The following is a 55,207-nucleotide window of genomic DNA, read 5'->3' as shown; positions in this document are numbered from 1 at the left end:
AGGAAATCAACGTCGCGCTCGGCGGGACGCTGCGGCGCGATACGTCGGCAAACGAGCATCTGCTGCATCACCATGCTCCCGACGGCGTGGCGTTCGATGCGATGTTCGATCACCGTCACAAGGTCGATCTGGTCGAAGGCGGCTTATTGGCGTCGGCTTATCAGGCGCCGTCGCTCGACGTGAATTCGGTCCATTATCAGGGGATCGGTGATCTTGCGGACGGATTGCAGGTCGAGGCGCGGGCGCCCGATGGGCTTGTCGAGGCTTACAGCGCGCGCCCGAACGGCGCGCCCTTGCTTGCGGTGCAATGGCACCCCGAATGGGCGACCGACGACAATGAGCAGAGCCAGACCTATTTCCGTCTGCTTGGCCGCGCTTTGCGGGGCGCTTTATGAACCGCTGCGTCACCCGCTATAATCGCTATCTCGCGTGGCTTGGGTTCTCACCCTGACAAGAAGATTCAGCTCTCGTCTCCGCTCGTGTCGAGCGAAGTCGAGACACCCATCGTCGTAGCGGAAGGCCGAGGGGCATCTCGACTTCGCTCGATGCGAACGGATTTCCAGGTCAGGAACAAATATATGCCCCGCAATCACGACATCGCCGAACTGCGCCGCCTCGACATCGCGCATCATCTTCCCGCGCAGGCCGACTGGGCCGAGATCGAAGCACTCGGCGGCAGCCGCATCATCACTCATGCCGAGGGCGCCTATATCACCGACGGTGACGGCCACCGCATCCTCGACGGTATGGCGGGCCTCTGGTGCGTCAACGTCGGCTATGGCCGCGAGGAACTGGTGGAGGCGGCGGCGGCGCAGATGCGCGAGCTGCCCTTCTACAACACTTTCTTCAAGACCGCGACGCCGCCGACAGTCACGCTCGCCGCGAAGATCGCCGACCTCACCGGCCAGCGCCTGCCGCATATCTTCTTCAACGCCTCGGGCAGCGAGGCGAACGACACCGTGTTCCGTATGGTGCGCCATTATTGGAAGCTGAAAGGCGAGCCGAAACGTACCGTCTTCATCAGCCGCTGGAACGCCTATCACGGCTCGACCGTCGCGGGCGTCTCGCTCGGTGGGATGAAGGCGATGCACGCGCAGGGCGACCTGCCGATCCCCGGCGTCGAACATGTCCGCCAGCCCTATACTTACGGTGAAGGGCAGGGGATCAGCGAGGAGGATTTCTGCGACGCCTGCGTGCAGGCGATCGAAGACAAGATCCTCGAGGTCGGCCCTGAAAATTGCGCCGCCTTCATCGGCGAGCCGGTGCAGGGCGCGGGCGGCGTGATCATCCCGCCCCAGGGCTATTGGCCGAAGGTCGAGGCGGTTGTGCGCAAATATGGCCTGCTGCTCGTCTCCGATGAGGTGATCTGCGGCTTCGGGCGCACCGGCAGGATGTGGGGGCACGAGACGATGGGCTTCACCCCCGATCTGATGCCGATGGCGAAAGGACTGTCGTCGGGTTATCTGCCGATCTCCGCGACCGCGGTCGCCGCCCATGTCGTCGACGTGCTCAAGACCGGCGGCGATTTCGTCCATGGTTTCACTTACTCGGGTCATCCGGTCTGCGCCGCGGTGGCGCTCAAGAATATCGAGATCATCGAGCGCGAAGCGCTGGTCGAGCGCACCGGCAGCGTCACCGGCCCGCATCTCGCCAAGGCGCTCGCGACGCTGAACGATCATCCGCTCGTCGGCGAGACGCGCGCGATCGGGCTGCTCGGCGCGGTCGAGATCGTCGCCGACAAGGACACGCGCGCGCGCTTTGGCGGGGCGGAAGGGACGGCAGGTCCGATGGCGCGCGACGCCTGCATTGCAAACGGGCTGATGGTACGCGGCATCCGCGACAGCCTCGTCATGTGCCCGCCGCTGATCATCACGACCGAACAGATCGACGCGATGGTTGCCATCATCCGCAAATCGCTCGATGAGATCGAGCCGAAATTGTGGGCGCTGGGCTGAATATCTACGCTTCCCTCTCAATCCGTTCGTGTCGAGCGAAGTCGAGACACCCATCGAACCAACTCTGTTCCGATGGGTGTCTCGACTTCGCTCGACACGAACGGGTAGATGGGGCGATCCAAATCACCACCCTGTAGAAGAAAGACCAAACCCCCATGCCATCCGGCCTTTTTGCCCTGCTCGACGACGTCGCCACCATCGCCAAGGTCGCTGCCGCGAGCATCGACGATGTCGGCGCCGCGGCGTCGAAGGCCGGGGTGAAAGCGGCAGGGGTGGTGGTCGACGATACCGCGGTGACGCCGCGCTACGTCACCGGCTTTACCCCCGACCGCGAACTGCCGATCATCTGGCGGATCACCAAGGGGTCGCTGTTCAACAAGCTGGTGCTGATCCTGCCGGCGCTGCTGCTGCTCTCGACCTTCCTGCCGTGGGCGATCACGCCGCTCTTGATGCTGGGCGGCGCCTATCTCTGTTTCGAGGGCGCCGAGAAGGTGCTGCACGCGCTGCAGGAGGACAAGACCAGCCTCGCGGAGGATGCCGAGATCGTCGCCGACAAGAATCATGAGGAGACGATGGTGAAGGGCGCGGTGCGTACCGACTTCATTCTCTCGTCGGAGATCATGGTGATCGCCCTCAACGAGGTGCTCGACCAGCATCTTGTCATGCGCGGTGCGACGCTGGCAGTGGTGGCGGTGCTGATCACCATCGCGGTCTATGGCGTCGTCGGGCTGATCGTGAAGATGGACGACATCGGCCTCCACATGGCGAAGGAAGGCAATGCCGCGCGCCGGGGGATCGGGCGCGGGCTGGTCGCCCTGATGCCGAAATTGCTCGCCGCGCTCGCGACGATCGGCACCGCGGCGATGCTGTGGGTCGGCGGACAGATCGTGCTGCACGGGCTCGACGAATATCATATCGGCGGGCTCGGTCATGCGCTGTACAACTTCGCACTGAAAGTTGGCGGTGGGCTGCCGCTGGCGGGCGTATGGGAATGGCTGATCGGCGCCGCGGGCGCGGGTGTGTTCGGGCTGGTACTGGGCGGGCTGATCGTCGGTGTGCTGCACCTGCTGCCGGGCAAGAAGGCGGCGCACTGACACGTCCGTCATTGCGAGGAGCGTAGCGACGAAGCAATCTCCAGCTATCGACCTTGCGCAAGGTCGATAGCTGGAGATTGCTTCGCTTCGCTCGCAATGACGAGTTGACGATTACCCCAGCAGCACGACCGGACTATCGGCGCGCCAGTGCATGCTTACCTTGTCGTCCCAGGTGAAATCCTCCTGGTCGTGGCGCGACAGGTTCGGGCGCGATACGCGGAGGCGGGCGCCCGATTCGAGCTCGATCTCGAACAGGGTGATGTCGCCGAGGTAGCTCATCCCCTTGATCGTTCCGCGCGCGAAATTATGCCCGTCGGGGGCGTCCTGCGCGGCCGCTTTCACCGCCTTGCCCGCGCCGGGAACGTGAAGATAGATTTTCTCTGGCCGCAGCGCGACCCAGACGTCGGCGCCGTGCGGCCCGGTGACGCCGTGGTTCAGATAGACCTTGCCCAGCCCCGGGCAATCGACCGCCGCCTTGTCGGGTTCGTCGAGGATCAGCTTGCCCTCGAAGATGTTCACCGAGCCGACGAAATCGGCGACGAAGCGGTTCGCCGGATATTCATAGAGGTCGGACGGCGCCGCGAGCTGCGACACCTCGCCCTTGTTGATCACCGCGATGCGGCACGCCATCGACAGCGCCTCGTCCTGGTCGTGGGTGACGGTGACGAAGGTGATGCCGACCTTCTCCTGCAATTCCGACAGTTCGAACTGCATCTGTGCGCGCAGCTTGGCGTCGAGTGCCGACAGCGGCTCGTCGAGCAGCAGCACCTTGGGCCGCATGACGAGGCTGCGCGCGAGCGCGACGCGCTGGCGCTGACCGCCCGACATCTGGTCGGGCATCCGGCTCTCGTACCCGCCGAGCTTGACCAGTTCGAGTGCTTCGGCAACGCGCTCGCGCACCTCGCCGCCGCGCACGCCCGCGATCTTCAGGCCATAAGCGACATTGTCGGCGACGCTCATATGCGGGAACACCGCATAGCTTTGGAACACCATGTTCACCGGGCGCTTGTTCGGCGGGATGCCGGCCATGTCCTGCCCGTCGATCAGGATGCGGCCCTCGGTTGGCAGCTCGAACCCCGCGATCATGCGCAGCAAGGTCGTCTTGCCGCAGCCCGAGGGACCGAGCAGCACGAAGAATTCGCCCGCCTGAATGTCGAGGCTGACATTGTCGACCGCGGTCACCTTGCCGAAGCGTTTGGAGATGTTCTGGATCTGGATGATCGGTGGGGTTTCGGTCATGGACAATCCTAAATCCGTTCGTGTCGAGCGAAGTCGAGACACCGTGCGGGCAAGCGCGATCGATGGGCATCTCGACTTCGCTCGATGCGAACGGGGAAGGAGATGCAAACGAGGAGGATGAGTTGGTCCGTCATCAATGCGTCTCCGCAATCGCCTTCACGCCCTGCAGCTTGAGCGCGACGGCGGTCAGGGCGACGGTCAGGATGATGAGGATGGTCGAGGCCGCGTTGACTTCGGGCGTTACCGAGAAGCGGAGCATCGAATAGACTTTCACCGGGAAGGTGATCGTCTCCGGCCCGCTGGTGAAATAGGTGATGACGAAATCGTCGAGGCTGAGCGTGAAGGACAGCAGCGCGCCCGCGACCAGCGCCGGACGCATGTGCGGGATCAGCACGTCGCGGAACATCTGCCACTCGCCCGCGCCGAGGTCCTTTGCCGCCTCCTCCTGCTCGCGGTTGAAGCTCGCGAGGCGCGAGCGCACGACCATCGTCACGAAGGGGAAGCAGAAAGTGATGTGCGCGATGGTGATCGCGCCCAAATTGAGCGGCCAGACGAGATCGGTCGGCCAGTGGAGTCCCTTGGCGAAGAACATCAGGAAGGCGACGCCCATGCAGATTTCGGGGACGATGATCGGCAGCGAGATCGTCCCGTCGACCGCGCCCTTGAAGGGGAAACGAAAGCGCCACAGCATCACTGCCGCGACCGCGCCGAGGATCAGGCTGAAAATCGTCGCGAGCGCCGCGATGGTCAGCGAATTGACCAGCGCCTCGATCAGCGCGTCGTTGTTCAGCGCCTTGTCGTAATATTTGAGCGTGAAGCCGCGCCAGACGACGTTGCGCTTGCTGTCGTTGAAGCTGAAGATCATCAGCACGATCAGCGGCGCGTAAAGGAAGACCATCACCGCGCCGACCCAGAGGCGCATCCACAAGGTGCGGCTATATTCGAGCGGTGCGATCGGGGTTCGGGAAAAAAGCGCCATCAATCGATCTCCGGCACTTTCCGGCGCATCGATTGCAGCGCGATCAGGATGAACATCGCATAGATCAGGATGAAGGACAGCGCCGATCCGAAGGGCCAGTCGTTCGCCTTCTTGAACTGGCGCTCGATCACGTTCGCGATCATCTGGCTGTCGGTCCCGCCCATCAGGTCGGGAGTGAGATAGGCGCCGAGCGCGGGAATCAGCGTGATCATCACGCCGGCGACGATCCCCGGCGCGGCGAGCGGCACGACGATGCGCATGATCGTGCGGAAATGCCCGGCGCCGAGATCGAGGCTCGCCTCGATCAGGCTGCGGTCGAGCCGGTCGAGCGCGGCATAGAGCGGCAGCACCATGAAGGGCAAATGGACATAGACGAGCCCGAAGACGACCGCGAAATTATTGAAGAGAAGTTCCACCGGCTCCCACGTCGGGAGCGGCTGGAGCCCGACAAGCGTCTTCACCCAGCTCGCGCCGCCCCACAGCGCGCCGAGCCCCTTGTTGGCATAGCCCTGCTGCCCGAGCAGGATCATCAGCGCATAAGTGCGCACGAGCAGATTGGTCCAGAAGGGCAGCATGATGCCGAGCAGCAGCCACGGCCGCCATTTCTCGCTCGCGACGGTGATCGCCATCGCGACCGGAAAACCGACGATCAGGCAGATCAGCGTGACGAGCGCGGCGACCGCGAAACTCTTGCCGAAGATGCCGAGATAGAGCCACTCGGTCGCCCGCTTGTAGTTGTCGAGCGTGCCCGAGACGTGGATTTCGTTGAGCCCGGCATTCTCGCCGAAACTGTAGAACCAGACGATCGCCATCGGGACGACGAAAAAGACGAGCGTCCAGAGCAGCGTCGGCAACGATACCGCCGCGAAGACCCTCTTGTTGGCTTTCCAGTCCTGTTCGGCCATCCCCCCGATGCCTCCAGACTATGATGCGTTGGCGATATTACGCTCCGTCATTGCGAGCGGAGCGAAGCAATCCAGGGCGGTTTGCGCCCGCTCTGGATTGCCGCGGGCCTTCGGCCCTCGCAATGACGAGGCTGGTGAACGCGCCCACGGCTTACGCCGCCCGCACCTTGGTGAAGGCTTCCTCGTAGAGCGGCTGCAGCTTTTCGTTGAACTTCGCATATTCGCACCGCGCGAGGGCGTCGGCGGGTGGATAGATGACGGGGTTGTTCTTGTAGCTGTCGGGCATCAGCGCCTTGGCCGCGGCATTGGGGGTCGGGAAGAGGATCGTTTCGGTGATCTTCTTGTCGACCTCGGCATCGAGCATATAGTTGATGAACGCGTGCGCGTTCCTCGGGTGCGGTGCGCCCTTCGGGATGGCGAGCGTGTCCGAATTGAACTGGCTGCCTTCCTTCGGGATCACGAAATCGAGGTCGTCGTCCTCGGTCATCACCTGCGCGATGTCGCCATTATATTCGAGCACGACGTCGCAATCGCCCTTCATCAGCAGATCCTGCCCGTCGTCCTCGTGGAATTTCTTCACATAGGGTTTCTGCTTGATCATCATCGCCGAGATCATCTCGATATCGGCGGGGGTGAGGGCATTGACCGACTTGCCGAGATATTTGCCGTAGAGGCGGTACATGTCGCCCGCCTCGGACAGCCAGGCGATGCGGTCCTTATATTCGTCGCTGTCGAACAGCACCTTCCAGCTATCGGGCTTCGTCTTCACCTTCGACTTGCGATAGCCGATGCCGAGCACCAGCCAGGTATAGGGCATCGAGAATTTGCGGCCCGGGTCGTAATCGACGTTCATGAAGCTCGGGTCGATATTCTTGATGTTCGGAATCTGCGCATGGTCGAGCGGCTGGAGCATGTCGGCGCGGATCATGCGCTCGACGAAGTCGTTCGACGGGACGATCACGTCATAGCCGGGATTGCCCGCCTTGAACTTCGCGAACAATGTGTCGTTGCTGTCGAACAGGTCCATCGTGACGTCGACGCCGGTCGCGGTCTTGAAATCGTCGAGCGTCGTTTCGCCGATATAGGTGTCCCAATTATAGAAGTTGAGCTTGGCTTCCTCGCCGTTCGCGAGCTTCTTGCCTTCGCCCTTGCCGCACGCCGCGAGGCCGCCGAAGCTGATCCCGACCGCCGCGACTCCCAGCGCCTGAAGCAATGAGCGGCGACCGCGGTTTTGCCCCAACATGTCTTTCAGATCCATGGCCGGCCTCCCTGTTCCAATGGGTCAAGCTGACTCAATAATGGCGGGTTGGAAAGAGGCTATTTTGCGGCTTCACGCAAATTTTTGAATGGATCAGGCGTTGCGGAGATACCAGTCGTAATCGAGCGTCGGAACGACGCTGAAATAATTGTCCTGCTCGACGCGCTTCACGATACTGAACATATCGACGAAGCGGTCGCCGAGATAATCGCGCATCAGCGCCGAGGCGTGAAAGCGATCGACCGCGGCGAACCAGTTCGACGGCGGCTTGTCACCGCCGCTGTTCTCGCGGTCATAGCCATTGCCGACGACCGCCGCGCCGGGATCGGTCCTGTTCGTCATCCCGTGATGCATCCCCGCCAGCACCGCCGCGGCCGCGAGATAGGGGTTGGCGTCGGCGCCGCAGGCGCGATGCTCGACATGGCGGCTCGCGGGCGGCCCCGCCGGAATGCGGAAGGAGACGGTGCGGTTGTTGACGCCCCAGGTCGGCGCGACGGGGGCGTAGCTGTTCGCCTTGAAGCGGCGATAGCTGTTCGCGTGCGGCGCGAAAAGCGCGAAGCCGTCGCCGACGCTGGCGATCATCCCGCCGATCGCATGGCGCAGCGCCGGCGTGCCCTCGGGATCGTCGCTGGCGAAGATGTTCGCGCCGCTCGCGTCATCGACCGAGACGTGGATGTGCATCCCGCTGCCCGCCTGCTCGGCGAAGGGCTTCGCCATAAAGGTCGCCTCGAGGCCGTGCGCTTGCGCGACCGCCTTGACCAGCCGCTTGTACATGATCGCATCGTCGCAGGCGCGCAGGCCATCGGGCTTGTGGCGCAAGGTCAACTCGAACTGGCCCGGCGCAAACTCCGAAATCGCGCTTTCGAGCGGCAGACCCTGCCCATCGGCCGCGGTGTAAAGCGCGTCGAAGAAGGGCCGAAAATCGTCGAGTTCGCGCAGGCCATAGACTTCGACGTTGCGCGGCGTATCGCGGCTATAGCCGGGGCGGGCGGGGCGGATCGACCCGTCGCGTGCGCGGCGCGGATCGACGAGGTAATATTCGAGTTCGATCGCGAGCACCGGCATCAGCCCGTCAGCGACGAAGCGGTCGAGCACGCGGCCGAGGACATGGCGCGGATCGAGGTCGTGCGGGGCGCCGTCGAGTTCGTAGAAGCTGGTCAGGAATTGCGCGGCATGATCGCCGCCCCAAGGGGTGCGGACGAGCGTGCCGGGAACCGGCTTCATCGAGCGGTCGGCGTCGCCATCCTCCCACACAAGGCCGGTCTCGACCGTGTCCTGCCCGGTGATGTCGACGACGGTGATCGACCCCGGCATCATCCGGCCGCTGTCATAGACCGCGAGCACTTCGTGCCGGCGCAGCCGCTTGCCGCGCGGGACGCCGCCCATGTCGGTATAGATGAGCTCGATCGAATCGATGTCGGGATGGGCCGCGAAAAAGGCTTCGGCTTCCGACCTCGGGGCGATCACGCCCGATGACTTCGACATGGATTTACGCTCCTTCACCCTAACCGGTCGCGCAGCGCATACCAGAGCAGGCCGAGCGTAGCGAGAGGGCGCCGGAGCCATTTGCCGCCGGGAAACGGCCGCGACGGCAGGCTCGCCAGCACGTCGAACCGTTCAGCGGTGCCGGCGAGCGCTTCGGCGATCAGTTCTCCCGCGAGCGTCGTCACCAATGCGCCGTGCCCCGAAAAGCCGTGCGCGAAGAAGATATTTCCACGCCGCCCGATATGCGGCAGCCGGTTTCGTGTCACCGCGACCGCGCCGCCCCAGCCATAATCGATCTTCGCCTCTGCGATCTGCGGAAAGACCTCGGCCATGAACGGCCGCACGAAGGCGGCGATGTCGCGCGGCGGCGTCTGCGAATAGCGCTCGCCGCCGCCGAAGATCAGCCGCTTGTCGGCCGAAAGACGGAAATAGTTGAGCACGAACCGGCTGTCGGCGACCGCGGCGTCGCTGGGGAGCAACTCATCGGCGTTCGCGAGCGGCGCGGTCGCGATATTATAGTTCATGATCGGCACGGTGTAGCGGCCGAGATCGGGCTCGACCTCGCCGATCCAGCTATCGGTCGCGTCGATGAAATAGCGCGCCTCGACCGATGCGTCGCGGGTGAGCAATTCGCCGGGGTTGAAATCGAAGAGCCCGGTGACGCGCTCTTTTTCGATGATGCGAACGCCGGCGGCTTCCGCGGCTTTCGCCAGTCCAAGCGCATAATTCAACGGATGGAAATGCCCGCCCTGCGGATCGTGGATGCCGCCATGATAGAGCGGGCTCGCGATATGGGCGCCCATATCGGCCTTCGCGACGATATCGCCTGCATAGCCGAAGCGGTTGGCGAGATAATCGGCCTCGCGCTGCATTGCGCCCCAATCCTTCGGCGTCCACGCCGCCTCCAGATGGCCGGTTTTGAGATCGCACGCGATGCCGTGCCGAGCGATCCGCGCTTTCACCCGATTGTCGCGCCAGCAGAGGTCGAACAGCGCATCGGCGCGTTCGCGGCCGAATTCTTCTTCCAGTTCGGACGCCGTCCAGCGGAGGCCGGGAATCAATTGCCCGCCGTTGCGTCCCGAGGCGCCGAAGCCGATATGCTCGGCTTCGAACAAGATCACCGAAAAGCCCCGCTCGGCGCAAGCCAGCGCGGCGCTGAGACCGGTGAAGCCGCCACCGATCACTGCCACGTCGCACGCCAGTTCGCCATCGAAGGGGCGCGGCCGCCAATCCTGCGCGGTCGCGGCGTAATAGCTGTCGGCGAGCAGATCGCTCATGGACGAGCCAACCTCCTAATTCCGTTCGCGTCGAGCGAAGTCGAGACGCCCATCATGCCTGCACGGCGTCTCGACTTCCGGCCAAAGCCGGAAGTTTATCCTGAGCGCCGCCGCAGGCGGCGTCGAAGGGCTCGACGCGAACAGGGAGGAAGGGTTCGGAAATCATCGCTTGGTCACACCCGCATCAGCAGATGCTCGCGCTCCCAGCTCGACACCACCGACTGATAGTTGAACAACTCGTGATCCTTCACCGCGAAGAATATCTCGAAGAAATCGTCGCCGAGCAGGCCCCGCACCTTTTTGCACGCGGCGAAACGGTCGAGCGCCGCCTCCAGCGTGCGCGGCAGGGTGCGCGCGCGGTTGTAGGCGCTGCCGCTGATCGGTTTGGCGGGAACCATGCGGTCGACCATGCCGATATAGCCGCAGATCAGCGAGGCGGCGATCGCGAGATAGGGATTGCTGTCGGCGCCGGGCAGGCGGTTTTCGACGCGGCGGTTCGCCTTGTCGGAAATCGGCACCCGAAATCCGCACGACCGATTGTCCTCGCCCCACTGGACATTGATCGGCGCCGCGCTGTCGGGGCGCATCCGGCGAAAGCTGTTCACATTCGGCGCCCATAGCGGAGAGATTTGCGGCATATAGCGCACCAGCCCGGCGATATAGCTGCGGAACATCGCGCTATCGCGGCCGTTGGCGGTGGAGAACAGGTTCCTGCCGGTCGCGGCATCGACGACCGACTGGTGGATATGCATCGCGCTGCCCGGCTGGCCCGCCATCGGGTTCGCCATGAAGGTCGCATAGACATTGTGCTGCTTCGCGACATTGCGCACCACGCGCTTGAACAGGAACACCTCGTCGGCAAGGCGGAGCGGGTCGCCGTGGATGAAATTCACCTCGAGCTGCGCGGCGCCCATTTCGTGAATCATCGTGTCGATATCGAGCCCCATCAGCTCGCAATCGTCATAGATATGATCGATGATGTCCTCATATTCGTTCATCGCCTCCAGCCCATAAGGCTGGCTCGCGGTTTCGCTGCGGCCCGATTCGCCGGTGGGCGGAGTCAGCGGGAAATCAGGGTCGGTGTTCGGGGAGACGAGATAGAATTCGACCTCGGGCGCGATGATCGGTTGCCAGCCCTTGCCCGCATAGAGGTCGAGCACCTTTTTCAGGATCGTCCGCGGCGCGATATCGACCTCGCTTCCGTCGCCGTTATAGGCATCGGCGATCACGAAGGCGGTGGGCGATTTGAAGCCCGGCGCGATGCAGATGGTGTCGGGATCGGCGAGCAATATCTTGTCGGGATCCTTGTCCCAGATATCGTCGATATCCTCGGGATAATTGCCGTCGATCGTGCAGATGAAGACGCTGCCGGGGATGCGCAGCGACTTGTCCTTGACCGACGAAAGAAACTTCTTCGCGGGCAGCACCTTGCCGCGCTGGACCCCGTTGATGTCGGGGACGATGCATTCGACCTCGTCGATCGCGTGCTCGCTGATCCATTGTTCCAGATTGACCGCCATGCGCCCCCGATTGGGCCGAGGAGCCGGCCCGCTTGTGGAAGGCCAGCCTATCGCAACCCCGGACGAAGCGCCAGAGGGGCCGTTATCGGCCATTTTTCCGTGGAGTATTTGGTAGGCGGAATGTCTGCTTTCGACCGGAAGCGGACAAGGTATCCTCCCCGGCACGGGGAGGGGGACCACCGAAGGTGGTGGAGGGGCAGGTGCGTCATGGCGCGATTTTTCTGGATCGAAGTGTAAATCGAGGGTGCCCCTCCACCATGCTTCGCATGGTCCCCCTCCCCGTGCCGGGGAGGATCGGCAACGTCCCCTCCCCACCCCAATGCCGCCATCCCGTCACCCGATTTTTCGCTGTCCTACTTTGTCTGGGCGCGATAGCGTCGCATGATGTCGATGTCCTGTCCTTCCGTCATGATCGCGATGCCTGCCGCGTCTGTTGCGCCGCGTAGCGAGCGGGCAGAAAATGAAGATCACATAAGGCTGAACTTTATTGAACTTTGGGGCTGACAGAATGATGGCCCTTCGCCGTCCTCGGCGAGGCATGGAGATGATCGATGAGGGGTGACAACGACCAGATGGCGGCCTTCTGGATGCCCTTTACCGCGAACCGTTCGTACAAGGCGCACCCGCGCCAGCTCGTCGCGGCGAGCGGGATGTATTATCAGTCGGGCGACGGGCGGCAGATCCTCGACGGCACCGCGGGCCTCTGGTGCAGCAACGCCGGCCATTGCCGGCCCGAGATCACCGAGGCAATCGCCAAGGCGGCGGCAACGCTCGATTTCGCGCCGACCTTCCAGCTCGGTCACCCGGCGCCGTTCGAGCTGGCGCAGCGGCTCGGCGCGCTGATGCCCGCGGGGCTCGACCGCATCTTCTTCACGAACAGCGGGTCGGAATCGGTCGATACCGCGCTCAAGATTGCGCTCGCGGTGCAGCGCGCCAAAGGACAGGGGACGCGTACCCGGCTGATCGGGCGCGAACGCGGCTATCATGGTGTCGGCTTCGGCGGGATCAGCGTCGGCGGCATCGTCAGCAATCGCCGGACTTGGCCCGGGCTTCCCGGCACCGACCATCTTCGCCATACGCACGACCTGGCGCGCAACGCCTTCACGCGCGGCTTTCCGCCGCATGGCGCCGAGCTGGCCGACGACCTCCAGCGCCTCATCGACCTCCACGGGGCGGAGACGATCGCGGCGGTGATCGTCGAGCCGATGGCGGGCTCGACCGGGGTGCTGTTGCCGCCCGCCGGCTATCTTCAGCGGCTGCGCGAGATTTGCGACCGCCACGGCATCCTGCTGATCTTCGACGAGGTGATCACCGCCTTCGGCCGCGTCGGCGCCGCGACCGCGGCGGAGGCGTGGAATGTCACCCCCGACATCATCACGATGGCGAAGGGGCTGACCAACGCCGCAGTGCCGATGGGTGCGGTCGCGGTGAAGCGCGAGCTGCACGACGCGGTGATCGACAGCGCGCCGGGCGGGATCGAGCTGTTCCACGGCTACACCTATTCGGGGCATCCGCTCGCCAGCGCGGCGGGGCTGGCGACGCTCGACCTCTATGCGCGCGAAGGGCTGTTCGAGCGCGCCAACGACCTAGCCGCTTATTGGGAGGAGGCTGCGTTCAGCCTGAAAGGCCGGCGCCATGTCATCGACATCCGCACCGTCGGGCTGGTGGCGGGCATCGAGCTCGAACCGCGGCCCGGCGCGCCGACCGCGCGTGCGATGGAATTGTTCCATGCCTGCTTCGACAATGGCCTGCTCGTCCGCGCGACCGGCGACATCCTCGCGCTGTCGCCGCCGTTGATCGTCGAGAAGAGCCAGATCGACGAGATGTTCGGCAAGCTGGGGGAACTGGTCGAGAGCGTCGAATAGGGAGCGGTCGCTTGCGACCGATTGCGGCCCTATCTTCTCCCCTCCCTGAAAGGGAGGGGGCGGGGGTGGGTGGCCGCTGAAGGCGGCGCTCTTCCTTCCGGCTCGCTACGCTCGCTACCCACCCCTAACCCCTCCCTTTCAGGGAGAGGAATATTCGCTCCCCACCCCAAAGCCGACATCGGCTTCAAATAGGCCTTTCCTACATTATCCGGCTGTGTCAGCTTTTATCTGGCTCTTTCATTTGGCGGATAAAAGCGGTCGCGGTCCAGTTTGCGGGTACGGCCAAGGCCGGGCGTGCCAGACGCGTTCCACATATTGCGAGGCCGCAATCGGGGCGATGTAATAGGCTGAACTTTCCTGAACTTTGGAAGGATGACGCGGGCCTTCCCAAATCGGATGTCGCGCGTCCGATCCTATTCTTCCGCCAGTGGGAAGGCCACTGACACCCGCGTCCCCTTGCCGAGCTCGCTTTCGATATCGAGCAGCCCCTGATGACGTTCGCTGATGTGCTTGACGATCGCGAGGCCGAGGCCGGTGCCGCCGACCGAGCGGCTGCGCGCTTCGTCGACGCGGTAGAAGCGCTCGGTCAGGCGCGGGAGATGATCGGGGGCGATGCCGTCGCCTTCGTCGCTGACCGACAGGCGGATGCGCTGTCCTTCGCGGGTGAGCGCGACCGTTACCGGCGTGCCGGCGCGGCCATATTTCATCGCGTTCGAGATGATGTTGTGCGCCAATTGGCCGAGCTGCGCTTCGTCGCCGAGCATCGGCTGCGGTTCGACTGCGAACTGCGCGACGATGTCCCTGGGGCGAGCGGCCTCGCTGTCCTGCAATTGCGCGATCGTCCTGCGCACGATCGCGGCGAGATCGACCGGCGTCGTCGGACGACGGAAGCGGTCGGCCTCGACTCGCGAGATCGACAAAAGATCGATGACGAGTTGTTGCATCCGCCCGGCTTCGCGCTCGATGATCGAAAGGAAGCGGTGGCGCATCGGGCCGTCGCCTTCGCCGTTCATGTCCTGCAACGTCTCGACATAGCCGAGAATGGCGGCGAGCGGCGTGCGCAGCTCGTGGCTGGCGTTGGCGACGAAATCCGACCGCATCCGGTCGGCGGCGTCGATCGCCGAGCGGTCGGACAGAAAGATGATCCGGTCGCCCCCCGACAGGGCCGCGACGCGCATCGTCCAGCGCTGTCCCGGACGCGGAAAATCGACGAGATTCAATGTTTCGAGCGGCACCTCGCCACCGATGCGCGCCAGCCATTCGGTCGCGGCGGGATGCCGGATCGCGGTGCGGACGTCTGCACCGACGATGTGCCGGCCGAGCAGGCGCACCGCGGCATCATTGGCGATCGTCACGATCGCGCCGTCGACCCCGATCAACGGTTCCTGCTCTTGATCGACCCAGAGCGCGAAATCGGTGTGGCGTAGCAGCGAGCGCGGGGGCGCTTCGGCGGGAAGGGGCAGTTGTGGTTCGGGAAGCGGTGCGGGGAGCGCGGCATAGACCGTCGCCGCACCGAGGACGCCCGCGAGCGCGAGGATTACGATCGTCAGCGCGCCGCCGCCCGCCAGCGCGGCGAAGATCGCGGCGACCGCGATCAGGGTCAGGGCGGCGACAAGGCTCGAAAGGCGATCGAACATCGCCTCCGCGCCTCGCATGAAGCCGGGCGCCGCGCAAGGATGTTCGCGGCCGTTAACGCATGTCCGGCAAATGTCCCATTGCGGGAAGCGCGGCAAGCGGCGGTGGTCTTTCGCTTTTCCTGACCGCCACGTTGGGCTATGCGCTTCGCGATGGAAAACAGCGATATCCCGGCCGAAAATCCCGTTCAGGACGAAGAAGGCGTGCCGTCGCGGCGCCGGATGCTCGCGCTGGGCGCGGTCGGCGTGTCGGCGGCGCTGACGATCCGCCCCGCCTTTGCCCAGACCGCGGTGTCGGTGATGAACTGCGAGATTCCGGTGCCGGGGCCGACCGGTGCCGGTCAATATATCGACGCGGGCGGCAAGCTGGTGCCGGCCGGGACCAAGGGCGCTTTCCCCGGCTCGCCGCGTCCCTTTACCGGCGAAGAGGTCAAGCGCGCGTTTCGCGGCCAGCCGCTCCCCGGCGCGACCTACAACCAGTCGCAGGCCTATCTTCAATATATCCGGCGCTTGCAGGCGGGGCAGAGCGGCTTTACCTGTTTCGCATCGATTCAGATGCCGCGCTGATCATCCCGTCTCGGGCGATGAGCGGCATCGCCAGACAAAGGGATGTTTGTGAAACTAGCTTCGCTCAAAGCCGGCCGCGACGGGCGGCTGGTCGTCGTGTCCGACGATCTCGCCTGGTATGCCGACGCCGGCCAGATCGCGCCGACGATGCAATATGCGCTCGACAATTGGGCCTATGCCGCGCCGCGCCTTGCCGCGCTGGCCGAAGACCTTAATCACGATGCGATTCCCAAGGAGCGGTTTCACGAGCGCGACGCCGCCTCGCCGCTGCCGCGCGCCTATCAATGGGCCGACGGCAGCGCCTATGTGAACCATGTCGCGCTGGTGCGGCAGGCGCGCGGAGCGGAGATGCCCGACAGCTTCTGGCACGACCCGCTGATGTATCAGGGCGGCAGCGACGCTTTTCTGGCGCCGCGCGATCCGATTCCGCTCAGCGATCCGGCCTGGGGTTGCGATATGGAGGCCGAGGTCGTCGTCGTCACCGGCGACGTGCCCGCGGGGATCGACCCGGTCGCGGCGCGCGAGCATATCCTGCTCGTCGGGCTGACCAACGACGTGTCGCTGCGCGGGCTGATCCCAGCCGAACTCGCCAAGGGGTTCGGCTTCTTCCAGTCGAAGCCGTCGAGCGCGATGTCGCCGGTGTTCGTGACGCCCGAGGCGCTCGGCGACCGCTGGCAGAACGGCAAGCTGCAGGGCGCGCTGTGTGTCGATCTCAACGGCCAGCCGCTCGGCCGCGCCGACGCGGGGGTCGACATGACCTTCGACTTCGGCCAGCTCATCGCGCACGCCGCGAAGACGCGCAACCTCGGCGCGGGGACGATCATCGGGTCGGGCACGGTGTCGAACCGCGACGCCGACGGGGGCCCCGGCAAGCCGATCGGCGAGGGCGGGCTCGGTTATTGCTGCCTCGCCGAGGTGCGGACGGTCGAGACGATCCTGCAAGGCGAACCGAAGACGCCCTTCATGCAGCAGGGTGATGTCGTGCGGATCTGGATGGACGACGAGCGCCATCACAGCATCTTCGGCGCGATCGAGCAGCAGGTCGGCTGATGCGAAAAAGGGCGGGATCGCTCCCGCCCTTCGTCGTCATGGCCCTCATCGTCGCATGGATCGGTTGCGGTCAGCTTTTCGCGCCGAACCCACCACCCGACATTGCATCGCTCAGCGAACAAGCCGCCGGGCCGAGAATGACGATGAACAGCACCGGCAGGATGAACAGGATCAGCGGCACGGTCATGATCGCAGGAAGGCGCGCGGCCTTTTCCTCGGCGCGCATCATGCGTTCGTTGCGGAATTCGGCCGACAGGACGCGCAGCGCGCTCGCGAGCGGCGTGCCGTATTTCTCGGTCTGGATCATGGTCGTCACGACGCCCTTCACCGAATCGAGATTGACGCGGTAGGCGAGATTTTCGAACGCCTGCCGGCGCTCGGTCAGAAAACCGAGCTCGATCGAGGTCAGCGCGAATTCCTCGCCCAGTTCGGGATAGGCGCGGCCGAGTTCCTTCGCGACGCGCGAGAAGGCGGCATCGACGGTCAGGCCCGCCTCGGCACAGATCACGAGCAGATCGAGCGCGTCGGGCAAGCCCTTGCGGATCGCGTCGGTGCGCTTTTGTCGCTTGTTCTGCACGAACAGATCGGGCGCCTTATAGCCCAGGATCAGCGCGGCCATCGTAAAGCCGGAGCGCTTGAACGGCGTCATGTCGGGCCACATGTCGACCCAATAGATCAGAAAGGCCGCGAGCCCGCCGAACAGGATCGGCAGCACGAGGCGGCCGAAGATGACGGTGACCGCCAGATCCTTCGACCGGATGCCGGCCTGCGCCAGCTTTTGCTGGACCTCCTGGATCTGCCCTTCCTGCAATACCTGCAACCGCCCGAGGAAGGTGCGCATCTTGTCGGCCGTCTGATTCTTGCGAACCAGCTTCGCGCGGCGCTTGGCGGTCGAGGCGGTGATCCCGGCCTTGAGCTGTTCGCGGCGGTCGTTGAGCGCCTTGACGCGCTTTGCCATCGGGTTGCGAACGGTCAGCGCGCCATAGATGGCGAAGAGTACCGCGCCGACGCCGACCGCGGCCAGCATCGTTGCCGCCCAGACGACGTCGACGCCCATCAGCGTCGGGCCGGCCTGCGCCCCGGAAAATGCGGCAAGGAGGAAATTGCTGTTCATCTGCCGCCCTTCAAACCTCGAAGCTGATCATTTTTTTCATGATGAACGCACCGATGCTCATCCAGATGAGCCCTCCGATTCCCGCGATGATCAGGCGCTGTTCGGAGAAAAAGCCCGCAAGATAGGAGGGGTTCATCGTCCACACGATGCCGAAGACGAAGAAGGGCAGGGCGCCGACGATATAGGCCGAGGCCTTGGCTTCCGATGACATGGCACGGATTTTCAGCTTCATTTGCGCGCGCTTGCGCAGAACCTCGGACAGGTTGGCGAGCGTTTCGGCCAGATTGCCGCCCGTCTCGCGCTGGATCGCGATAGTGATGCAAAAGAACTGGAATTCGGGCGTGCCGATCATTTCGGCGGTTTCCTGAAGCGCGGCCTCCATCGTGTTGCCGATGCGGATCCGCTCGATCACGCCCTTGAATTCCTCACCGACCGGACCGGGCAATTCCTGACTGACGACCTGAAAGGTTTCGGTGACCGGAAGGCCCGATTTCAAACCGCGAACGAGCAGGTCGATGGCGTCGGGAAAGCGGGTGTTGAACTTCTGGACGCGCTTCGCGATCACCCTGCCGATATAGGCGTGGGGCAGGCCGATGCCGACCATCAGTCCCGCCATCGCGGCGAGTAGGAAAGGGGTGCGCATAACGAGCAATCCCCCGGTCGCGACGACGAACAGGCCCATGCACCAGAAGATATATTGGGTGAGGTTCCAGCCCTTGCCCGTACGGCGCAGGCGCTTTTCCATCAGGTCGCGGCGCGGCACCAGGTCAGAGAGGCTGCTTCCGCCTCCGCTGCCGGCCGCCTGGATCGTTTTGCGCATCTGCGCCGCGACGACCGCCTCGGTCGATGCGGCATGACGATCGCGCACCGATGCGAGCCGGCGGGCTTTCGCCTTGCCGGCCGACGGACCCGCCAGGGCGAGACCCAGCATGGCAAGCGCCGCGAAGGCGGCGGTAACGATCAGGATCATTTGCAGGTTCATGATGGCCCTTTGTCCGCTTCCTGCCTGGAAAACCGCCGCGGCCGGGGCTGTCCGGCCGCCGCAGTTCCCTTATTTTGCGCCCTTTTTGGCGACCAGCGTGCCGAGGCCGCCAAGCTTGCCGAGCAGCGAACCGCCGCTCGCTTTCGCCTTGCCGGTCGCGGCCGCTTCCTCGCCGCTTTCGTCGGCGCCGTCGATGATGAGGCGCATCAGATTGGTCCAGGCCTGGGCGCCCTTGGTGCCCTTGCAGATTTCGGCATAGGATTTGCCGAGTTTCGCGGCCTGGCTGACCAGCTTGGGGTCGAATGGAAGCGTGATGTCGATCGGACGTTCGATTGACGATTCGAATTCCTTGCGCGACAATTCGCCGATGGCATTCTGATACTTGTTCGCGGCCAGGATCACCCGCGCGCCCGGTACGTGCTGCTTGAACCACGAGAGAAGGCGGATGGTGTCGCGTGCCGAGGCGAGCGTCACGTCGCTGACGAGCAGGATCGTACCCGCTTCCTGCACCAGGTGCGGAAAGGGGATCAGGACGTGGCGCGGAATGTCGACGATCGTCATTTCGAACGCGCCGCGCAGTTCCTCCTCGAGCTGGAAGAAGGCCGACCCGTCGGTCATTACCGGCTGATGGATCGGCGCCTCCGCCGACAGCAGGCTGAGCTTGTCGGAGGCGCGCACCATCGCGCGTTCGATGAACAGGCCATCGATGCGGCTGGGGTTGTCGATCGCGTCGATCAGCCCGCGGCCGGGCTCGAGATCGAGCGTCAACGCGCCGGTTCCGAAATGTATGTCGAGATCGAGCAGCGCCGTTTGCCGGCCGCCCTGTTCGCTCATCGCCCAGGCCAGCGACGTCGACACCAGCGACGCACCGACCCCGCCGCGCACGCCGACCACCGCCGTCATGTGATGGGGCTTGTCGTCGTGCATGTCGGCATGTTTCGGCGCCGACAGCATCGCCTGCGCCATGGTGAAGCTTTCACGCACCTGGTCGAGCGACAACGGCTTGAGCAGATAATCCTGAATGCCGCTCGACAGGAGGTCGCGGTACAGGCGAACGTCGTTTACCTGGCCCGCCGCGATGACGACCGTGCCCGGCTCGCAGACTTCGGCGAGCGCATTGATGTCGTTGATCGGATCGCCCGATTCGGACATGTCGACGAACAGGATGTTCGGGCTTGCCGATACCGAAAGCGACTGGACCGCATTGCGCAGCCCGCCCTTGTTGCACTTCTCGATCGGCCAGCCCAGATCGGCGGCGGCGACGCGGATCAACTCCAGCGTATCGTCGTCGCAGACGAAGGCGTTGAACGGATCGCGCAGCCCGGCTGCTTTGAAAGGAGCGTTCACTGGCCGCCTCCGCTGTTGCTCGTTGCCGTCTCCTTGAGTTGACCGGCACCCGTCTGGGGCTTTTCACGATAGGTCTTGATCGCGCGCGTCGCCGCGTTGGGATCGTTGACCGTGGCCCGGTTGCCCTTGATCAGGTCATTGGGGTCGGCGACCATCGCCGCGAGATTGCTGTTCGTCGCGCAGCCATAGTTGGACGAGGTCGCGTTGGTCGGATTGATCGACGACCTGCTCGACCAGTCCGGACAACCCGGCACATGAGCCGAGGCCCGCGTCACGATGACGCGAACATAGCCGGACGGGACCGCGCCGGTCGTCACCGGAACGTCGGAGCTCAGCAGCAGACCGCGGCGTTCGACCATCGCGCGGATCGTCGCCTGCGCCTCGCCTGCGCCGTACATCGACGGATCCTCGATCGAGACGCGGTCGCCATAGCGCACGCCCATGGCATCGAGCCATCCCTGAAGGCGGCCCTGTTCGCTCGGCGCTAGGTCGCCGCTGCCGACGGCGACGTCGAACTGATGGATGCTGTTGCGGACGACCGGCTGGTGGATCGATTCGAGGCTGTGGTTGCTGTTAGCAGCCCCCGTGCAGCCCGCCAGCGACGTTGCCAGTACCAGGGCGGTCCAAGTTGCGATATTCTTCATCACTCTGCTCCCCAAAACCAGCGCGTCACTTGTTGTTCAGGCTGAAGCCCGGCGCGGCTGCGGCGCCGCTGCCGCGGGCGCGATCCGCGTCGTCGATCGTCGTGTCGAGCGTCGGCTTGGGCCGGTCGCCCCCCGTCACGCCGTCGCTCGTCTGGTTGAGCAACAGGCGCTGAAGATCGTTGGCGTCCTGATAGGCATCGGTCGGCAGCTTGATCTCGTTCGCCGACACCGGCTGAACCAGATAAGGCGTGACGACGATGACGAGTTCGGTCTCGCCGCGACGGAAGCTGTCCGACTTGAACAGCGTGCCGAGGATCGGCACGTCGCCGAGGCCCGGAATCTTGTCGATCGCGCCGATCGAGCGATTGTTCATCAGGCCGGCGATCATGAAGCTCTCGCCCGAACCCAGCTCGACCGTCGTTTCGGTGCGGCGGATGGTGAGGGCAGGGATCTGGAACCCCTGCATCTCGATCGCGCCTTCGGTCGACAGTTCCGATACTTCGGGGCGGACGCGCAGGCTGATGCGGCCGTTCGACAGCACCGTCGGCGTATAGGCGAGGCTGACGCCATATTTGCGATATTCGATCGTCGTGCCGGCGAAATTGCCGGGGATCGGAATCGGAAATTCGCCGCCCGCGAGGAAGTCGGCGGTCTCGCCGGACATCGCGGTGAGGTTCGGCTGCGCCAGCGTCGCGACCATGCCCGAACGCTCGCCCAGATCGAGTGAGGCAATCAGGTCCATGCCGAACAGGCGGCCGGCCGCGCCCAGGCTGCTGGTGCCCGGAACCTTGGTGAAGGTGTAGCTGGTCGATCCGTCGGGATTACGCGTGATGGTGCCCGCGCTGCGGCCACGGAACGCATCGCCCACGAAGCCGCCCGTGCGATCCTGCGTCAGCAGGTTGCCGCTGATCTCCTTGACCAGCGAGCGGTTCACTTCGGCGATGCGGACCTGCAAATTGACCTGCAGCGGCGTCGCCGTGCGCAGGCGCGACAGCACCTTGGTCTGATCGCCGACAAACGCCTGAACCAGCCGCTCGGCCTCGGCGGCGTCGTCGGGCGACGCGACCGTGCCGGTGAGCAGCACGAAGCCGTTCATCGTGTTCGACGTGATCTTCGCATCGGGCATCGCCAGCGTCAGCATCTGGTCGATCGTCTCGATATTGTTGCCGACGCGGGCGACGGTCGAATAGACGACCCGGCCGCTGGCGTCGGTCGCATAGATGCTCGTTTCGCCCGGCGCCTTGCCGAAGACATAAAGCTGGCGGCCCGAGCGGACCTGGACGTCGGCGACCTTGTCGTCGGCGACGAAGATGTCGGTCATCGGCGCTGACAGGCTGACCAGGCGGCCGCGGCCGACCGACAGGTCGATGCTGCTGCTGGCATTCTGCGTCGCCTGGGCCGAAGCCTGCTGCGTCGGGGCGGAGATCAGGGTCGCCGCGACCAGGCCGATCGCCAGGGTGCGGGCGAGCGCGGCCGCCTTGAAACGGGTTTTGCTGGTCATCTTACTTACCCCCAACCGGAACTTCGGTCATCTTGTCGCCGCGCGTCACGCGGACCACCGGGCCCCGCGGTGCCGCGGGGGCCCCCATGGTCGCGGGCGACCCGCCGCCGCTGAAGGACTGCTGTTGCGGCTGCTGGCGCGGGGCCGACACGCGGCCGCTCACCGGAACCCAGAAGCGCGAGACGTCGCCGCCCGTGGTGGCCGAGCTTTTGTTCGCGGTCGGCCGTGCGGCGGCTTCGGCGAGCATCTTCTTTTCGGCGGCGGTGCCGCCACCGGCCGGAACATTGACTTCGCCCGACGCGATCGCCGCTTCCAGGTCGCCGCTGTTTTCGGCGAGCGGACGGAGCGCAAGCGACAGCTTGCCCATATTCTGCGCGACGGCGATCTTCTCGGCGATATCGGGCGTCGCCTCGAGCGTTACCGATCCGAAGGTGCGGACCGGCGTCTTGCCGGTTTCATCCTCGGCATCATAGCGCTGGTCCGTCGCCAGGACGCGAACGTTGCGGACGATCGTCTCGGCCGTATAGAGCTCGTCGTCGGGATAGGTGCTGCCTTCCTTGACCTTGAGCTCCTGCGCCAGGACCACGTCGACGCGGTCGCCCGGGAAGACGAAGCCGGCGACACCCTGTTCCTGAGAAACCTTGACCGTCACGGCGCGCATCCCCGGCCCGAGCGCCGCGGCGAGGAAGCCGCGGTCATCGGGATGGACGAGCGCGCCCTGCGTCAGCGGCTGTCCCGCGGTGATCGGATAGCGCACGACGGTGCCGACCAGCGTCTGGACGTCGGTCTTTTCCTTCAGGAAATAGGCCTTCTCGACCAGTTCCTTCGGCCAGGGCTGAAAACGGAAGCTGTCGGGACCGATGATCGTGCCGGTCGGCAGTTGCCGGGTCGCGACCAATATCATCGGTCCGTTGATTTCCGGCGCAGCGGCCGCGCGTGCCACCGGCGTCGATGCGCCGCGCATCATCTGATTGACCCCGAACGCAGCCCCGATCGCAATGACCAGTGCGCCGACGATCAGCATAATCTTTCGTGTATCCACGATTTTCGCCTCCTACGCCGAACCAGAGATGGTGGCGCTTGCCCTCAACTCGATGCGATAGACTGAAACTGGTTAAGATAGTGTTGGTGAAGCGCCCAAAGGCCGGCGATTGCGATCGCGACGCCATAGGGAACCTCTATGACCTTGTCCGAAGGCCGTATTTTCGACTGGATCAGCATGACGGCCGACAGGATACCGCCGCCGATTGCCATGACGGTCAGCATCGGAACGAACAGCGGCAGCGGAATCCACAGCATGACCGCGCCGATCATCTTGACGTCGCCGCCGCCCATCGCGCCGATCGCGAACAATCCGGCAAAGAGCAGGAAAACGGCGAACGCGGCCGCGAACTGCAGCGGAATATCGGGCCAGATCGACCATCCCGCCGCGATCCAGAAGGGGATGGCGAGCAAGGCCATTGCCGCGTTGAGCCCGTTCGAGATGGTACGCGAGCGCAGATCGCTGACCGCCGCGGCGATCATCAGCACGCCGAGAAGAGCCATCAGGCCAAGGGAAATCGAGCCGCTTTGCATCGGCTTTCCTTTACGCATCATGGCTTACCAAAGAGTAACCATATCCCCCGCGCGGGTTGCATTCCGGCGCGCAGCCGATATGCGGCGGCGATGACCGATGCGCTGCCTTCCTCGACCGACGTGCTGATCGTCGGCGCGGGCATCGCGGGGGCCAGCCTCGCTGCTGCGCTGGCGCCCCATCGCCGCACAATGATGATCGAGGCCGAGGATGTTCCCGGTTATCACGCGACCGGGCGGTCGGCGGCCTTCTGGCAGGAAACCTATGGCGGGCCCGGCGTCCAGCCGCTGTCTATCGCGTCGTTCGCCATGTTGCAGGCGCCGCCGCGCGAATTTTCGGCGCGCGGTTTCCTGTCGCCGCGGACTGCCATCAATCTTGCGCGGCGCGAGGATGCAGCGGCGGTCGATGCCTTCGTAGCCGGCTTTGCCGCTCAGGCCGTGCCGATGGAGCGGATGTCGGCGGCCGAAATCGCGCGCCTCGTTCCGGGAAGCCGGTCCGAATGGAGCGAGGCCGCTTTCGAGGCATCGTGCAGCGATATCGACGTCGGCGGGCTCCACACCGCCTATCTGCGCGCGGCGAAGCGCGCGGGCGCAGGGCTGGCGACGCGAGCGCGGCTCGATAGCGCACGCCGCACGGATGCAGGATGGGAGGTTCGTCTGGGGGACGAAACCGTCCGTGCGAACCTGATCGTCAACGCCGCCGGGGCCTGGGCCGACCGGGTCGCCGAAGCGTGCGGCGCCGCTCCGCTGGGCATCCAGCCCTATCGGCGAACCGTCATCCAGCTCCGGCTCGACTATCCGGTGCCCGCCAGCCTGCCGCTGGTGATCGACATCGGCGGAAATTTCTATTTCAAGGGCGAAAGCGAAGGGCGGATCTGGCTCAGCCCGCACGACGAGACGCCGTCGCCGCCCTGCGATGCGGCGCCCGAAGAGATGGATGTCGCGCTGGCGATCGAGCGGCTTCGGCAGGTCGTCGACTGGCCGATTGCGGCTGTCGAGCGGAAATGGGCGGGCCTGCGCAGCTTTGCGCCCGACCGCCTGCCTGTCTTTGGCGTCGATGCGTGCGTTCCCGGTTTCATCTGGTGCGCGGGGCAGGGCGGGTTCGGGATCCAGACCTCGCCGGCGATCTCCGCGTTGCTCGCGGCAGAGCTCGGCGCCCCCGCGCCGGAGGGCGCGATAGGGCGTGTCAACGCAGCGTCCTATGCTCCATCGCGGTTCGCCTGAGCCGCATCTAGCCGCTTGCGCGGCCAGATCGGTGGATTACCATGGGCTTAGCCGCGTCACCCCCGTCGCGGCCTGACCTGTGGAGGATGGCATGGCCCATTATTTCGAGATCAAGAAGAACAAGAAAGGCGAATTTGTCGCCTATTTCAAATATAATAGCGAATCCATCTTCTGGACCGAAGGCTACACCAGCAAGGCTTCGGCGAAGAACGCCATCGAGTCGATCCTCAAGAACGGGCCGGGCGCGGAAGTCCGCGAAGCCGAATAACAGGAAGGGCGCGGGCGTTCAGCGCGCCCGCGCCACTTCCAGCGCGGCGTCGCTCGCCAGCGTGTCGGCCAGTTCATTGTCGCCATGCCCGGCGTGCCCCTTGACCCACAGCCACTCGATGTCGTGCCGCGCCGCCTCGGCGACGAGCCGCTGCCACAGATCGGCGTTGGCGACCGGCTTCTTCGCTGCGGTCTTCCAGCCGTTGCGCTGCCAGCCGTGCACCCATTTGGTGATGCCGTCGCGGACATAGATGCTGTCGGTCGACAGTTCGACATGGCAGCGCCGCTTGAGCGCGGCGAGCGCTTCGATCGCCGCCATCAATTCCATGCGGTTGTTCGTCGTGTCGCGCTCGCCGCCCGCCAGCGTCTTGACCACATCGCCCCAACGTAGCACCGCGCCCCAGCCCCCCGGGCCGGGGTTGCCCTTGCACGCGCCGTCGGTGGCGACGATCACCGTCTTGCCGGTCGTCATGCGGCGGCAAACAGGCTGGCGGCATCGCTCGCCTGATAACGGCGCAGGCGATTGAGAAAGGGCACCGGATCCTTGCGCGTGACAAGCGCGTCGGCCGGGGTGTGTACCCAGTCGTGAGCGCGCGTGAGCAGGAAGCGCAGCGAAGCGCCGCGTGCGAGCAGCGGCAGCGCGGCGATTTCCGCTTCGCTCAGCGCGACCTCGCGTGCATAGCCGCGCATCAGCGCCTGCGCGCGGACGGGATCGCAATGGCTGCCGTCGTCGGAAAAGGTCCATGATGCATGGGTGACCGCAAGGTCATAGGCGCGAAAGTCGCTCGCCGCGAAATAGAAGTCGATGAGCCCCGTCACCGTCTCGCCGAGCATCAGCACATTGTCGGGGAAGAGGTCGGCGTGAATGACGTGTGCGGGAAGATTCTCGGGCCAGTTCGCGTCGAGAAAGGCGAGCTCCGCTTCGACGATATCCTGCAAACCCGAAATCACCGCGTCGAGGTCGCCGGTCGCATCGGCGATCGCGCGCCAGTGGCGGTGGCCCATGCTGTTTTCGCGTCCACCCGGAAAATCGGCGGCGGCGCGGTGTATCGCGCCGAGCGCCGCGCCGACCGCCTCGCACTGGCCCGGCGTCGGATGGCTCGGCGAAATGCCTGGCAGGAACTGGATGATGCAGGCGGCGCGGCCCGCGATCTCCTGGATCGCAATGCCTTCGCGGTCGTGGATCATCGCCGGAACCGGGCAATCGCGCCCCGCGAGATGATCGAGCAGGTCGACGAAGAAGGGCAGGTCGCCGACCTGCACCCGCTTTTCATAGAGGGTCAGGATGAAGCGCCCGCCGCTCGTTTCGAGCAGATAATTGCTGTTCTCGACCCCTTCGGCGATGCCCTTGCACGACCGGACGGTGCCGATGTCGTACCGGGAAACAAGGGTCGCGAGGTCGTCGGGATCGACGTGCGTATAGACCGCCATCAGTCCGCCACCGGCTCGAGCCCGCGCGGCAGTTTGAAGACCATGTTTTCTTCGGCGGTTACCACCACATCCTCGATGATCGGGCGGTGCGCGGCAACGGCGTCGATGACTTCGCGCACCAGCGTTTCGGGCGCGCTAGCGCCCGCGGTGATGCCGAGCGTGGCGATGTCCGCCAGCCAGGCCGGATCGATGTCGCTGCCGCGCTGGACGAGATGCGCCGGGGTGCCCAGCCGCTCGGCGACCTCGACGAGACGCAGGCTGTTCGAGCTGTTGGGAGCACCGATCACGATCATCCGGTCGCAGCGCTGCGCGATCGCCTTCACCGCGTCCTGCCGGTTCGACGTCGCATAGCAGATATCCTCGCCGCGCGGCCCGGCGATCGACGGGAAACGGTGCTGGAGCGCCGCGACGATGTCGCGCGTGTCATCGACCGACAAAGTCGTCTGGGTCAGAAAGGACAGCATGTCGGGATCGGGCGGCGCTAGCGCGGCGACATCGTCGACCGATTCGACCAGAGTCATCGCACCCTCGGGCAATTGGCCGAGCGTTCCGATTACCTCGGGATGGCCGGCGTGGCCGATGAAGATGATGTGGCGGCCGCTCTCGTTCGCGCGTTCGGCCTGGCGATGAACCTTCGAGACCAGCGGGCAGGTCGCGTCGATATAGTCGAGCCCGCGCGCCTCGGCCTTCGCGGGCACCGCCTTGGGCACGCCGTGGGCGCTGAATACCACCGGAACGCCGTCGGGAACCTGATCGAGCGATTCGACGAAAATCGCGCCCTTGGCCTTCAGCGATTCCACGACATAGCGGTTGTGGACGATTTCGTGGCGGACATAGACCGGGGCGCCGAAGCGGATCAGCGCCAGTTCGACGATGCGGATCGCCCGGTCCACCCCGGCGCAAAAGCCGCGCGGCGCCGCGATCAGGACCGCGAGTTCGGCGCTTTCCTGCGCGATCGGTTGGGGAGCGTTCATGGTGCGCGCGCTCTAGCCTAGCTCGGCATATGCGGTAAAGCAGGTTCGTCCGTGTTGCGCCTTGTTCATCGCACCGATAAGAAGCGGCGCGCATGGAGCGTCGGACAGCCGGTTCGTCGGACCTGCCCCGAGATTTGGAAAGCCCGGTTTCTATGATGTTCATCTCCTCTTCGTCCCGCAAACTCGTCGCCATGCTGTGCGGGGGCGCGGCCCTGGCGACGATCGCCGGCTGCGCGAAGGACAATGACATCGACGTGTCGGCGGGCGGCGCGGGGATCACCGCGACGCGCAGCACCTGCCCGGCGGTCGCCGTCCCGGCCTATACGGGCGACATCACCCTGTTCGACCCGGCAACCAGCCGCGACGCGCGCGCGATCGACGTCGTCGCGACGATCACCCACGTCACGCCGCAATGCAACGACGAGGGCGAGAAAGTCTATCAGCTCGCCAATTTCGACGTCGTGGCGACGCGCCGCGACGCGGGCCCCGCGCGCACCGTGACCTTGCCCTATTTCTCGACGGTGGTGCAGGGCGGCACTGCGGTCATCGCCAAGCGCGTCGGCCAGGTCACCGTCAGCTTTGCCGAAGGGCAGCTGCGCGGCACCGGGCACGGCCAGGCCGCCGCCTATGTCGATCGCGCGGCGGCGACGCTGCCCGCCGACATCCGCGAGCGCATCACGCGCAAGCGCAAGGCGGGCGAAGAGGATGCCGCAATCGACCCGCTGAGCATCCCCGAGGTTCGCGCCGCGGTGCAGCGCGCGAGCTTCGAACTGCTCGTCGGCTTCCAGCTCACGCAGGATCAGCTCGAATATAACGTCCGACGATAAGGTTGGCGGCGGCGCGCCCGCGCCGTTCGCTTTCGTTCATGCCCTGCCGCGCCGACGCGAGGCAGGGCTTTTCGCGTGCCCAAAGCTGCGTTAGGGCGCGCGCGACTGTTTTCTTCGCTTCAAGATAGGCCCGCCGTGACCCTGTTCAGCCGTTTTTCCGCCCATATCGACGCCGCGCTCGATGCGCTGGAGGCGCGCGACGCGCTTCCCGCCGGGCTCGACCGGAGCGCGATCAGCGTCGAGCCGCCGCGCGATCCCTCGCACGGCGACGTCGCGACCAATGCCGCGATGGTGCTCGCGAAGCCCGCGGGCACCAATCCGCGCACGCTTGCCGAACAGCTTGCAGTCGAACTCGGCGCGCTCGATGAAGTGACCGAAGCGAGCGTCGCCGGGCCGGGCTTCATCAACCTGCGCCTTGCCGACGATAGCTGGCGGAGCGAGCTCGCGCTGATCCATGCCGAGGGCGGCGATTACGGTCGCTCGGCGATGGGCGAGGGGCGGCGGGTCAATGTCGAATATGTCTCGGCCAACCCGACCGGGCCGATGCACGTCGGCCATTGCCGCGGCGCGGTCGTCGGCGATGCGCTCGCGGCCTTGCTCGAATATGCGGGGCATCGGGTCACCCGCGAATATTATGTCAACGACGCCGGCGCGCAGGTCGACGTGCTCGCGCGCTCGGCCCACATGCGCTATCGCGAGGCGCTGGGCGAGGCCGTCGGCGCGATCCCCGAGGGGCTTTATCCCGGAGATTATCTGAAACCCGTCGCTGCCAAGCTCGCCGCCGAATATGGCGACCTTTATGTCGGCGCGCCCGAGAGCGCATGGCTCGGGCTGTTCCGCGCCGAGGCGGTCAGCGCGATGATGGACATGATCCGCGCCGACCTCGCCAAGCTCGGCATCCATCACGATCTCTTTTCGTCCGAAGCCGAGCTTCAGGCGGAGGGCAAGCCCGCCGCGGCCGAGAAATGGCTGCGCGACCATGATCTGGTCTATGACGGACAGCTCGAAGCCCCGAAGGGCGAAACCCCCGAGGATTGGGAACCGGTCGAACTGCCGCTGTTCCGTTCGACGCAATTCGGCGACGATCAGGACCGGCCGATCAAGAAGTCGGACGGAAGCTGGACCTATTTCGGCGCCGATCTCGCCTATCATTTCCAGAAGAGCCAGGATGCCGACGAACTGATCGACATCTGGGGCGCCGACCATGCGGGGACGGTCAAGCGGATCAAGGCAGCGGTCGCCGCGCTGACTGGCGGCAAGACGCGTTTCGACGTCAAGCTGGTGCAGATGGTCCGGCTGCTCAAGAATGGCGAGCCGTTCAAGATGTCGAAGCGCGCGGGCAATTTCGTCACCCTCGCCGACATTGTCGACGAGGTCGGCAAGGATGCGGTGCGCTTCACCATGCTGACGCGCAAGGCCGATGCGCAGATGGATTTCGACTTTGCCAAGGTCGTCGAGGCGTCGCGCGACAATCCCGTCTTCTATGTCCAATACGCCCATGCGCGGATCGCGTCGCTGAAGCGCAAGCTCGCTGAGGCCGGCGTCGCGGCGGCGGAACCGAACCCGGCGCGGCTCGACGATTATGAGCTCGGCCTCGTCAAGCTGCTCGCGCAATTCCCGCGCATCGTCGAGGCGGCGGCATCGGCGCGCGAGCCGCACCGTATCGCCTTCTACCTCGGCGACCTCGCCGCGGCGTTCCATGCCTGGTGGAACATGGGTAACGACCGGCCCGAAGCGCGTGTCATTTTGGCAAACGACCCCGAACTGACCGCGACGCGGCTTTATTTGGCCGACGGAATCGGGCAGGTTATCCGAAACGGGCTCCACCTGATGGGAGTGGAAGCCCTTGAGGAGATGAGCTGATGGCCGAGGGTAAGGGCGAAACCGCGGAGGAAACGGGCGGCGAGGGACTGGGCCTCGAAGGCGAGGATCGCCTGCCCTGGCTCGAAGCCGCCGACGGCTATGAAGACGATGGCGAAGTGTCCCCGGTCCGCCTGCTGGTGATGGTGCTCGGCGGCTTGCTGCTGATCGGCGCCGTGCTTGGCGCCCTGTGGTGGCTTCAGAACGGCGGCGCGCGCGGGCAGGGCGAACTGATCGCGGCGCAGAAGGGCGATTACAAGATCGCGCCGAAGACCGACGGCGCCAAGACCTTCGAGGGTGAGGGCGACGCGAGCTTCGCCGCGACCGAGGGCGCGGTTCCGGCGGGCAAGGTCGATCCGACGCGGATGCCCGAGGAGCCCGCGGTGACCCCGGCGGAGCGCGAAGCCGCGGCCCGGGCCGAAAAGGCGAAGGCCGACAGCGAAAAGGCGGCCGCGGCAAAGGCCGAGGCGGCGCGCATCGCCGCCGCCGACAAGGGCAAGCCGGGCCCCGCGGCGATGTCGGTCAAGACCGGCGACACGGCGGCGGCGGACAAGGCGCAGGCGGGCGGTTCGGCGACGATCCAGCTCGGCGCGTTCAGCAGCGAGGCCGCAGCGGCGAAAGCCTGGACCAATTTGTCGAAGCGCTTTCCTTATCTGGCCGACCTCGGCAAATCGGTGTCGCCGGCGACGGCGGGGGGCAAGACCGTCTATCGGCTTCGCGCCGCGGCAGGAAGCGCCGCCAACGCCGCCTCGCTCTGCGGAAAATTGCGCGTCGCGGGTGAAAATTGCGTCGTCGTCCGCTGATTCGGCCCGCTTGGCCGCAGAGGACATTGGTTCGTTCCCCCCGCCATGCCATGTTGAGGCTAAGGGGGCGCCGGCCGATGGAGGTTGACGCACGATGATACCCGCGATTTTCGGGCTTTCGGGCCTGACCCTGACCGACGACGAGCGCGCTTTCTTTCGCGACAGCGAACCCGCGGGCTATATCCTCTTCGGCCGCAATATCGCGAACCGCGAGCAGCTTCGGCGCCTGACCGACGATTTGCGCAGCCTCGACGGGCGCGCCAACCTGCCGATTCTGATCGATCAGGAGGGCGGGCGCGTCGCGCGGATGAAGGCGCCCGAATGGCCCGATTTTCCGAGCGGCGCGGCGTTCGACGCGCTTTACGAGCGCGCGCCCGCGAGCGCGATCGAGGCAGCGCGGCTCAACGCGATGGCACTTGCGGTGATGCTTGCCGAAGTCGGGATCACAGTCGATTGCCTGCCGCTGCTCGACGTGCGCCAGCCGGGAGCAAGCGACGTGATCGGCGACCGCGCGCTCGGCAGCGAGCCGATGCGCGTTGCGGCGCTGGGCCGCGCGATCCTCGGCGGGCTTCAGGCCGGCGGCGTCGTCGGCGTCGTCAAACATATTCCGGGCCACGGCCGCGCGATGCTCGATACCCACGAAGCGCTGCCGACCGTCACCGCGTCCGACCTTGATTTGCAGAGCGATCTCGCGCCTTTTGCGGCGCTGCGCGATGCGGCGATGGCGATGACCTGCCATGTCATCTTCGACGCGTGGGACCGGGATCGGCCCGCGACGCTGTCGCCGACCATCATCGACGGCATTATCCGCCAGCGCGTCGGTTTTCACGGTCTGTTGATGACCGACGATCTCGACATGAAGGCGCTGTCAGGAGACGTTCCGTCGCGCGCCGCCGATGCGGTCGCCGCGGGATGCGATATCGCGCTCAACTGCTGGGCGAAGATGGACGACATGATCGGCATCGCGAAGGCGCTCGATCCGATCAGCACCTTGTCGCGCGCGCGGCTCGAAGGCGCGATGGACCGCATCGTCGGCGCACACGATCCGCGCCAGTTCGCGGTGCTCGTCGATCAGCGCGACGCGCTGCTGGCGCTCGCCTGATGGAGGAACTGCCGCTCGCCTTCGAACTGGCACCGGCGGCAGCGAGCGAGCGCGAAGATGCGCTGCAACTCAATCTCGATAGCTGGGAAGGCCCGCTCGACCTGCTGTTGACGCTCGCGCGCGGGCAAAAGGTCGACCTTCGGCAGATTTCCATCCTCCAACTCGTCGAACAATATCTCGCCTTCATCGCCGAAATGCGCGCGAAGCTGGAGGTCGCGGCCGATTATCTGGTGATGGCGGCGTGGCTCGCCTATCTGAAATCGGCGCTGTTGCTTCCCAAGGATTCGCTGGAGGAGCCGTCGCCCGACGAACTGGCGCTGCGGCTGCAATTGCGGCTCCAGCGCCTCGCAGCGATGCGCGAGGCGGCGGCGCGGTTGCTCGCGCGCGATCGCATCGGCCGCGATGTTTTTTTGCGCCCGAAGCCCGAGGGGCTGCGCGACGTCAAGGTGCGGCGCTGGGATGCGAGCCTTTACGACCTGCTGGCGGCCTATGGTCAGGTCAAGCTGCGCACCGAGCCCGTCGTCCACATGGTTGCGCGGCGCCCGGTGATCACGCTCGACGCGGCGCTCCAGCATCTCGAACGGATGATCGGGATCGAGGTCGACTGGGCCGAACTGTCAGATTTCCTGCCGTCCGACTATCAGGGGCCGCTGCGCCGCTCGGCGATCGCGTCGAGCTTCGTCGCCGCGCTCGAACTGGCGCGGCAGGGGCGGGTCGACCTCAAGCAGGCGGGAGCATTCGAACCGCTTTATCTGAAGGCAGCCCCAATGGGACAACCCGCATGATCGACGATCTGGAACGCGCGATAGAGGCGATGCTGTTCGCGAGCGACGAACCGCTCGATGCGCGGCAGGTCGCGGGACGTCTCGGCGATGAAATGACGCCGGGCGAGGTCCGCGCGATCATCTTGGCGATCGCCGAACGCCACAAGGGCAGCGGCATCGAACTCGTCGAGCGCGGCGGGCATTGGCATTTCCAGACCCCCACCGACCTCGCCCATCTGCTGCGCCGCGAGCGTGACGACCCACGCAAATTGTCGCGTGCGGCGACCGAGGTGCTGGCGATCGTCGCCTATCATGAGCCTGTCAGCCGCGCGGAGATCGAGGCGATCCGCGGTGTCCAGACCTCGAAGGGCACGCTCGACGTGCTGATGGAGGCGGAATGGATCGCGCCCGCGGGACGGCGCGAGGTGCCCGGGCGGCCGCTGATCTACAAGACCACCGACGCCTTTTTGCAGCACTTCGGGCTCGCGAGCCGCAAGGATCTGCCGGGAATCGAGGATTTGCGCGCCGCGGGCCTGCTCGACCCGGTCGACCTCGCTTTCGAGGAGGCGATGGGCGAACTCGACCTAGTAAAAGACGGCGAGGACGCCTAGATAGCGGCCTCAAGGAGATTGGAAGATGGGTAGCTTCAGCATCTGGCACTGGCTCGTGGTCGGGATTCTCGTCCTGCTGCTGTTCGGCAAGGGCCGTTTTTCCGACATGATGGGCGACGTCGCCAAGGGCATCAAGAGCTTCAAGAAGGGCATGGCCGATGACGACGCGCCGCCGCCCGCGCCGCGCCAGATCGAAGGTCAGCGGACGCCCGATGCCACCCCGATTCCGACCCCGAACGCGACCGGGGAAACCGAAAACCGCTGATTTCAGCCGCCTGCGGGAATTGGGCTAAACTATGTTCGACGTCGCGCCCACCGAGTTGTTGCTCGTGGTGGTGGTGGCCCTGGTGGTCATCGGCCCAAAGGATTTGCCGAAAGCGATGCGTTTTGTCGGCAAATGGGTCGGCAAGGCGCGCGGCATGGCGCGCCATTTCCGTGCCGGACTCGACACGATGATGCGCGAGGCCGAGCTCGAAGAACTCGAGAAACAGTGGCGCGAGCAGAATGACGCGATCATGCGCGAGTTCCCGCGCATCGACGATGTCGCCGCGGGGACCCCGCCGATCCTGCCTTCCGAAGCGCCGGCCGAACCTTCCGGATCTGAAGAGGCGGAAGCGGCCAAGCCCGAGACGCACGATGTGCCGCCGCCGGGCGGGCCGCTGCCATGACCGTCGAAGCGCCCGTCGAAACCCCCGTTACCGCCGATGAGGATGGCGCTGGCGGCAAGATGCCACTGCTCGACCATCTGATCGAGTTGCGCTCGCGTCTGCTGAAGTCGCTGCTCGCGGTCGGCCTGGCCTTTGGGGTGTGCCTTTATTACGCGCGGCCGATTTTCGGCATCCTCGTCCACCCGCTGGTCGTCGCGGGGCAGGGGAAGCTGATCTATACGCAGTTGTTCGAGGCGTTTTTCGTCGAGATCAAGGTCGCGCTGTTCGCGGCGACGATGATTGCCTTTCCGGTGATCGCGAACCAGCTCTGGAAGTTCGTCGCGCCCGGCCTTTACCGCAAGGAAAAGCGCGCGCTGCTGCCGTTCCTGTTCGCGACGCCGGTGCTGTTCGCGATCGGCGCCTGCTTCGCCTATTTCGTCACCATCCCGATCGCGCTCAAATTCCTGCTCGGATATCAGGGGAATGTCGGTGGGGTGACGCAGGAGGCGCTGCCCTCGGTCGGCAATTATCTGAGCTTTGTGATGCAGTTCATCCTGGCGTTCGGCATCGCTTTCCTGCTGCCGATCCTGCTGATGCTGATCGAGCGCGCGGGGCTCGTGACGCGCGCGCAATTGATTTCGGCGCGGCGCTACATGATCGTTGCCGCTTTCGCGGTCGCGGCGGTGTTCACGCCGCCCGACATCCTCAGCCAGTTGCTGCTCGCGATCCCGCTGGTCTTTCTCTACGAGCTGTCGATCTTCGCGATCTGGTTCACCCAGCGCAAACGCAAGACAGGCGCCGAAGCGGCGCCTGTCGAGCCTCTCGAAGAGGCCTAGGGGTAAGTCAGCACCACGCCGATCAGTGAATGGCGTCGTCGCCGGCCTGTCCGACCGACTCGATATCGCGGCCGACGCCCTTCACCGTGTTGCAGCCAGCGACCAGAAAGCTGGCTAGCAGGGTGAGAAGGATTACACGGACACTCGTCATTGGATCACCTCTTGCGGGTCATGTCTTGAGCGCAAAATGGCCCGGCACGCGTTCGAGGGGGGGGAGGGAATGCGGGCCGGGCCAATGTTGCTGAGCAGCGCTGCGGGGGGGCGATGCCGCTGCTCGAAAAGGAAACGACCGGCGCGGCGAATAAGTTCCCGAAAAAAATTGAAGCCATGAAATTTTTTTCGCGATTCTTTTGAATCGCTTGGATTCCAGCGCTTTGATCAGTTCATCGCCGTCAGGCCGCTGAGCACCGCGAGCCCGAGGAACGAGAAAAAGCCCATGATGTCGGTCAGCGTCGTCACGAAAACCGCCGACGAAACGGCGGGGTCGACGTCGAGCCGGTCGAGCGTCACCGGAACCAGGATGCCGGCGAGCCCCGCGACCAGATTGTTGATCAGCATTGCAGAGGCGATGACGGCGCCGAGCAGCGGATTGCCGAAGATCAGCGCGGTGCCGGTGCCGATCAGCACGCCGAGCGACAGGCCGTTCACCGTCGCGATGCGGAGTTCGCGGAAGATCATGCGCAAACTGTTCGACGCGGTGAGCTGATTGGTCGCGATCGCGCGCACGGTGACGGCCAACGTCTGCGTTCCCGCATTGCCCCCCATGCCCGACACGATCGGCATCAGCACCGCGAGCAGCGCGAATTTGGCGATCGCACCCTCGAAAAAGCCGACCACCGATGCCGCGAGCATCGCGGTGCCCAGATTGACGACCAGCCAGCTCAGCCGGGTGCGGATCGTCATCACGATCGGCTCGTTGATGTCGCCGTCGCCCGCGCCCGACAGGCGCAAAATGTCCTCGCCCGCCTCTTCCTGGATGATGTGGACGACGTCGTCGACGGTGATCATGCCGACCAGGCGCCCGGCCTTGTCGACCACCGCCGCGGAGATCAGCGCATATTTCTGGAAGCGCAGCGCGACCTCTTCCTGGTCCATGTCGACCGGGATCAGCGTCTGCTCGCGCTTCATCAGGTCGCTGATCGCGATGGTGCGCGGCGCGCGCAATATCCAGCTGAGCTGGCAGGTGCCGACCGGGCGGTGCATTGGGTCGACGATGAAAATCTCCCAGAAATCGGTCGTCAGATCGGCATCTTCGCGCAGCCGGTCGATGACGTCGCCGACGGTCACGTGCTCGGGCACCGCGACATATTCGCGCTGCATCAGGCGCCCGGCGGTCTCTTCGGGATAGGAGAGGGCGTCCTCGATCGCCGCGCGATCCTCGGGCTCCATCGCCTGGAGAACGGCCTGCTGTTCGTCCTCCTCCATATCCTCGATGATCGCGACGGCATCGTCGGTATCGAGTTCGGACGCGATTTCGGCCACTTGCTCCGGCGCGAGCAGGTCGATCAGCCGTTCGCGCACATGGTCGTTCATTTCCGCGAGCACGTCGGGCGAGACCATGTCGCCGAGCACATGCGCGAGCAGCGGGCGGTCCTCGTCGGAGACGAGTTCGAACAGGTCGGCGATGTCGGCGGGGTGGAGACGGCCGACGCGTTCGCGCGCCGCCTCGACCTCGCCCGCTTCGGCAAGGTCGATCACGTCGCGGACGAAAGCGGGTTTCAGCCGATCGTCCTCGTCGAGTTCGGTTTCGGCTTCGCGCTGGACCGGATCGCGGTCGATCTCGCGATCGTCGGTGATGGTTGCGTGATCGAGTGACACGTTGTCGGGGGGCAGGGATTCTTCGCGTTTGTCCATCGCGCGGTCCTCCCTGGAATATGCGGCGTGTGATGTGGCTTCCGGCCTTCCCCTAATCCCGCTGCCGCATGATGGCAACGCCGCGAACATGCTTTTTGCGCAATTAGGGCGTGGCTTTGCCGCGCGGCGCGGCTATGGCGCTCGCATATCCCTCAGGCCTTTCCCAAGGCCTTCCAACCAGGAGCTCCTCATGTCCGACCAGACGCTCACCCTTTCGCTGTCGACCGGCGATGTCGTCATCCGCCTGCGCCCCGATCTTGCCCCGCTGCACGTCGAGCGCATCACGACGCTCGCCAAGGAAGGCTTTTACGACGATGTCGTCTTTCACCGCGTGATCCCGGGCTTCATGGCGCAGGGCGGCGACCCGACGGGTACCGGCATGGGCGGCAGCAAGCTTCCCGACCTGCCGCAGGAGTTCAACGCCGAGCCGCACGTCCGCGGCGTCTGCTCGATGGCCCGCGCGCAGAACCCGAACAGCGCGAACAGCCAGTTCTTCATCTGCTTCGACGACGCGCGCTTCCTCGACAATCAATATACCGTCTGGGGCGAAGTGATCGAAGGCATGGAAAATGTCGACGCGCTGCCCAAGGGCGAACCGCCGCGCGCGCCGGGGAAGATCGTCAAGGCGACGGTGGCGTAAACAAAAATAGCCGCGCTCCCGCGAAGGCGGGAGCCCATCTCCGGCCGGTTCCATCTTGCACCGACCGGAGATGGGTCCCCGCCTTCGCGGGGACACGCAAATATTTTATGAAGCCGGCTGGGATCATTCCCCCACGAACCCGTTCAGCCGTTCGCAGGCGCTGATCCAGTCTTCCTTGAATGCCTGCACGACCTGCCCGGCGCCCATCGCCTCGTTCATCAGCCCGACACCCTGGCCGACCCAGTAAGTCGCGAGTGCTCTCGCGCCTTCGTGGCCGCCCTCGGACAATTTATCGACCTTGCGCAGCGCCGGTTCGCTGACCAGCGATTGCAGCGGCATCGGGAGCGGTTTGGGCGCACCCTCGGCTTCCCAGGCGTCGGTCCACGGCGAGCGGAGCTGGCGCGAGGGTTTGCCGGTGCGGCTCTTCGAGCGCACGGTGTCGCGCGCCGAAGCTGCGAGCATCTTTTCCTTCACGACCGGGTTGGTCTCCGCCTCGGCCGTGGTCAGCCAGACCGATCCGGTCCAGGCGCCGTGCGCGCCCATCGCCATCGCCCCCGCCATCTGGCGCCCGGTGACGATGCCGCCCGCGGCGAGAATCGGCGTCGTCGCGCCGACCGCCTCGACCGCCGCCGCGACCTCGGGCACCAGCACCATCGTCGCGACCTCGCCGCAATGGCCGCCGGCTTCGCCGCCCGCGACGACGAGGATATCAACCCCCGCGCGGACCTGGGCCAGCGCATGGTCGCGGGTGCCGACGAGCGCGGCGACGGGCACCTTGTGGCGCTTGCCGAGTTCGAGCATCAGCGGCGGCGGCACGCCGAGCGCGTTGGCGATCAGCGCGATCGGATGGCGGAAGGCGACTTCGAGCAGCCGCGCCGCGCCGTCCTCGTGCATATTGTCGCCGAAGCTCTGCCGCGTCTCCATCGCCTCTTCGAGCCCCGCCGCATCGACGTCGAACTTGCCGAGGAGGTCGGCGGCGAAGCGGAGGTGCGATTCGGGCACCTTGGCGGCGTTGGACGTCGGCGCCTCGCCCTTGCCGGCGAAGCTATTGGGGACGATCAGGTCGACGCCATAGGGGCGCCCGCCGATATGCGCGTCGATCCACGCCAGCTCTTCCTCGAGCCGTTCGGGCGGCAGCGCCGCGGCGCCGAACACACCCATGCCCCCGGCCTTCGACACCGCGACGACGACGTCGCGGCAGTGCGAGAAAGCGAGCAGGGGAAATTCGATGCCGAGCATGGCGCAGATGGGGGATTGCATGGGGTCTCTCCATTTCCTTATTTGCCGCCATGTCAGCGCCAGTTGACGTAAACGTCAAGTTGATTTGCGTGGGGTTCGCTCTATCGCTCGCCCTATGAGCGATTTTTCCCTTTCCGGTCTCGACCTAGACGCCTTTGTCCGCAACACCTTGGCCGAGGATCTGGGGTCGGGCGGCGACATCACTTCGATGGCGACCATCCCCGCCGACGCGCGTTTTTCGGGGGTGATGGACAGCCGCGACGCGATCACCGTCGCGGGCCTGCCGATCGCCGAGGCCTTTTTCCGCGCGCTCGATCCCGCGATGGAGATCGACATATTGGTTGCCGAGGGCGAACGGGTGGCGGCGGGAAGCGACCTGATGCGGCTGTCGGGCAATGCCCGCGCGATGCTGACCGCCGAGCGGTCGGCGCTGAACACGGTGCAGCATCTGTCGGGAATTGCGACGATGACACGCGGCTATGTCGATGCGCTCGGCGGCACCGCGACTCTGCTCGACACGCGCAAGACGATTCCCGGCCTGCGGGTGCTGGAGAAATATGCGACGCGGATGGGCGGCGCGACGAATCATCGCATGGGCCTGTGGGACGCGGCGATGATCAAGGACAATCATGTGGCGGTCGCCGGATCGGTCGAGGAAGCGGTGCGCCGCGCGGTCGCGGCGGGGATCGAAAACATCATCGTCGAGGTCGACCGCGTCGACCAGGTCGAACCGGCGCTGAAGGCCGGGGCGACGCACCTGTTGCTCGACAATATGGGGCCGGACGCGCTGCGCGAGGCGGTTGCGATCGTCGGCGGCCGCGTGCCGACCGAGGCGTCGGGAGGCGTGCGGCTCGACACGATCGGCGCGATCGGGGCGACGGGGGTGACTTATGTTTCGGTGGGCCGGTTGACGCAGTCGGCGCCGGCGGCCGACATCGGGCTCGATTTTGCGCTGGCTTGATATTGCGCTGGCGCTGCTGCTCGCGCCCTCTGCCGCGCAGGCCCAATCGCCCGCCTGCGTCGCGCCCGACCGCGTTCCCGTCCCGCGCCTTGAACAGCCGCGACGCGGCGAGCCGGTGCGCAAGGTGCCGGTCGCGGGCTATCTGCTCAGCATGAGCTGGTCACCGCAGCGCTGCGCGAGGGTGCGCAATCCGAGGGACGCGCGCGACCGCTTCCAATGTTCGGGAGAGAATGGCCGTTTCGGCTGGGTGCTGCACGGGCTGTGGCCCGAGGCGGGCGATCCGGGTTATCCGCAATGGTGCCTGCCCGCCAAGATCGTGCCGCAGCCGGTGCTGAAGAAGCATATGTGCATGACCCCCTCGGCGCAGCTCTTGCAGCATGAATGGGCCAAACACGGCACCTGCATGAGCCCGCATCCGGCCGCCTATTTCCGCGCCGCCGAAATATTGTTCCGCGCGGTGCGCTTTCCGGACATGACGCGGCTGGCGGCGGCGCCGCAGACCGGGGGCAGCATCCGGCGCGCCTTCGCAGCGGTCAATCCGGGGGTGAAGGAGACGATGATCGCGGTCGCGGCCGACCGCGACGGCTGGCTCGACGAGGTGCGCCTGTGCCTCGGCCCGCGGATGAAGCCGCAGCAATGCCGGCCGTTCCAGAAAGGACTGGCCGACCGTCGCAGCGTGCGCGTGCGGCCGATGCCGCGCGATTAAGCAAATCGCGCGCTTTCGTCCCGCGCCGGGACAGGGACGGCGTTAACGCTTTTTTAACCTTATCGACTCGTTAAGCACGCCCTAGCTTCGCGGCATGGACTCGGGCCGACAGATCGACATTCGCGAACGGCTGCGCGCGCACGCGGCGCGGCAGGTGACCATCGCGAGGCTGAATGCGCCCGAGGATTGGCAGGGCGAATTGGTGGGCGCGCTGCGCGCGGGGCGAGCGGCTCCATCCTTCTGGTCGCGCGACGGCGATATGCGGCTGTTTCTGGAAAGTTTCGCGATCTTCTTCGTCGCGACGATGATGTTCCTGATCTAGTCGCAGGCCTTATGTAGCTTCCATGCGAGGAAGGCCGATACCAGACACATCGCCGCGACCATCAGCAGCGTGTCGTCGATCGTCAGCCCGAGGCCGATCAGCACGCTGAGCAGCAGCGTCGCCGCGACCATGAAGCCCGAATTGACGATATTATTCGCGGCGACGGTGCGCGCGGTCTGCGACTTGGCGACGGTGGTGGTCAGGAAGGCATAGAGCGGAACGACGAACATGCCCCCGGCGACCGCGATGCCGAACAGGTCGAAGATGATGCGGTCGCCCGCGTTGAGCGACAGAAATTCGCGCCAGTCCATCAGCGTCGCATCGGCGTGGACCCAGCCTTTCACCGACCACCAGAGGTCGAGGACGAAAAGGCCCATCACGATCACCGATCCTGGCGAATAGCGCGCCGAGACATGACCCTTCAGCAGCCGGTTGACGACGATCGAGCCGATCGCGACGCCGATCGAGAAGATGGCGGTGAACATCGTCGCGACGGTGTTGTCGCCGCCGAGCGCATTCTTGACGAGCGGCGGGAATTGCGCCGCCAATATCGCGCCGATCGCCCAGAAGAAGCTGATCGAGACGATGGCGAGGAACAGGCGCGGGATATGCATCGTGCCGTTGACGATCTGCCACGACGACCGCAGCACATTATGGTCGATGACGAGCCCTTCAGCTTCCTTTTCCGGCGGCGCGGCGGGAACGAAGCTGGCTGTCAGGCGGCCGATGACCGCGACGACGACGATGCCGGGGATCGCGATATGCGGCGGGGTGAGGCCGCCGACGATCGTCCCGCCGAGGATGGCGATATAGGTGCCCGCCTCGACCCAGCCGGTGCCGGCGAGCACCTCATCCTCCTCGAGGTGCTGGGGCAGAATCGCATATTTGATCGGCCCGAAGAAGGTCGAGTGCATCCCCATCGAAAAGAGCGCGAGCAGCATCAGCGGGACATTGTGCAGCCAGATACCGCTGGCGCCCACGATCATGATCCCGATTTCCGCCGACTTGATGAGGCGGATCATCCGCGTTTTGTCGGTGCTGTCGGCAAGCTGGCCCGCGAGCGCGGAGAAGAGGAAGAAGGGCAGGATGAACAGCCCCCCCGCGAGCGCGTTGAACCACGCCTCGGTCTCCGGATCCTTGTAGATGGTGAAGGTGACGAGGATCACCATCGCCATCTTGTAGAAATTGTCGTTGAAAGCGTTGAGGAACTGCGTCGCGAACAGGGGCAGAAACCGGCGTTGCTTCATCAGCGCAAAGGAACCGGTCATTGAAAATCCACTCTTGCAGCCCGACATCGCGGCAACGCCCGCCCTGGATGTTCCCCCCAGAGGCAATCTTGTTGTCGCCGGGGGGGCTTATCGGTTAGGGCTTGCACGGTCAAAGCCCATTTTGGAACGGATACGCCCGCAGGGATCATGCTCAGCCTTCCGAATATATTGACGCTGTCGCGCATTTTGGCGGTTCCGATCCTGCTGTTCCTGTTGTGGCCGGGGATCGCCCCCGGCGGGCACCAGCCGAAGCCGATCGATTACGGGTTCGCCTTTGGCCTTTATTGCCTGATGGGCATCACCGATTATTTTGACGGCTATGTTGCGCGCTCGCGCGGCATCGTGTCGCGGCTGGGTGCCTTTCTCGATCCGATCGCCGACAAGATCATGATCGCCGCCGTCATCCTGCTGCTCGTCTTCACGCGCGACATCACCGGCTATCATGTCATCGCCGCGCTGATGATCCTGTTGCGCGAGATCATCGTCTCCGGCCTGCGCGAATTCCTCGCGACGTTGCAGGTGTCGATGCCGGTGACCCAGCTTGCCAAGTGGAAGACGACCTTTCAGCTGATCGCCTTCGGCGCGCTGATCCTGGCGGGGGCGTTGCCTGTGATGGCATGGATCAAGACCGTAGGACTCGTGTCGCTGTGGGGCGCGGCGGTGCTGACGCTGATCACCGGCTGGGACTATCTGCGCGTCGGCCTCAAGCATATGGATTGAGCCCGTGGCGCTGACGGTCAGCTATTTCGCCTGGGTGCGCGAGCGGATGGGGGTTTCCGAAGAGGTGGTCGAACCGCCCGCCGGGGTGGCGACGATGGCCGATCTGGTCGGCTGGCTCGCGGCGCGCGATGCGCGGGGCGCACTGGCCTTTGCCGAGCCGGCGCGCATCCGCGGCGCGATCGATGGCGTCATGGCGCCGCCGGACGCGGTGCTGGGGCGCGAGGTCGCGCTGTTTCCGCCGGTGACGGGCGGATGATCTGCGTTGCGGTCCAGACCGACGCGATCGATGTGGCTGCCGAAATCGACCGGCACGATGCCGGCGGGCACGGCGCGAGCGCGAGCTTCATCGGCCGAGTGCGCGGTGGAGATGGCCTCACCGAATTGTTCCTCGACCATCATCCGATGTTGACCGAGGCGGGGCTGGCCGGTCTGGCCCACACCGCCGCCGACCGCTGGCACCTCGCGGCGCTGACCCTGATCCACCGCGTCGGCGCGATGGCGCCCGGCGAGACGATCGTGCTGGTGCTGGCGAGCAGCCCGCACCGCGCCGAAGCGCTGGCGGCGACCGAATATCTGATCGACCGGCTCAAGACCGATGTGATGCTGTGGAAGCGCGAGACGTTCGCCGACGGGCGGGTGCGATGGGTCGAGCCGCGCGAGGGCGATCAGGGGCGCGCGGAGCGGTGGGATTGAACAGCGTCATCCCGGCCTTCGCCGGGATGACGGTTGGACTCAATTCGCCTTATGCTTCCTGAAAATGTCCGCGAGCAGGCGGAATTCGTCGGCGCGCGGGCTGCCCTTGCGCCAGACCAGCGCGATCGTGCGCCAGTCGTGGTCGGAGGCGAGCGGGCGCGTGTCGATGTCGGTATGGTCGAGGATGCCCGCCTCGATCGCCATCTGCGGCAGCATGGTGATGCCGAGGCCGTTGTCGACCATCTGAACGAGGGTGTGGAGCGAAGTGCCCATCATCCGCGCGCCGGCGCGCAGTTCGGGACGGTTGCAGGCGGCGAGCGCATGGTCCTTCAGGCAATGGCCGTCCTCGAGCATCAGCATCTGCGCCGGGTCGATCTGGTCGGCGCTGACCATGGCCGGAAGATCCTCCGCCTGCTCGCCGGGGAAGGCGACGAACAGCGCGTCGTCGAACAACGGCTCGCTTTCGACGTCGCCGCACGCATAGGGAAGCGCAAGGAGAACGCAGTCGACGGCGCCGTGATGGAGCGATTCACACGCCTGCGCGCTCGGCTCCTCGCGCAGAAAAAGCTTGAGCGACGGGCGTTCCTTGCGCAGCCGCGGGAGCAAGCCGGGAAGTAGAAAAGGCGCGATCGTCGGGATGACGCTCATGCGCAGCTCGCCGACCAGCGGCGCGGCGGCAGCGGCGGCCATGTCGGCCAGTTCCTCGGCCTCGCGGAGCACGCGGTGCGCCTTGGCGACGATCTTGTCGCCGAGCACGGTGAAGCGGACGACGCGGCGGGTGCGCTCGACCAGCGTCTGGCCGAGCAAAGTCTCGAGTTCGCGAATACCGGCCGACAGCGTCGACTGGGTGACGTTGCAGGCATCGGCGGCGCGGCCGAAATGACCGTGGTCGTGGAGCGCAACAAGATATTGCATCTGTTTGAGTGTGGGCAGGTAATTTTGCATTGATCGGATATAGCAATTGATGGGTGAATTTTGAACAAGCATATCGATCACTAATTATGACCAATATGGCGGCGTTTGGTGCTGGCCTTGCCCGCGCCATGATAGCAAGCCTGTCGGCGGGAGGGGCTGATGGCGATTTCCAGATTCCTGATCGGCGGCGTGGCGAGCGCGCTTCTGCTCACCGGCGGGCTGTTCCTGTGGAAAGGCTATAGCCAGGTCGCCGAGGAAGAGGTGCTACCCGAGCCGCCGCCCGGCCTGCCGGCGATCCCCATCGCGGGCGTTCATGCGCCGAAGCGCGGTCCTGCGCCGCCCGCGCTGCCCGCCGCGAAGGAAGCGTCGCGCGAGGAACGGCGCTTCAACCGCTTCGACCGCGACCGCAACGACCGGATCAGCCGCGTCGAACTGATGTCCTCGCGCACCGCCGCGTTCCGCAAGCTCGACAGGAACGGCGACAATCTGCTGACGTTCGAGGAATGGGCCGTCGCGACGGGCGAGCGCTTCGCCAAGGCCGACGCCGACAAATCGGGCGACCTGACGCGCGCCGAATTCGCGACGACGGCGCCGAAGCGGGTCGCAAAGCCGAAGTGCAGTTGTTGATTGCGATCAGATCGCCAGCTTCATCCACTCCGCCAGCGCCGTTCCGGCACGCTGGGTGTAGCCGAGCTTCCGGTCCTTCTTGCGTACATCCTCGGCGAGCGGGGGGAAGAGGCCGAAATTGACGTTCATCGGCTGATAGCTCGCGGCATCCGCGCCGCCGGTGATATGGCCGAGCAGCGCGCCGAGCGCAGTTTCGCCCGGCGGCGGGGGCAGGGGGCGACCGCCCAGCTCGGCGACGGCGAAGCGCGCGGCGATCAGGCCGATCGCGGCGCTTTCGACATAGCCCTCGCAGCCGGTGATCTGCCCGGCAAAGCGGATATGCGGCGCCGACTTGAGACGAAGCTGGCCGTCGAGCAGTTCGGGCGAGCGGATGAAACTGTTGCGGTGAAGCCCGCCGAGACGCGCGAACTCGGCTTTTTCGAGGCCGGGGATGGTGCGGAACAGCTCGACCTGCGTGCCATGCTTGAGTTTGGTTTGGAAGCCGACCATGTTCCACAGCGTGCCGAGCGCATTGTCCTGCCGGAGCTGGACGACGGCATAGGGCCAGCGTCCGGTGCGCGGATTGTCGAGCCCGACGCCTTTCATCGGACCGAAGCGCAGCGTTTCGGGGCCGCGCTCGGCCATCACCTCGATCGGCATACAGCCTTCGAAATAGGGGGTGTCGGTTTCCCAGTCCTTGAACTCGGTCTTGTCGCCGTCGATCAGCCCCTGGACGAAGGCATGATATTGATCCTTGTCCATCGGGCAGTTGATATAATCCTTACCGTCGCCGATCGGCCCGACCTTGTCCCAGCGGCTTGCCATCCACGCGACGTCCATGTCGATGCTGTCGCGGTAGACGATCGGCGCGATCGCGTCGAAGAAGGCGAGCGCGTCCTTGCCGGTCGCGGCGCCGATGCTGGTCGCCAGACTGGGTGCGGTCAGCGGGCCGGTCGCGATGATCGTCAGCCCCTCCGAAGGCAGCGTATCGACGCGCTCGCGGACGATGGTGATGTTGGGATGTGCCGACAGGGCACGGGTGACGCCGCCCGAGAAAAGGTCGCGATCGACCGCGAGGGCCGAGCCCGCGGGGACTTTCGTAGCGTCGGCCTCGCGCATGATAAGCGAGCCCAGCGATCGCATCTCGCGGTGGAGCAGGCCGACCGCGTTGCTGTCGCCGTCGTCGCTGCGAAAGCTGTTCGAGCAGACCATCTCGGCAAGCGTGTCGCCCTGATGCGCCGGGGTCGTGTCGCCAGCCCCGCGCATTTCGGACAGGCGCACGCGATAGCCCGCCTCGGCAAGCTGCCATGCGGCTTCGGAGCCGGCGAGGCCGCCGCCGATGATGTGAATGTCGTGGGTCATGACTCTATCCGTTGACTTGCGCGCCGTGCGCCGCGCACTAGGCGGGTTGAGAACAAGATGCAAAGGGGTGGACGATGAACGAAGGGCAAGGCTGGGATCGCGCGCGCTGGCTGTGGGGGCTGGCGCTGGTCGGCGGCATCAGCTTCTTCGTCGCGGTTCACCAGCATTGGGACGGCCCCGCCGTCCATCTTTGGAAAACCTCGGGCGTCGCGCTGCTTGCGGTCTGGGCCGCGGTCAATGCGCGGAATGGTGACGGACGGTTGATTGCCGCGGTGCTCGGTTTCGGAGCGCTCGGCGACTGGGCGCTCGATGCGATCGGACTTATGCAGGGCGCGGCGGCCTTTGCGATGGGGCACCTCGTCGCCATTGCGCTCTATCTGCGCAATCGGCGGCCCGCGATGACCGGATCGCAGCGCCTGCTCGTCTTCGCCGTCGTGCCGCTGGCGATGCTGATCGCCTGGGCACTGACCCGGCATGGCGAAGCGGGTGAGACGGGGGCGGCGGTCGGTTATAGCGCGCTCGTCGCGGCGATGGCGGCGACCGCCTGGGCGAGCCGCTTCCCGCGCTACCGCACCGGCATCGGCGCGATGATGTTTCTCGCCAGCGACCTGTTCATCTTCGCGGGCGAGGGCGGGACGCTCGGCAAGGATGTGACGATGTGGTTCGTCTGGCCGCTTTATTTCGCGGGGCAGGCGCTGATTGCATGGGGCGTGGTCAAGACGCTGTCGAGCGAGGGGAACGCATAGATCGCGGTCAGTCTTCGCCTCGCAGGCAGGACGCCATCCAGGCCTTGTCCTCGGGTTCGGGGCCTTCGCCGCCCAATGTGCGCACTTTCGGCAACCCGGCACCGGGACGGGCGCTGGCGCAACTGAAGCTGTCGCCGTCCTTCACGCTGTGGAGCCGGTTGCCGCACGCCTGAAGCGTCCGGTCCGACGTGCCCCAACCGACTTTCGCGGCATCCGCCGGGGCTTGTCCGGCACAATAAGTGTCGGTTTCCGATCCGGGGTCGCCGCAGATGCGGTCGATATGGGCGCGATTATCCTTGGCGGTCGCGACGAAGCGCTGGGTATAATAAGCGTTGGTCGCGAAATCGCGCTGGACCCCGCACACGCGGTCGCCGCGCTGCTCCATCAGCGTGTAGGCGCAGATATTCGCGCCCTGATAGGTTTCGCAGGCCATCCATGCGCCGTCGAAGGGGGCGGGCTCGTGCTGCGAGGCCGCGCCTCCCGTCACGAGCGCCGCGAAGGGCAGGAGAGGAAGCAGAAGGAGGCGCATCTAAATTCTCTCTTTGAAGCGAGTTTGACCCCGTCTCATACCCCGGCATGCGGACGGCAATGGCCTGGATCACAGAGGGTTAAGGAAATCGGCCTATCCGTCCCACGCCGCGATCGTCGTGCGGTGAAGCAGGCGGTCGTGTCCGTCATAGCCGCCGGTCGCGCGATGCAGCACCGAGCGATTGTCCCACATGATAAGCATGTCGGGTTCCCATTCGTGGCTGTAGCGGAATTCTTCGCGGCCCTGCCATTCGAGCAGTTCGACGATCAGCGGGACCGCCTCCGCATCGTCCAGGCCATCGAAACCGATGATATAGCCCGCGCAGCCGAACAGGCCCTCGCGGCCGGTTTCGGGATGCCTGCGGACGAAGGGATGAAGCTGGGTCGCCAGCGCTTCCTCGCCCGAACGGATGTCCATGCTGCGGCCCTGATCCCGGACCCCATACATGCCCGAGGGAGCATAGCCGCCGCGCGCGCTGTGGACGGCCTGCAACCCCTCGACGCGGGCGCGCAAATCCGCGGGCATCGCATCGAGCGCGGCGTGCTGGTTCGAAAATTCGGTGTTGCCGCCAACGGGAGGTATGGTGATGCCGAAGAGGCAGGTTCCGGCGGGCGGGCGGTCCTGAAAGCTCCAGTCGCTGTGCCAGTTTTCGGCGAACAGCGGTGCGGTCTCGTCGGCGCGGCGTTTCACCGCAATGATATGCTCGCGGCCAGGGATCGGCTTGATGAACGGATCGTCGCCGAAGCCGCCGAAGTAACCGGTAAAGCGCTCGAGATCGTCATCGCTCATTTTCTGGCCGGGAAAGACGAGGACGTGATGATCGAGCCACGCCGCGCGGATTGCGGTGATGGTTTCGGGGGCGAGCGGCCGGGTCAGATCGACGCCGGTGATGCGGGCGCCGCAGGCCTGGCCGCTGGGGGTGATGGTGAGCGTCATGGGGAGATGCTGCGCCGGTTGAGGGAAGAGGTCAATTGGGGATGCCTCGTCTACCGGGCTTCATTCGTTTTCAAGCTGGTGCTAGGAAACTGGTAGGGGATATATGCGAATATTATTGCTTGGCGCTGGCGGGTTTATTGGCCGCCATATTCTGTCCGATCTGATTGCCGCCGGGCATGATGTGGTGGGGGTGGTGCGGCCGGGACAGGATTTGACCGCCGTGTTTCCGGCAGCCAGTTTTGTCGCGCTTGACCTCGCCCATATGCTTTCTGCCGAAGATTGGTCGGGCCACCTTGCCGGAGTGGAGGCGGTCGTCAATGCGGCAGGGGTGTTGCGTGGGCGGGACATGGACGCGGTCCATATCGACATGCCGCGAGCCCTCTACGAAGCCGCTTCAAGAGCCGGAGTGAAGCGGACCGTGCTGATTTCTGCAATCAGCGCGCGTGAGGATGTCGCAACGGATTATTCGCTGTCCAAACTTTCGGGCGAGGCGGTGCTTCGCTCCTCCGGCCTCGAGTGGATTCTTCTTCGGCCATCGCTCGTCTATGGCGATGGGAGTTACGGGGGAACGTCGTTGATCCGGGGCATGGCAGGCTTGCCGCTGGCCGTGCCGCTGCCCGATTCGGGGGATTTCGCATTCTCCCCGATCCATGCCCGGGATTTGGCCCGCACCGTGCGGATCGCCTGCGAGGGCGGAATTGCGCCGCGCGAGGTGCTCGAACCGGCCGGGCCGGACACGATGAACCTGATGGATATACTTGCCCGATATCGAGCGTGGCTGGGCTTTGCTCCCGCCCGTTTCTTGCATGTGCCGATGCCGCTGATGCGATTGCTGGGATGGATCGGCGACAGGGCCGGCGACGGCCCCATATCGACCAACAGCCTGGTCCAGATGGCGGCGGGCAACGCCGGCGACGGCGGCGCCTTCGCAAAGGCCGTTGGCTTCAAACCGCGCAGCCTCGACGATGCGCTGCGCGACAGCCCGGCGCAGGTTCAGGACCGCTGGCACGCAAGGCTGTTCTTTCTCGTTCCTGCACTCAAGGCCGCGCTACTTCTCCTATGGCTGGTTTCGGCCTGGGCGGGGCTGACGCATGGCGCGGAACAGGCAAAAGCCTTCACCCACAGCATCGGATTGCCTCCGGTTTGGGCGGATCCTCTGCGTATTGGCAGCAGTGTGCTGGATATCGCGATCGCCGTGCATCTGGCGGTTGCGCGTTCGGCGATGCGGACGGCGCTCGTGCAGTTAGCCGTTGTGTTTGGGTATAGCGTCGTCATCGGTGTTGCGCTGCCGCACCAATGGCTCGATCCGCTGGGTTCGCTGCTCAAGAATCTGCCGATCATGGTGGCTATCGCGATTTATGGGGTGATCGGGGACAAGCGCTGATGGACCCTTATCTGGTGTGGAAATGGCTGCATATCGTGAGCAGCACGGTGTTGTTCGGCTTTGGCGCGGGCACCGCCTGGTATTTCTGGAATGCTCATCTCACCGGTGATCCGGTGCTGATCTCGCGCATTGGCCGGATGGTGATCAGGGCGGACTGGATCTTCACGGGGACAAGCGGAATCCTACAACCGGTCAGCGGGGTTGCATTGGTTCATCTCGCAGGCTTTTCCCTCCTCGAATCGTGGCTGGTAGCCGCCTATGCGCTCTATGCGATCGCATTTCTCTGCTGGGCGCCGGTGGTCCGGCTCCAGATCGAGGCGCAACGCCTTGCCCAAGCGGCAGCCGAAAAGGGTGTGCCGCTAGGGCAAGACTATCGCCGCACCATGCGGCTATGGTTCGCGCTGGGCTGGCCCGCATTTCTGGGGCTGATGGCGGTGTTCTGGCTGATGGTTGCGAAACCCGCGCTCTGGTAACGGCCCGTCCGCGCTTCAAGGCCGTCGGCGGTCAATCCCGCTTGCTGAGCCCCACCACCGCGTGCATCGGCAGTTCGCCGTAGAGGTGCGGGAAAAGCGCGCCCTCGCGCGCTTCTTCCCAGCGCACCGCCTCGCCGAATTGCGACAGGTCGACCTCGGCGATCATCAGGCAGCCTTGGCCCGCGAAATGCTTCGCCAGCGTCCCTTCGAGCTGCTCCGCGGTCGACAGGTGGATATAGCCGTCGGCGATATCCACCGGCGCCCCGCGGAACACGCGTTCGCGCTCGAAATCGACCCATTGCTGGTGCGTCAGCACCTTGAAGGCCGTGGGCGCGCTCATTCGGAGGGCGCCTCCGTCGCGGGGGCCTCGGGGGTTTCGGTTTCGGCGATGCCGTCGGCATCATCCTCGTCGCTGTCCTCGATCAGCGCTGCCGAGACGACATGCTCGCCGTCGGCGACGTCGAACAGGCGCACGCCCGCCGAGCCGCGGCCGATGACGCGCAGGCTGTCGAGGCCCATGCGGATCAGCTTTGCCTGATCGGTGACGAGCATCAGCTGATGCGCCTGCGTGGCGGGGAAGCTGGCCACCACCAAGCCGTTGCGCCTGATATTGTCGATGTTGGTGATCCCCTGGCCGCCGCGGCCGGTGCGACGATATTCATAAGCCGACGACAGCTTGCCATAGCCGTTCGCGCAGACGGTCAGGATGAACTGTTCGCGGCCCGCCAGTTCGGCGAAGCGATCGGCGTCCATGTCGGGCGCGCCTTCCTTTTCGGCCTTCCACGGGGCGAAGCGGAGGTAATCCTCACGCTCGTCCTGATCGCGCATCCCGCCACGATGGAGGATCGACAGCGAGATCACCTCATCGTCATCCTTGCCGAGCTTCATACCGCGCACGCCGGTCGAGTTGCGGCTCTGAAACTCGCGGACGTCGTCGCCGGCAAAACGGATCGCCTTGCCCTGCCGCGTCGCGAGCAGGACATCGTCGTTTTCACCCAGCAGAGCGACGCCGATCAACCGGTCGTCCTCATCCTCGCCCTCGAATTTCATGGCGATCTTGCCGTTCGACGGAACGTTGGTGAAGGCGTCCATGCTGTTACGACGCACATTACCCTTTGCGGTTGCAAACATGACGTGCAGCTTGCCCCATTCGCCCTCGTCCTCGGGCAGCGGTAGCACGGTCGAGATGGTCTCGCCCTGCGCGAGCGGCAACAGGTTGATCATCGGCCGGCCGCGCGTCGCCGGTCCGCCTTCGGGCAGGCGCCACACTTTCAGGCGATAGACTTTGCCCGCGGTCGAGAAGAAGAGCACCGGCGTGTGGGTCGAGGTGACGAAGAGTTCGGTGACGACATCCTCGTCCTTCGTCGCCATCCCGGCGCGGCCCTTGCCGCCGCGGCGCTGGGCGCGGAAGGTATCGAGCGGGGTGCGCTTGATATAGCCGTCGAGGGTGACGGTAACGACCATCTCCTCGCGCTCGATCAGATCCTCGTCGTCGATGCCGTCGGCGGCGGGAGCGACGAGCGTCTTGCGCGGCGTCGCAAATTCCTCGCGCACCGCGATCAGTTCCTCGCGCATCACCGCATAGAGTTTTTCGCGGTCGGCGAGAATCGAAAGCAGTTCCTCAATCTCGGTCGCCAACTCCCCGAGTTCCTTGCCAATTTCGTCGCGGCCGAGCGCGGTCAGGCGGTGGAGGCGAAGGTCGAGGATCGCCTTCACCTGAATTTCGGAGAGGCGGTAGGTGGCGCTTTCCTCCATCTCGCCCTCGATCGCCTCGACGAGGCGGATATAGGGCGCAATTTCGCCGATCGGCCATTCGCGGGCGAGCAACGCTTCGCGCGCCGCGGCGGGCGAGGGCGAGCCGCGGATGATGCGGACGACTTCGTCGAGGTTCGAGACCGCGACGACGAGGCCGAGCAAGATGTGGGCGCGGTCGCGCGCCTTGGCGAGTTCGAACTTGCAGCGGCGGGTGATCACCTCCTCGCGGAAGGCGATGAAGGAGGTCAAAATCTCCTTCAGGCCGAGCATTTCGGGGCGGCCGCCGCGGATTGCGAGCATGTTCGCGGGGAAACTCGACTGCGCCGGGGTGTGGCGCCAGAGCTGGTTAAGTACGACCTCGGCGGTCGCGTCGCGCTTCAGTTCGATAACGACGCGGACGCCCTCGCGGTTCGATTCGTCGCGGATGTCGGCGACGCCTTCGATCCGCTTGTCGCGCGCGGCTTCGGCGATCTTCTCGACCAGCCCCGATTTGCCGACCTGGAAGGGGATCGAGGTCAGGACGATCGACTGACGGTCATTGCGTCCTTCCTCGATCACATGCGTCGAGCGCATCATGATTGAGCCGCGCCCGGTCAGATAGGCGTTGCGTGCGCCGCCCTGACCCAGCATCATCGCGCCGGTCGGGAAATCCGGGCCGGGAACGATCGCCATCAGGTCTTCTAGGCTTATCGAGGGGTTGTCGATCGTTGCTAAGGTTGCATCGATAACTTCGCCGAGGTTGTGCGGCGGGATGTTGGTCGCCATGCCGACCGCGATGCCGCCCGCGCCATTGACGAGCAGGTTGGGGAAGCGTGCCGGGAGCACGGTCGGCTCTTCGCGGCTCGCGTCATAGTTGGGCTGGAAGTCGACCGTGTCCTTGTCGAGGTCGCCCAGCAGGACCATCGCGGTTTTCGCGAGGCGTGCTTCGGTGTAGCGCATCGACGCTGGCGGATCGGGGTCCATCGATCCGAAATTGCCCTGGCCGTCGATCAGCGGGACACGCAGCGACCAATCCTGCGTCATGCGCGCAAGCGCGTCATAGATCGCGCTGTCGCCGTGGGGGTGATAGTTACCCATGACGTCGCCGACGATCTTCGCCGATTTCTTGTAGGGGCGGCCGGGGACGAAGCCGCCTTCCTGCGCCGCATAGAGGATGCGGCGGTGGACGGGCTTCAGGCCGTCGCGCACGTCGGGGAGCGCGCGGCTGACGATCACGCTCATCGCATAATCGAGGTAGCTGGTCTTCATTTCGTCGACGATGTTGATCGGCGACACGCCATCGTCGGACGGCTGCATAGGCGTATTTTCTTCGGTCAAGACCCGGCCTTTTTTCTGCTTATCGGGAGATGGATTTTGCCTAGCCCATGGGGGCGGCGAATGCCAGCGATTCGGTCGGTTTTCAGCAGATTTTTTGCACCTGTGAGGGCATCGGAATCGCGCGGCTTTCGGCGTGTCGGGGTGACGTCATGATGCGCGACAAGCGGCTTGCCAATCCTTCGCGCGCCCCTAAAGCTGGCGCGCGATGACCAACTGCCAGCCTGGGGGGCGCCGGTGGCCCTGATCGCGCTCGTCGGCGCGAGCGAAATGCTGCCCGACGGGTCGCTGCGCGCGCTCGTCACCGTGGCGGGCGAGACGCTGATCGAGCGGCAGGCGGCGCGGCTCGCCGATGTCGGGGTGACGCATATCGCGGTCGCGGTCGCGGCGGTGCCGGCGGAGCTGCTCGGCGTTTGCGACCGCATCCGGCGCCGCGGCCTGAAGGTGACGCCAGTGCGTGCCGCCGCCGATCTGGTTGCGCTGGTCGAGAGCGATGACCGCATCCTTCTCGTCGCCGATGGCCTGCGCGCCGGGGGCACCCATTATGCAGCGATCGCCAGGCCTGGGTCGCCCGCGATCCTCGTCACCGGCGACACGGTGCTGACGCAGGCGTTCGAGCGGATCGACGCGACGCGGCGCTGGGGCGGGCTCGCGTCGATCTCGCAGCCCATGGCCGCGGAGCTCGCGGCGATGCCCGGCGAATGGGACATGATGCTGACGCTGCTCCGCATGGCGGTGCAGGCGGGCGCGCGGCGGCTCTATTGCGAGCCGGCGCTGTTCGAGCAGGGCGAGATCGCGATCGTCACCGATCGTCCGACCGCGGCGCTGATCGAACAATCGAGCCTGCAACAGGTCGAATATGGCGGCATGGGGCTTGGCCGCTCGGCGATCATGATGCCGCTGGTGCGATTGGTCGGCCCCTTGCTTGTGCGTTCCGCAAAGACCGCGCGCTATCTTCCTTATGTTACAGCGCTTTTATGGGTCGGCGTTGCGTTGCTCGCGGCGAGCGGGCTGGCCGCTGCGGGGGCCATCGTCGCGGTGCTCGGTGGGCTGGGGCTGGCTGCTATGCGCTTCCTCTCGGCCTTCCGCGCCGAGAGCGCGGCGCAGGACCGGGTGCGCCACGTCATCCGCGTTTTCGGCTGGCTGCTGCTGGGGCTCTTTCCCTGGCTGCTGTCGCTCGGCGGGGCCGATCATCTGATGCCGCGCTTTTCGGAGGCCGCGCTCGCGCCCTGTCTGGCGGCGACCATCCTGCTCGCGCGCTGGCTTTACGAGGATGTGGGCGAGACGCGCCGGTTTCATTGGCTGCTTCCCGATGCCGACCAGGCGTGGATGATGCTGGTGCCCGCCCTGTTGTTCGATTTCGCGACGCTGATGTTCGCGGTGCTGCCGCTGCTGGCGCTGTTCCAGATCATGATCTGGCTCCGTCTCGCACGGCGGCCGGATTCACTCT

Annotated in this window: 57 protein-coding genes (2 of these 57 cut by a window edge); 29 read left to right on the top strand and 28 right to left on the bottom strand. The window is 65.3% G+C overall.

Going from position 1 to position 55,207, the window contains the following annotated elements; all coding sequences use genetic code 11:
• From VHO04_RS10105 to VHO04_RS10095, 3 genes are all read left to right on the top strand, one after another.
• Positions 1-395, top strand: partial view of a gamma-glutamyl-gamma-aminobutyrate hydrolase family protein gene (locus VHO04_RS10105; RefSeq protein WP_329628210.1) — the 3' portion only. Its footprint begins 346 nt before the window's first position; the window shows 395 of its 741 coding nt (coding positions 347-741); the start codon falls outside the window, past its left edge; the stop codon is at positions 393-395.
• A 183-nt stretch (positions 396-578) separates the two neighbouring features.
• Entirely contained in the window at positions 579-1,955 is a 1,377-nt protein-coding gene (locus VHO04_RS10100) for an aspartate aminotransferase family protein (protein WP_329628209.1), read from the top strand.
• A 155-nt stretch (positions 1,956-2,110) separates the two neighbouring features.
• Positions 2,111-3,049, top strand: coding sequence for a DUF808 domain-containing protein (locus VHO04_RS10095; RefSeq protein ID WP_329628208.1), 939 nt, complete (start codon positions 2,111-2,113; stop codon positions 3,047-3,049).
• A 111-nt stretch (positions 3,050-3,160) separates the two neighbouring features.
• Here VHO04_RS10095 and VHO04_RS10090 read toward each other — a convergent pair whose 3' ends face one another.
• The 7 genes from VHO04_RS10090 to VHO04_RS10060 all read right to left on the bottom strand — a co-directional run bounded on the left by VHO04_RS10090 (position 3,161) and on the right by VHO04_RS10060 (position 11,712).
• Positions 3,161-4,288, bottom strand: a complete 1,128-nt coding sequence (locus VHO04_RS10090; RefSeq protein WP_329628207.1) for an ABC transporter ATP-binding protein — start codon at positions 4,286-4,288, stop codon at positions 3,161-3,163.
• Between the two features lie 133 nt (positions 4,289-4,421).
• Positions 4,422-5,267, bottom strand: a complete 846-nt coding sequence (locus tag VHO04_RS10085; RefSeq protein WP_329628206.1) for an ABC transporter permease — start codon at positions 5,265-5,267, stop codon at positions 4,422-4,424.
• Positions 5,267-6,172 carry an ABC transporter permease gene (locus tag VHO04_RS10080; RefSeq protein WP_329628205.1) on the bottom strand — a complete coding sequence of 302 codons (906 nt, stop codon included), beginning with the start codon at positions 6,170-6,172 and terminating at the stop codon, positions 5,267-5,269. The genes VHO04_RS10085 and VHO04_RS10080 overlap by 1 nt, the downstream gene beginning before the upstream one ends.
• Before the next feature lie 151 nt (positions 6,173-6,323).
• Positions 6,324-7,430 (bottom strand): spermidine/putrescine ABC transporter substrate-binding protein, encoded by a 1,107-nt coding sequence (locus tag VHO04_RS10075; RefSeq protein WP_329628204.1) that lies wholly within the window; start codon positions 7,428-7,430, stop codon positions 6,324-6,326.
• 93 nt (positions 7,431-7,523) lie between these two features.
• The gene (locus VHO04_RS10070) at positions 7,524-8,915 is read right to left on the bottom strand and encodes a glutamine synthetase family protein (protein WP_329628203.1); all 1,392 of its coding nucleotides are present in this window, start codon (positions 8,913-8,915) and stop codon (positions 7,524-7,526) included.
• A 14-nt stretch (positions 8,916-8,929) separates the two neighbouring features.
• Entirely contained in the window at positions 8,930-10,192 is a 1,263-nt protein-coding gene (locus VHO04_RS10065; RefSeq protein ID WP_329628202.1) for an FAD-binding oxidoreductase, read from the bottom strand.
• Between the two features lie 173 nt (positions 10,193-10,365).
• The gene (locus VHO04_RS10060; RefSeq protein ID WP_329628201.1) at positions 10,366-11,712 is read right to left on the bottom strand and encodes a glutamine synthetase family protein; all 1,347 of its coding nucleotides are present in this window, start codon (positions 11,710-11,712) and stop codon (positions 10,366-10,368) included.
• Positions 11,713-12,263: 551 nt separating this feature from the next.
• On the opposite strand from VHO04_RS10060, the gene VHO04_RS10055 reads away from it, so the two are divergent.
• Positions 12,264-13,577 (top strand): aspartate aminotransferase family protein, encoded by a 1,314-nt coding sequence (locus VHO04_RS10055; protein WP_329628200.1) that lies wholly within the window; start codon positions 12,264-12,266, stop codon positions 13,575-13,577.
• Positions 13,578-13,990: 413 nt separating this feature from the next.
• On the opposite strand, the gene VHO04_RS10050 is transcribed toward VHO04_RS10055, so the two are convergent.
• Positions 13,991-15,214, bottom strand: a complete 1,224-nt coding sequence (locus VHO04_RS10050; RefSeq protein WP_329628199.1) for an ATP-binding protein — start codon at positions 15,212-15,214, stop codon at positions 13,991-13,993.
• 150 nt (positions 15,215-15,364) lie between these two features.
• On the opposite strand from VHO04_RS10050, the gene VHO04_RS10045 reads away from it, so the two are divergent.
• A complete protein-coding gene (locus VHO04_RS10045) occupies positions 15,365-15,778 on the top strand; it encodes a hypothetical protein (protein ID WP_329628198.1) in 414 nt (137 codons plus the stop codon).
• Between the two features lie 48 nt (positions 15,779-15,826).
• On the top strand, positions 15,827-16,828 hold the full coding sequence (locus tag VHO04_RS10040) for a fumarylacetoacetate hydrolase family protein (protein ID WP_329628197.1): 1,002 nt from the start codon (positions 15,827-15,829) through the stop codon (positions 16,826-16,828).
• Between the two features lie 70 nt (positions 16,829-16,898).
• On the opposite strand, the gene VHO04_RS10035 is transcribed toward VHO04_RS10040, so the two are convergent.
• The 7 genes from VHO04_RS10035 to VHO04_RS10005 form a co-directional block, all read right to left on the bottom strand.
• Positions 16,899-17,942, bottom strand: coding sequence for a type II secretion system F family protein (locus VHO04_RS10035; RefSeq protein WP_329628196.1), 1,044 nt, complete (start codon positions 17,940-17,942; stop codon positions 16,899-16,901).
• A 10-nt stretch (positions 17,943-17,952) separates the two neighbouring features.
• On the bottom strand, positions 17,953-18,924 hold the full coding sequence (locus VHO04_RS10030; protein ID WP_329628195.1) for a type II secretion system F family protein: 972 nt from the start codon (positions 18,922-18,924) through the stop codon (positions 17,953-17,955).
• A 69-nt stretch (positions 18,925-18,993) separates the two neighbouring features.
• Entirely contained in the window at positions 18,994-20,271 is a 1,278-nt protein-coding gene (locus VHO04_RS10025; RefSeq protein ID WP_329628194.1) for a pilus assembly protein CpaE, read from the bottom strand.
• Positions 20,268-20,915 (bottom strand): CpaD family pilus assembly protein, encoded by a 648-nt coding sequence (locus VHO04_RS10020; RefSeq protein ID WP_329628193.1) that lies wholly within the window; start codon positions 20,913-20,915, stop codon positions 20,268-20,270. The genes VHO04_RS10025 and VHO04_RS10020 overlap by 4 nt, the downstream gene beginning before the upstream one ends.
• A 25-nt stretch (positions 20,916-20,940) precedes the next feature.
• Entirely contained in the window at positions 20,941-22,416 is a 1,476-nt protein-coding gene (locus tag VHO04_RS10015; RefSeq protein ID WP_329628192.1) for a type II and III secretion system protein family protein, read from the bottom strand.
• Position 22,417: 1 nt separating this feature from the next.
• Positions 22,418-23,458 carry a Flp pilus assembly protein CpaB gene (cpaB, locus tag VHO04_RS10010; protein ID WP_329628191.1) on the bottom strand — a complete coding sequence of 347 codons (1,041 nt, stop codon included), beginning with the start codon at positions 23,456-23,458 and terminating at the stop codon, positions 22,418-22,420.
• A 44-nt stretch (positions 23,459-23,502) separates the two neighbouring features.
• Positions 23,503-23,961, bottom strand: coding sequence for an A24 family peptidase (locus VHO04_RS10005; protein ID WP_329628190.1), 459 nt, complete (start codon positions 23,959-23,961; stop codon positions 23,503-23,505).
• A gap of 120 nt (positions 23,962-24,081) precedes the next feature.
• On the opposite strand from VHO04_RS10005, the gene VHO04_RS10000 reads away from it, so the two are divergent.
• Positions 24,082-25,212 (top strand): FAD-binding oxidoreductase, encoded by a 1,131-nt coding sequence (locus VHO04_RS10000; protein WP_329628189.1) that lies wholly within the window; start codon positions 24,082-24,084, stop codon positions 25,210-25,212.
• Positions 25,213-25,303: 91 nt separating this feature from the next.
• Positions 25,304-25,480: a YegP family protein gene (locus VHO04_RS09995; RefSeq protein WP_329628188.1), complete on the top strand. Its 177-nt coding sequence runs from the start codon at positions 25,304-25,306 to the stop codon at positions 25,478-25,480.
• Between the two features lie 18 nt (positions 25,481-25,498).
• On the opposite strand, the gene rnhA is transcribed toward VHO04_RS09995, so the two are convergent.
• From rnhA to ispH, 3 genes are read right to left on the bottom strand one after another with little or no spacing between them, the layout of a single operon-like run.
• On the bottom strand, positions 25,499-25,951 hold the full coding sequence (gene rnhA / locus VHO04_RS09990; RefSeq protein WP_329628187.1) for a ribonuclease HI: 453 nt from the start codon (positions 25,949-25,951) through the stop codon (positions 25,499-25,501).
• Complete coding sequence (thrB, locus tag VHO04_RS09985; protein ID WP_329628186.1) at positions 25,948-26,910, bottom strand: homoserine kinase; 963 nt, start codon at positions 26,908-26,910, stop codon at positions 25,948-25,950. The genes rnhA and thrB overlap by 4 nt, the downstream gene beginning before the upstream one ends.
• A complete protein-coding gene (ispH, locus tag VHO04_RS09980; RefSeq protein WP_329628185.1) occupies positions 26,910-27,884 on the bottom strand; it encodes a 4-hydroxy-3-methylbut-2-enyl diphosphate reductase in 975 nt (324 codons plus the stop codon). Before ispH ends, thrB begins: the two co-directional genes overlap by 1 nt.
• Before the next feature lie 152 nt (positions 27,885-28,036).
• On the opposite strand from ispH, the gene VHO04_RS09975 reads away from it, so the two are divergent.
• From VHO04_RS09975 to tatC, 9 genes are all read left to right on the top strand, one after another.
• Positions 28,037-28,711, top strand: a complete 675-nt coding sequence (locus tag VHO04_RS09975) for a hypothetical protein (protein WP_329628184.1) — start codon at positions 28,037-28,039, stop codon at positions 28,709-28,711.
• 135 nt (positions 28,712-28,846) lie between these two features.
• Complete coding sequence (gene argS / locus VHO04_RS09970) at positions 28,847-30,574, top strand: arginine--tRNA ligase (RefSeq protein WP_329628183.1); 1,728 nt, start codon at positions 28,847-28,849, stop codon at positions 30,572-30,574.
• Positions 30,574-31,374 carry an SPOR domain-containing protein gene (locus tag VHO04_RS09965; protein WP_329628182.1) on the top strand — a complete coding sequence of 267 codons (801 nt, stop codon included), beginning with the start codon at positions 30,574-30,576 and terminating at the stop codon, positions 31,372-31,374. The genes argS and VHO04_RS09965 overlap by 1 nt, the downstream gene beginning before the upstream one ends.
• Positions 31,375-31,468: 94 nt before the next feature.
• Complete coding sequence (gene nagZ, locus VHO04_RS09960; RefSeq protein WP_329628181.1) at positions 31,469-32,476, top strand: beta-N-acetylhexosaminidase; 1,008 nt, start codon at positions 31,469-31,471, stop codon at positions 32,474-32,476.
• Positions 32,476-33,261: a ScpA family protein gene (locus tag VHO04_RS09955; protein WP_329628180.1), complete on the top strand. Its 786-nt coding sequence runs from the start codon at positions 32,476-32,478 to the stop codon at positions 33,259-33,261. The genes nagZ and VHO04_RS09955 overlap by 1 nt, the downstream gene beginning before the upstream one ends.
• Positions 33,258-33,851, top strand: a complete 594-nt coding sequence (gene scpB / locus VHO04_RS09950) for an SMC-Scp complex subunit ScpB (protein WP_329628179.1) — start codon at positions 33,258-33,260, stop codon at positions 33,849-33,851. Before VHO04_RS09955 ends, scpB begins: the two co-directional genes overlap by 4 nt.
• A gap of 25 nt (positions 33,852-33,876) precedes the next feature.
• Complete coding sequence (locus VHO04_RS09945; protein WP_329628178.1) at positions 33,877-34,116, top strand: twin-arginine translocase TatA/TatE family subunit; 240 nt, start codon at positions 33,877-33,879, stop codon at positions 34,114-34,116.
• A gap of 31 nt (positions 34,117-34,147) precedes the next feature.
• On the top strand, positions 34,148-34,519 hold the full coding sequence (gene tatB / locus VHO04_RS09940) for a Sec-independent protein translocase protein TatB (RefSeq protein ID WP_329628177.1): 372 nt from the start codon (positions 34,148-34,150) through the stop codon (positions 34,517-34,519).
• Positions 34,516-35,334 (top strand): twin-arginine translocase subunit TatC, encoded by an 819-nt coding sequence (tatC, locus tag VHO04_RS09935; protein WP_329628176.1) that lies wholly within the window; start codon positions 34,516-34,518, stop codon positions 35,332-35,334. The genes tatB and tatC overlap by 4 nt, the downstream gene beginning before the upstream one ends.
• A gap of 22 nt (positions 35,335-35,356) precedes the next feature.
• Here tatC and VHO04_RS09930 read toward each other — a convergent pair whose 3' ends face one another.
• Both VHO04_RS09930 and mgtE read right to left on the bottom strand, forming a co-directional pair.
• Positions 35,357-35,485 (bottom strand): entericidin A/B family lipoprotein, encoded by a 129-nt coding sequence (locus VHO04_RS09930; protein WP_257549682.1) that lies wholly within the window; start codon positions 35,483-35,485, stop codon positions 35,357-35,359.
• A 227-nt stretch (positions 35,486-35,712) separates the two neighbouring features.
• Positions 35,713-37,188: a magnesium transporter gene (mgtE, locus tag VHO04_RS09925; protein ID WP_329628175.1), complete on the bottom strand. Its 1,476-nt coding sequence runs from the start codon at positions 37,186-37,188 to the stop codon at positions 35,713-35,715.
• 190 nt (positions 37,189-37,378) lie between these two features.
• Here mgtE and VHO04_RS09920 point away from each other — a divergent pair, with 190 nt between their 5' ends.
• Entirely contained in the window at positions 37,379-37,828 is a 450-nt protein-coding gene (locus VHO04_RS09920) for a peptidylprolyl isomerase (protein WP_329628174.1), read from the top strand.
• Between the two features lie 123 nt (positions 37,829-37,951).
• On the opposite strand, the gene VHO04_RS09915 is transcribed toward VHO04_RS09920, so the two are convergent.
• On the bottom strand, positions 37,952-39,088 hold the full coding sequence (locus tag VHO04_RS09915) for a nitronate monooxygenase (protein WP_329628173.1): 1,137 nt from the start codon (positions 39,086-39,088) through the stop codon (positions 37,952-37,954).
• 94 nt (positions 39,089-39,182) lie between these two features.
• Here VHO04_RS09915 and nadC point away from each other — a divergent pair, with 94 nt between their 5' ends.
• The 3 genes from nadC (at position 39,183) to VHO04_RS09900 (ending at position 41,056) form a co-directional block, all read left to right on the top strand.
• Entirely contained in the window at positions 39,183-40,028 is an 846-nt protein-coding gene (gene nadC, locus VHO04_RS09910) for a carboxylating nicotinate-nucleotide diphosphorylase (RefSeq protein WP_329628172.1), read from the top strand.
• Positions 40,015-40,734 (top strand): ribonuclease T2 family protein, encoded by a 720-nt coding sequence (locus tag VHO04_RS09905; protein WP_329628171.1) that lies wholly within the window; start codon positions 40,015-40,017, stop codon positions 40,732-40,734. The genes nadC and VHO04_RS09905 overlap by 14 nt, the downstream gene beginning before the upstream one ends.
• 94 nt (positions 40,735-40,828) lie before the next feature.
• Complete coding sequence (locus tag VHO04_RS09900; protein WP_329628170.1) at positions 40,829-41,056, top strand: hypothetical protein; 228 nt, start codon at positions 40,829-40,831, stop codon at positions 41,054-41,056.
• Here VHO04_RS09900 and VHO04_RS09895 read toward each other — a convergent pair.
• Positions 41,053-42,324: an MFS transporter gene (locus tag VHO04_RS09895; protein ID WP_329628169.1), complete on the bottom strand. Its 1,272-nt coding sequence runs from the start codon at positions 42,322-42,324 to the stop codon at positions 41,053-41,055. The genes VHO04_RS09900 and VHO04_RS09895 overlap by 4 nt on opposite strands.
• Before the next feature lie 147 nt (positions 42,325-42,471).
• Here VHO04_RS09895 and pgsA point away from each other — a divergent pair, with 147 nt between their 5' ends.
• The 3 genes from pgsA to VHO04_RS09880 are packed head-to-tail and all read left to right on the top strand — an operon-like array spanning position 42,472 to position 43,737.
• A complete protein-coding gene (gene pgsA, locus VHO04_RS09890; protein WP_329628168.1) occupies positions 42,472-43,044 on the top strand; it encodes a CDP-diacylglycerol--glycerol-3-phosphate 3-phosphatidyltransferase in 573 nt (190 codons plus the stop codon).
• A 4-nt stretch (positions 43,045-43,048) separates the two neighbouring features.
• A complete protein-coding gene (locus VHO04_RS09885; protein WP_329628167.1) occupies positions 43,049-43,300 on the top strand; it encodes a MoaD/ThiS family protein in 252 nt (83 codons plus the stop codon).
• Positions 43,297-43,737 (top strand): molybdenum cofactor biosynthesis protein MoaE, encoded by a 441-nt coding sequence (locus tag VHO04_RS09880; RefSeq protein ID WP_329628166.1) that lies wholly within the window; start codon positions 43,297-43,299, stop codon positions 43,735-43,737. The genes VHO04_RS09885 and VHO04_RS09880 overlap by 4 nt, the downstream gene beginning before the upstream one ends.
• A gap of 39 nt (positions 43,738-43,776) precedes the next feature.
• On the opposite strand, the gene VHO04_RS09875 is transcribed toward VHO04_RS09880, so the two are convergent.
• Positions 43,777-44,682: a hydrogen peroxide-inducible genes activator gene (locus VHO04_RS09875; RefSeq protein ID WP_329628165.1), complete on the bottom strand. Its 906-nt coding sequence runs from the start codon at positions 44,680-44,682 to the stop codon at positions 43,777-43,779.
• A gap of 129 nt (positions 44,683-44,811) precedes the next feature.
• On the opposite strand from VHO04_RS09875, the gene VHO04_RS09870 reads away from it, so the two are divergent.
• Positions 44,812-45,279, top strand: coding sequence for an EF-hand domain-containing protein (locus VHO04_RS09870; protein WP_329628164.1), 468 nt, complete (start codon positions 44,812-44,814; stop codon positions 45,277-45,279).
• Between the two features lie 6 nt (positions 45,280-45,285).
• On the opposite strand, the gene trmFO is transcribed toward VHO04_RS09870, so the two are convergent.
• Positions 45,286-46,620 carry a methylenetetrahydrofolate--tRNA-(uracil(54)-C(5))-methyltransferase (FADH(2)-oxidizing) TrmFO gene (gene trmFO / locus VHO04_RS09865; RefSeq protein ID WP_329628163.1) on the bottom strand — a complete coding sequence of 445 codons (1,335 nt, stop codon included), beginning with the start codon at positions 46,618-46,620 and terminating at the stop codon, positions 45,286-45,288.
• 74 nt (positions 46,621-46,694) lie between these two features.
• On the opposite strand from trmFO, the gene VHO04_RS09860 reads away from it, so the two are divergent.
• A complete protein-coding gene (locus VHO04_RS09860) occupies positions 46,695-47,366 on the top strand; it encodes a lysoplasmalogenase (RefSeq protein WP_329628162.1) in 672 nt (223 codons plus the stop codon).
• A gap of 7 nt (positions 47,367-47,373) precedes the next feature.
• Here the strand turns inward: VHO04_RS09860 and VHO04_RS09855 are convergent, their stop codons facing one another.
• Positions 47,374-47,895 carry a hypothetical protein gene (locus VHO04_RS09855; RefSeq protein ID WP_329628161.1) on the bottom strand — a complete coding sequence of 174 codons (522 nt, stop codon included), beginning with the start codon at positions 47,893-47,895 and terminating at the stop codon, positions 47,374-47,376.
• 93 nt (positions 47,896-47,988) lie between these two features.
• Positions 47,989-48,831, bottom strand: a complete 843-nt coding sequence (locus VHO04_RS09850; protein WP_329628160.1) for a TauD/TfdA family dioxygenase — start codon at positions 48,829-48,831, stop codon at positions 47,989-47,991.
• A 103-nt stretch (positions 48,832-48,934) separates the two neighbouring features.
• On the opposite strand from VHO04_RS09850, the gene VHO04_RS09845 reads away from it, so the two are divergent.
• Positions 48,935-50,215, top strand: a complete 1,281-nt coding sequence (locus tag VHO04_RS09845; protein ID WP_329628159.1) for an SDR family oxidoreductase — start codon at positions 48,935-48,937, stop codon at positions 50,213-50,215.
• Positions 50,215-50,688: a DUF2269 domain-containing protein gene (locus VHO04_RS09840; RefSeq protein ID WP_329628158.1), complete on the top strand. Its 474-nt coding sequence runs from the start codon at positions 50,215-50,217 to the stop codon at positions 50,686-50,688. Before VHO04_RS09845 ends, VHO04_RS09840 begins: the two co-directional genes overlap by 1 nt.
• A 31-nt stretch (positions 50,689-50,719) precedes the next feature.
• On the opposite strand, the gene VHO04_RS09835 is transcribed toward VHO04_RS09840, so the two are convergent.
• Both VHO04_RS09835 and gyrA read right to left on the bottom strand, forming a co-directional pair.
• The gene (locus tag VHO04_RS09835; RefSeq protein ID WP_329628157.1) at positions 50,720-51,028 is read right to left on the bottom strand and encodes a DUF952 domain-containing protein; all 309 of its coding nucleotides are present in this window, start codon (positions 51,026-51,028) and stop codon (positions 50,720-50,722) included.
• Positions 51,025-53,739 carry a DNA gyrase subunit A gene (gyrA, locus tag VHO04_RS09830; RefSeq protein WP_329628254.1) on the bottom strand — a complete coding sequence of 905 codons (2,715 nt, stop codon included), beginning with the start codon at positions 53,737-53,739 and terminating at the stop codon, positions 51,025-51,027. The genes VHO04_RS09835 and gyrA overlap by 4 nt, the downstream gene beginning before the upstream one ends.
• 255 nt (positions 53,740-53,994) lie before the next feature.
• On the opposite strand from gyrA, the gene VHO04_RS09825 reads away from it, so the two are divergent.
• A protein-coding gene (locus tag VHO04_RS09825; RefSeq protein ID WP_329628156.1) for a hypothetical protein crosses the window boundary here: on the top strand, positions 53,995-55,207 show its 5' portion. The gene runs 2 nt beyond the window's last position; only the first 1,213 of its 1,215 coding nucleotides appear in the window; its start codon is at positions 53,995-53,997; only part of the stop codon is in view: it crosses the right edge, with 1 base visible at position 55,207.

Origin of the sequence: Sphingopyxis sp. (genome assembly GCF_036261875.1) — a bacterium.
GTDB lineage: Bacteria > Pseudomonadota > Alphaproteobacteria > Sphingomonadales > Sphingomonadaceae > Sphingopyxis.
This window is presented reverse-complemented; position numbering and strand designations above follow the sequence as displayed.

Excerpts from the sequence above, each read along its gene's own strand:
- VHO04_RS10035 (WP_329628196.1), bottom strand. The coding sequence starts at position 17,942 with ATGAACAGCAATTTCCTCCTTGCCGCATTTTCCGGGGCGCAGGCCGGC.
- VHO04_RS09845 (WP_329628159.1), top strand. The coding sequence starts at position 48,935 with ATGCGAATATTATTGCTTGGCGCTGGCGGGTTTATTGGCCGCCATATT.
- scpB (WP_329628179.1), top strand. The coding sequence starts at position 33,258 with ATGATCGACGATCTGGAACGCGCGATAGAGGCGATGCTGTTCGCGAGC.
- VHO04_RS09965 (WP_329628182.1), top strand. The coding sequence starts at position 30,574 with ATGGCCGAGGGTAAGGGCGAAACCGCGGAGGAAACGGGCGGCGAGGGA.
- VHO04_RS10030 (WP_329628195.1), bottom strand. The coding sequence starts at position 18,924 with ATGAACCTGCAAATGATCCTGATCGTTACCGCCGCCTTCGCGGCGCTT.
- VHO04_RS09995 (WP_329628188.1), top strand. The coding sequence starts at position 25,304 with ATGGCCCATTATTTCGAGATCAAGAAGAACAAGAAAGGCGAATTTGTC.
- VHO04_RS09840 (WP_329628158.1), top strand. The coding sequence starts at position 50,215 with ATGGACCCTTATCTGGTGTGGAAATGGCTGCATATCGTGAGCAGCACG.
- VHO04_RS09850 (WP_329628160.1), bottom strand. The coding sequence starts at position 48,831 with ATGACGCTCACCATCACCCCCAGCGGCCAGGCCTGCGGCGCCCGCATC.
- VHO04_RS10015 (WP_329628192.1), bottom strand. The coding sequence starts at position 22,416 with ATGACCAGCAAAACCCGTTTCAAGGCGGCCGCGCTCGCCCGCACCCTG.
- VHO04_RS09860 (WP_329628162.1), top strand. The coding sequence starts at position 46,695 with ATGAACGAAGGGCAAGGCTGGGATCGCGCGCGCTGGCTGTGGGGGCTG.
- VHO04_RS10090 (WP_329628207.1), bottom strand. The coding sequence starts at position 4,288 with ATGACCGAAACCCCACCGATCATCCAGATCCAGAACATCTCCAAACGC.
- VHO04_RS09945 (WP_329628178.1), top strand. The coding sequence starts at position 33,877 with ATGGGTAGCTTCAGCATCTGGCACTGGCTCGTGGTCGGGATTCTCGTC.
- VHO04_RS10000 (WP_329628189.1), top strand. The coding sequence starts at position 24,082 with ATGACCGATGCGCTGCCTTCCTCGACCGACGTGCTGATCGTCGGCGCG.
- VHO04_RS10065 (WP_329628202.1), bottom strand. The coding sequence starts at position 10,192 with ATGAGCGATCTGCTCGCCGACAGCTATTACGCCGCGACCGCGCAGGAT.
- thrB (WP_329628186.1), bottom strand. The coding sequence starts at position 26,910 with ATGGCGGTCTATACGCACGTCGATCCCGACGACCTCGCGACCCTTGTT.
- VHO04_RS10070 (WP_329628203.1), bottom strand. The coding sequence starts at position 8,915 with ATGTCGAAGTCATCGGGCGTGATCGCCCCGAGGTCGGAAGCCGAAGCC.
- VHO04_RS09975 (WP_329628184.1), top strand. The coding sequence starts at position 28,037 with ATGATGTTCATCTCCTCTTCGTCCCGCAAACTCGTCGCCATGCTGTGC.
- pgsA (WP_329628168.1), top strand. The coding sequence starts at position 42,472 with ATGCTCAGCCTTCCGAATATATTGACGCTGTCGCGCATTTTGGCGGTT.
- VHO04_RS10050 (WP_329628199.1), bottom strand. The coding sequence starts at position 15,214 with ATGTTCGATCGCCTTTCGAGCCTTGTCGCCGCCCTGACCCTGATCGCG.
- VHO04_RS09920 (WP_329628174.1), top strand. The coding sequence starts at position 37,379 with ATGTCCGACCAGACGCTCACCCTTTCGCTGTCGACCGGCGATGTCGTC.
- VHO04_RS10095 (WP_329628208.1), top strand. The coding sequence starts at position 2,111 with ATGCCATCCGGCCTTTTTGCCCTGCTCGACGACGTCGCCACCATCGCC.
- VHO04_RS09895 (WP_329628169.1), bottom strand. The coding sequence starts at position 42,324 with ATGACCGGTTCCTTTGCGCTGATGAAGCAACGCCGGTTTCTGCCCCTG.
- nagZ (WP_329628181.1), top strand. The coding sequence starts at position 31,469 with ATGATACCCGCGATTTTCGGGCTTTCGGGCCTGACCCTGACCGACGAC.
- VHO04_RS09870 (WP_329628164.1), top strand. The coding sequence starts at position 44,812 with ATGGCGATTTCCAGATTCCTGATCGGCGGCGTGGCGAGCGCGCTTCTG.
- VHO04_RS09915 (WP_329628173.1), bottom strand. The coding sequence starts at position 39,088 with ATGCAATCCCCCATCTGCGCCATGCTCGGCATCGAATTTCCCCTGCTC.
- VHO04_RS10100 (WP_329628209.1), top strand. The coding sequence starts at position 579 with ATGCCCCGCAATCACGACATCGCCGAACTGCGCCGCCTCGACATCGCG.
- VHO04_RS10085 (WP_329628206.1), bottom strand. The coding sequence starts at position 5,267 with ATGGCGCTTTTTTCCCGAACCCCGATCGCACCGCTCGAATATAGCCGC.
- VHO04_RS09930 (WP_257549682.1), bottom strand. The coding sequence starts at position 35,485 with ATGACGAGTGTCCGTGTAATCCTTCTCACCCTGCTAGCCAGCTTTCTG.
- VHO04_RS09880 (WP_329628166.1), top strand. The coding sequence starts at position 43,297 with ATGATCTGCGTTGCGGTCCAGACCGACGCGATCGATGTGGCTGCCGAA.
- tatC (WP_329628176.1), top strand. The coding sequence starts at position 34,516 with ATGACCGTCGAAGCGCCCGTCGAAACCCCCGTTACCGCCGATGAGGAT.
- tatB (WP_329628177.1), top strand. The coding sequence starts at position 34,148 with ATGTTCGACGTCGCGCCCACCGAGTTGTTGCTCGTGGTGGTGGTGGCC.
- VHO04_RS10080 (WP_329628205.1), bottom strand. The coding sequence starts at position 6,172 with ATGGCCGAACAGGACTGGAAAGCCAACAAGAGGGTCTTCGCGGCGGTA.
- VHO04_RS09900 (WP_329628170.1), top strand. The coding sequence starts at position 40,829 with ATGGACTCGGGCCGACAGATCGACATTCGCGAACGGCTGCGCGCGCAC.
- VHO04_RS09955 (WP_329628180.1), top strand. The coding sequence starts at position 32,476 with ATGGAGGAACTGCCGCTCGCCTTCGAACTGGCACCGGCGGCAGCGAGC.
- VHO04_RS10045 (WP_329628198.1), top strand. The coding sequence starts at position 15,365 with ATGGAAAACAGCGATATCCCGGCCGAAAATCCCGTTCAGGACGAAGAA.
- trmFO (WP_329628163.1), bottom strand. The coding sequence starts at position 46,620 with ATGACCCACGACATTCACATCATCGGCGGCGGCCTCGCCGGCTCCGAA.
- nadC (WP_329628172.1), top strand. The coding sequence starts at position 39,183 with ATGAGCGATTTTTCCCTTTCCGGTCTCGACCTAGACGCCTTTGTCCGC.
- rnhA (WP_329628187.1), bottom strand. The coding sequence starts at position 25,951 with ATGACGACCGGCAAGACGGTGATCGTCGCCACCGACGGCGCGTGCAAG.
- ispH (WP_329628185.1), bottom strand. The coding sequence starts at position 27,884 with ATGAACGCTCCCCAACCGATCGCGCAGGAAAGCGCCGAACTCGCGGTC.
- VHO04_RS10060 (WP_329628201.1), bottom strand. The coding sequence starts at position 11,712 with ATGGCGGTCAATCTGGAACAATGGATCAGCGAGCACGCGATCGACGAG.
- VHO04_RS10075 (WP_329628204.1), bottom strand. The coding sequence starts at position 7,430 with ATGGATCTGAAAGACATGTTGGGGCAAAACCGCGGTCGCCGCTCATTG.
- VHO04_RS09855 (WP_329628161.1), bottom strand. The coding sequence starts at position 47,895 with ATGCGCCTCCTTCTGCTTCCTCTCCTGCCCTTCGCGGCGCTCGTGACG.
- mgtE (WP_329628175.1), bottom strand. The coding sequence starts at position 37,188 with ATGGACAAACGCGAAGAATCCCTGCCCCCCGACAACGTGTCACTCGAT.
- VHO04_RS10020 (WP_329628193.1), bottom strand. The coding sequence starts at position 20,915 with ATGAAGAATATCGCAACTTGGACCGCCCTGGTACTGGCAACGTCGCTG.
- VHO04_RS10005 (WP_329628190.1), bottom strand. The coding sequence starts at position 23,961 with ATGGCTCTTCTCGGCGTGCTGATGATCGCCGCGGCGGTCAGCGATCTG.
- VHO04_RS09875 (WP_329628165.1), bottom strand. The coding sequence starts at position 44,682 with ATGCAAAATTACCTGCCCACACTCAAACAGATGCAATATCTTGTTGCG.
- gyrA (WP_329628254.1), bottom strand. The coding sequence starts at position 53,739 with ATGCAGCCGTCCGACGATGGCGTGTCGCCGATCAACATCGTCGACGAA.
- VHO04_RS09835 (WP_329628157.1), bottom strand. The coding sequence starts at position 51,028 with ATGAGCGCGCCCACGGCCTTCAAGGTGCTGACGCACCAGCAATGGGTC.
- VHO04_RS10055 (WP_329628200.1), top strand. The coding sequence starts at position 12,264 with ATGAGGGGTGACAACGACCAGATGGCGGCCTTCTGGATGCCCTTTACC.